This is a genomic window from Luteibacter sp. UNCMF331Sha3.1 (assembly GCF_900109915.1).
Taxonomy (GTDB): Bacteria; Pseudomonadota; Gammaproteobacteria; order Xanthomonadales; family Rhodanobacteraceae; genus Luteibacter.
Genome location: NZ_FOBU01000001.1, coordinates 1671032 through 1727840 on the forward strand (window position 1 = coordinate 1671032; position 56809 = coordinate 1727840).

A 56809-nucleotide genomic window follows, 5' to 3' on the forward strand; every position below is an offset into this window, starting at 1 on the left:
AGCCCGCCACCAAGAAGAATCCCACCCCGCCGCCGGCACGACTGCTGGACGACGCCGCGGATCACTTCTTCGCCGCGCAGGACGGACTGGTCAGCAACACGGGCGCCGCGCCGGACCACCGCGCGCTGTTCCATGCCGACAAGACGAGCGCCACGATCGCCGACGGCGAGAAGTCGGTCAGCATCGACCTGACGTGGACCGACGCCTCCGGCGTGAAGGTGATCAAGCGTTACACCCTGAAGCGAACCGACTACGTGATCGACCTCGACCAGCGCGTCGAGAACGGTTCGTCCACGGCGTGGACGGGCAACGCGTATCAGCAGCTGCAGCGCGTCCCTGCCGCCAAGGTCAACTGGTTCAAGGCGTACACCGATCCGGCCCAGCACAGCTTCTTCGGTGCGGCGTGGTACAGCCCGGAAAACAAGTTCGAGTCGCTGCCCTTCGCCGACTTCGCGAAGAAGCCGCTCAACCGCCAGATCAGCGGCGGCTGGGTCAGCATGCAGCAGCACTACTTCTTCGTGGCGTGGATTCCGCCGGCGGCGGAAAGCGTCACCTACAGCAGCACGATCGTCGATCCGAACTCCGCCACGCCGCGTTACCTCGTGCGTGCGTTCGGTCCGGCCATCACCGTGGCACCGGGGCAGTCGGCCGATAGCGTCGCGCGTCTGTATGTCGGTCCGAAGCTGCAGGGCACGCTCGACGTGATCGCCCCGGGTCTCGAACTCACGAGCAACTACGGCTGGCTGACGATCATCGCGCAGCCGCTGCACTGGTTGCTTTCCCAGCTGCACGCGATCAGCGGTAACTGGGGCGTCGCGATCATCCTGCTCGTGCTGCTCATCAAGGCCGCGCTGTTCAAGCTCACCGACGCGCAGTTCCGCTCGGGTGCGCGCATGCGCAAGCTGCAGCCGCGCGTCGCCGCGCTCAAGGAGCGTTACGGCGACGACCGCATGAAGATGCAGCAGGCGATGATGGAGCTGTACAAGAAGGAGAAGGTGAACCCGATGGCGGGCTGCCTGCCCATCCTGATCACCTTCCCCATCTTCATCGGCCTGCTTCGCGTGCTGTCGGAATCCATCGAGCTGCGCCAGGCGCCGTTCGTCGGCTGGATCCACGATCTCTCGGCGCCCGACCCGTTCTACGTGCTGCCGGTGCTCTACTTCCTGGTCACGCTCCTCACGCAGCGCATGATGCCGACCGCGGGCATGGATCCGACGCAGGCCAAGATGATGAAGGTGATGCCGCTGATCTTCGGTGTCTTCTTCGCCTTCTTCCCTTCCGGCCTCGTGCTGTACTGGACGGTCAACGGCGCGACCAGCCTGCTCCAGCAGTGGTGGATCAACCGCAGCGTCGACCAGGCCGATCTCAAGGCCAAGACGGCTTAAATCACCGGGCGGCGCGTCGAAAGACGCGCCGCTTCGCCATGCAAGGTTCGATATGACCCACGGCGACGACACCATCGCGGCCATCGCCACCGGCGCCGGCGCGGCCGGCGTCGGCGCCGTTCGCGTTTCAGGGCCGAAGGCACCGGAGATCGCGCGCGCGTTTCTCGGTCGCGCGCCGACGCCGCGGCATGCGCACTTCGCCGCGTTCCGCGATCGCGACGGCGAGCTGATCGATCGCGGCATCCTTCTGAGTTTTCCTGCCCCGGCGTCGTACACCGGGGAACACGTTCTGGAACTCCAGGGCCACGGAAGCGCCGTGCTGCTCGACGCCCTGCTTCGCCGCGCGATCGAACTCGGTGCCCGCCTCGCGCGTCCCGGTGAATTCACCGAGCGCGCGTTCCTCAACGGCAAGCTCGATCTCGCGCAGGCCGAAGCGGTGGCCGACGTGGTCGCCGCGACATCCGAAGCCGGAGCGCGTGCCGCGTTGCGCTCGATGGAAGGCGTGTTCTCCGCGCGTGTCGACGATCTGCTCGCCGAGCTCGTCGCGCTGCGCGTGCACATCGAAGCGGCCATCGACTTCCCGGAAGAAGAAATCGACTTTCTCGCCGATCCGGTCATCGGCGCCAACCTCGCGGCCCTGCGTGCGAACCTCGATGCGTTGCTCGTCGAGACGCGCCGCGGGGTGCGTCTCAACGACGGCATCGCCGTCGCTATCGTCGGTCGGCCCAACGCGGGCAAGTCGAGCCTGCTCAATGCCCTGGCCGGCGAGGAGCGCGCCATCGTCACCGACATCCCAGGCACCACGCGCGACGTGCTTCGTGCATCGGTGACGATCGATGGCGCGACGCTCGAGCTCGCGGATACCGCGGGGCTTCGCGAATCGGACGACGTCGTGGAACGCGAAGGCATCCGCCGCGCACGTGCGCAGTTGGAACGGTGCGACGTCGCGTTGCTCGTTACCGACGAAGCGAATGCACGCGACGACCTCGCCTTCTTCGCCGGCATGCCGGCGGAGGCGACGCGCATCGTCGTCGTCAACAAGATCGATCTCGCGCAGGTCGATGCGCATCGCGAGCGCCGCGACGATCACGAAACGCTCTGGCTATCGGCGCGCACGGGCGAAGGCCTCGACGCGTTGCGCCGGATGCTTCGGGATCTCGCGACCGCCGGCGCAGGCGACGGTGCGTTCAGCGCACGGCGTCGTCATGTCGTCGCGCTCGAATCCGTTCGCGATCACCTCGACCGCGCTGCGGCGGCATTGCACGAGCATCGTGCGGGCGAACTGGCGGCGGAAGAACTGCGCCAGGCGCAGCAGGCACTGGGTGAGGTCACCGGCACCTATTCTTCAGACGATCTGCTTGGCGCGATCTTCAGTTCGTTCTGTATCGGGAAGTGAGGCGAGCGGGCCCGCTTGCGCGGGATCGTCGATGCGATCGGCTCCCACCATGCAGTAGAGAAGGCGCTGCGAGAAGGCCCGCTGCCGCGGGATCGCCAGCCTGCTGGCGAATCACGCCCGCGACACGGTAGCTAGCGAAGGGCGACACCCGTCGCAGGAACTCAGCAGCTCTCGACCGCCACCGACGAGCGACGACCATCCATCGCGATCGATGCGGCCCAGATCGCCAGACCACCAAGCGCCAGCAGCGCACCGACCCAACCGGGCGACGTCCAGCCGTAACCATGCGCGATGGCCAGGCCACCGAGGAACGGGCCGAGTGCGTTCGCGGTGTTGAACGCCGAGTGGTTGAGCGACGCGGCGAGGCTTTGCGCGTCGCCGGCGACGTCCATCAGGCGCGTCTGCAGCACCGTGCCGAGCGCGCCACCGATGCCGATGAAGAACACATCGATGCCGAGTGTCCATACGTTGCCCGCGGCGAACGGAAACAGCGCGAGCGTGATCGCGCTCCAGAGCAGCAGGCCACCCGCGGTCGGCATCAGCGCGCGGTCCGCGAACGCGGGTACGACCATGTTGCCGGCGGTGAGACCGATGCCGAAGATGCCGATGATCCACGGCACCGTGTGCAGCGGCATGTGGGTCACGGCGATCAGGATGTCCGCAAGGTAGGTGTAGACGGCGAACATGCCGCCAAAGCCGATCGCACCGATCGCGAGGGTGAACCACACCTGCGAGCGCTTCAGCGCGCCGAGTTCGCGCAGCGGGCTGGCGTCCTTGTCGGCGGGCACTTCGGGCGCGAAGACCGCGACCGCCGACATCGTCGCGACGCCGAGCACGGCAACCAGCGCGAACGCCCAGCGCCAGCCCACCGCCTGTCCGAGCCAGCTCGCCAGCGGTACGCCGACCACCGTCGCGACCGTCAGGCCGAGGAACATCTGACCGACGGCGCGTGTGCGCCGGTTGGGCGGCACGAGCGACGAGGCGACCAGCGCCGCCACGCCGAAATACGCGCCGTGGGGCAGGCCGGCGAGAAACCGGAACACCAGCATCCAGTGGTAGCTGGGCGACAGGCCGGTGAGACCGTTGAACACCGTGAACATCGCCATGAGGACGATCAGCAGGCGCCGGCGCGGCACGCGCGCGCCCAACACCGTCATGATCGGCGCGCCCACCACGACACCCAGCGCGTACGCACTGATGGCGTGGCCCGCGGTCGGGGCGTCGATGCCCAGGCCCTGCGCGAACAGGGGCAGCATGCTCATCGAGGCGAATTCGGTGGTGCCGATGGCGAATCCACCGACGGCAAGCGCGAGGATCACCAGACCGACGTGAGGGGCGCGAACGGGCGGCGTGCCCATGGCGGGCGCGGGGGTGTGAGGGGACATGGGCGGGCTCGGGACGGTGGGGCACGGCGTTGGTGCGCCGCAGCATGGCTTCAGGATACGCCGCTGGACCGGTCGATGCCACGTCGCTGGCTGGCGGCTGTCGCGGGATCGCCAGCAGGCTGGCTCCCACATGGCTACCGGAGGGTGGGAGCCAGCCTGCTGGCGATGGCCTCAGGCCGCACTGTCCTCATCCCGCACGAATTCGATGAAGGCTCTCAGCGCCGAGGTTACCCGCCGCTGCCTGGGGTAATACAGGACGAAGCCTGGATATGGCGGGCACCAGTCCTCGAGCACCTTCACCAGGCGCCCCGCCGCGACGAGTTCGGTCACCTGATCCTCGAGTACGAGGGTGAAGCCGATGCCGGCAAGCGCGGCGTCCAGCGCGAGGCGGAGGTCGCCGAACGTCACTCGACCCCGGACGTCGAGCTCCAGCTTCGTTTCGCCCTGCTCGAACTCCCACTTGTAGAGGCGCCCGCTCGGAAACCGGAAGCGGATGCAGTCGTGCCGGAACAGGTCGTTGGGATGCCGCGGCACGCCCTGCGCCGCGATGTACGCCGGCGACGCGACGCAGGCCCCCTGCTGCTGCCCGCCCAGCGGGACCGCGATCATGTCCTCGGGCACGTGTTCGTGGAAACGGATGCCGGCATCGAATCCGGAGGCCACGATGTCGATCAGGCCATCGTTGTCGACGGCTTCGAAATGGATGTCGGGGTAGCGCTCGAGGAAGCGGGGCAGCAGTCCCGGCAGCAGCAGCTGCGCCGTGACGCGGGGCATGTTGATGCGCAGAGTCCCCGCCGGCGTGGCGCGGAAGTTGTTCATCTCCTCCAGCGCCTCGCCCACGTCGGCCAGGGCGGGCTCCAGTCGCTCGAGCAGGCGCTGGCCCGCTTCCGTCAGCGAGACGCTGCGCGTGGTGCGATGGAAGAGAACCACGCCAAGCCGCTCTTCGAGATTCCGGATAGCGTAGCTGATGGCCGACGTCGTCAAAGTGAGCTCCGCCCCCGCTTTCCGGAAGCTGGCATGACGGGCCACGGCGGCGAAGGCAGCGAGATGGGAAAGATTTTCAGGGCGCATGATTGTCAAGTTTAACTCAACGATTCATCGCGAAATCCCCGTTGGCAGGGTCGATTGTTGAGAGTTTATTGTTCTCACCCCCAGAAGAGGATGCCGACCCATGTTCGAAGTCAAAGCGTTCGCGGCGAAAGACGCCGAGTCTCCCCTCGTTCCTTTCACGGTGCAGCGTCGCGATGTCGGCGAGCACGACATCCACATCGAGATCCTGTTCAGCGGCGTATGCCACTCCGACCTGCACCAGGCCAAGGGCGACTGGGGCAACTCGGTGTTTCCGATGGTTCCCGGCCACGAGATCGTCGGCCGCGTGAAGGCCGTGGGCGCCGCCGTGAAGAAACTCAAGGTTGGCGACTATGCCGGCGTCGGCTGCATGGTCGACTCCTGCCGCGTCTGCGAGTCGTGCAAGCAGGACCTCGAGCAGTACTGCCTGACGCACACCAGCTTTACGTATAACGGCACGGAGCAGGACAAGACCACGCCGACGCAGGGCGGTTACTCGACCGACATCGTGGTCGAAGAGCGTTTCGTGGTGAAGATTTCCGAGAAGCTCGACCTCAAGGCGACTGCTCCGCTGCTGTGCGCGGGCATCACCACGTACTCGCCCCTGCGCCACTGGAACGTCCGTGCGGGCCAGAAGGTCGGCATCATCGGGCTGGGCGGCCTCGGCCACATGGGCGTGAAGTTCGCCAAGGCGATGGGCGCGCACGTCACGATGATCACGACGTCGGAAGCCAAGGGTGCGGACGCCAAGCGCCTCGGTGCGGACGCCGTGCTGGTGTCGAAGGACGAGAAGGCGATGGCGGCCGAGGCGGCCAGCTTCGACTTCCTGCTCAACACGATTCCGGTGTCGCACGACGTGGCGCCGTACATCGCCCTGCTGAAGCTCGACGGCACGATGGTGCTGGTCGGTGCCCTCACGCCGATCGACGCCTTCGCCGGCGGCAGCCTGATGCTCCCGCGTCGCACGATCGCCGGCTCCGCCATCGGCGGCATGGCCGAGACCCAGGAGATGATGGATTTCTGCGCCGAGCACAACATCGTTTCGGACATCGAGGTGGTCGACATGGCTTCGATCAACGAGACGTACGAGCGCCTGAAGAAGAACGACGTCCGCTATCGCTTCGTCATCGACATGGCAACGATGAAGGACGCCGCGTAAGGCCTGGTGGGAGCCGGCCTGCTGGCGATGGTGTTTGTGGCAATCACCCATCGCCAGTAGGCTGGCTCCCACCCGAGTTCTCGATGCCAAGGAATCCCCACCGCGTGCGTCGACTCCTCCGCTACACCGCGATCGCCCTCGCCCTGCTCGTCGCGTTCCTCGCGTTCGCCGCCGTATCGGCATGGCCGAACATCGGCACGCGACCCGACGGGGCCCGCGCGGCGCGTGATCGTCGCTCGCCGCAATGGCACGGCGACCACTTCGACAATCCGCTGCCGATGTACAGCGACATCAAGGGTGGCATTTTCCAGATCTTCCGATCGCGACCCGGCGAGGAACCCGACGCACCCGTGCCGACGGTCGACTCGTCCGCTGTTTATGCGGCGCCTCCCGCGAGCGGATTACGCGTTACGTGGTTCGGCCATTCGTCGATGCTGCTCGAGATCGACGGCGCGCGCATCGTCGTCGACCCGTTGTGGAGCGAACGCGCCTCGCCTTTTCCATGGCTCGGCCCGAAGCGCTGGTACCAACCACCGGTCGCGATCGAACAGCTTCCGCCCGTGGACGCCGTGGTGATCTCGCACGATCACTACGACCATCTCGACCGCGCATCGATCCAGGCTTTCAATGCACGCGGTGTCCGCTTCATCGTGCCGTTGGGCATCGGGGCGCACCTCGCGGGCTGGGGCGTGCCCGAGGACCGCATCACCGAACTCGACTGGTGGCAGGAAACGGACGTCGCGGGCGTGCGGATCGTATCGACGCCGTCGCGTCATGCGTCGGGCCGCCTGTCGGCACGCAGCAACCTCACATTGTGGACGGGCTACGCGATCCTCGGGCCGGCGCATCGCGCGTTCTACTCCGGCGACACCGGCATGAACGACACGTTCGCCGACGTCGGCGCGAGGTTCGGGCCGTTCGACGTCACGCTGGTCGAAGCCGGCCAGTACGATCCGCAATGGCCCGACTGGCACCTCGGGCCCGAGCAGGCGGTACGGGTGCACGAACAGGTACGCGGTCGCACGCTCATCCCGGTGCACTGGGGCCTGATCAAGCTGGCGCATCACGCGTGGACGGAACCACCCGAGCGCATCCTCGCGGCCGCGCGTTGCGGCCACGTCGACGTGCTGATTCCGAAACCGGGCCAGGCGTTGGAGCCCACGACGCATCCGGCGGTCGCTCGCTGGTGGCCGCCGCAGCCGTGGTTCACCGGTGCGCAGCATCCCATCGTCGCGTCACGACACGGCAACCCCGACGACCTGTTCGCCGTGCCACGCTGTTCCTGACGCCGGTCAGGCGGCCGGCATCACCAACCGCATGGGCATCTCCCGCAGTGGCCGACCCGTGGACTCGTCGATCACCAACGCATGGATCGTTTCGCCCGTCGTGTCGTCGACGAGGTGCGACATCGGCTGGCCTCCGCCGTTGTAGCGACGGCCCCATTCGCCCATGGCGGCGAGGATGGGAATGAACTCGCGACCGGCCTCGGTGAGGACGTATTCGTCGCGGGGCGGGCGTTCGCTGTAGCGGCGCTTTTCCAAGACACCCGCCTCCGTCAGGGACTTCAATCGACGCGAGAGGATGTTCGGCGCGATGCCGAGGCTGGTCCGGAACTGGTCGAACTGGGTCATGCCGCGGCTGGCGTCGCGAAGGATGAGCGCACTCCACGCGTCTCCCACCATGGCGAGACCACGGGAGATGGCGCAGGTGCCTGAAGAAAGTCGGTCGATGTCCATTGCATTATGATAGTGGAGTCACTATCGTATGGCAACGCAGTAGCTATCAATTTGCAACTAACCCATACGGAGTCACTCATGAGCACTGAAAACAAAGGCACCGCCCTGGTCACGGGCGCTTCGTCCGGCATTGGCGAGCTCTACGCCGAGCGCCTCGCCGACCGCGGTTACGACCTCATCCTCGTCGCCCGTCGCGTCGACCGCCTCGAGGCCGTCGCCAGGAACATCCACGCCCGTACCGGCCGCAAGGTCGAGGTGCTCCGAGGCGACCTGACGAATCGTGCCGACATCGCGACCGTCGAGCGCCGGCTCCGGGACGACAGCGCCATCACGATGCTCGTGAACAACGCAGGCATCTCGCTCGAGGGCAGCACGCTCGATAACGACAGCGACAACATCGAGCGCATCGTCACGATCAACATCCTGGCCCCGACGCTGCTGACCGCGGCCGCCGCGCAGGCGTTCGTCGCCCGCGACAAGGGCGGCATCATCAACATCGCGTCGGTGCTGGCGTTCGCGCCGGAAGCGTTCGACGGCATCTACAGCGGCTCGAAGGCGCACATGGTCAACCTCACGCTTGGTCTCGCCGCCAAGCTGCCGACGAAGAACGTGCGCGTCCAGGCCGTGCTCCCGGGTGCCACGCGTACCGAGATCTGGGAGAAGTCGGGCAAGGACGTCGACACCCTGCTTCCGGGCATGGTCATGGAAACGGCCGATCTGGTCGATGCCGCGCTGGTCGGTTACGACCGCGGCGAAACGATCACCATCCCGCCGCTGCAGGACGAGAACCAGTACATCGCCTACCGCGATGCGCGCCTTGCCATGGCGCCGAACCTGTCGCGCAAGGAAGTCGCCCCGCGCTACCGCGTCTGATCGCAAGCCCGGTGGGAGCTCGCCTGCTGCATGGGTGCTCGCGGCAAACACCCTCAGCCAGCAGGCTGGCTCCCACCAACAACAAGCGGTTACGTTCCACTCCTGCGGCAACGCGAACGAAGGCGCGCTAAACTGTCGAACTCGCTACGTAATTGCGGTTCGGCATGCTTTCCTTCGTGTTCGCCGCCTTCGGGCTTTCCACCCTCTGGTTGCTTCCCCTGATCTGGCGCCTCGCCGCCGCGCTCGTGCGGCGACGCAGACCGCCGACCGTCGGACCGGGCGCCATCCGGTTCTGGACGGGTTTCGTCCTCGTCCTGCTTTCGAGCGCCACGCTCGAGGGGCTGGTCGTTTCCCACTACACCGACGATCCCACCGCGGGCGCGGCGGTCTGCCGTTGGCTCGCCGGCGTGTTCGCCACGTTCCCGGGCGGTGCGCCCGCCGCGCTGGTCGCCTTGGTCGCGCTCGTGGTGGCCCTCCCCTGGTATCTCGGCGTGACTTGGTCGTCGTTCCTCGTCCGCACCAACGGCGTGCTCGAACCGATCGGCGCACTCGCGATCGAAGGTGCGCGCCGCCTGTTCTCACGCTCGGCCAGCCGTGTCACGGGCCGCCGCCCTGCCGCCGCGGTGCGCCGCGCGGACCGGCCTGCCGCGCGGCGTCGTCCTGCCGGCAAGACGCCCGCGCGGAAAGCCGCGCCTGCCGTCACGGCACGGCCCGACACCGCGCGTAGCGAACCCGTGCCGTCCGTTCGCCCGTCCGTGGCCACGCCGGTACCGCCGCGTCACCGTGCACGCCCCGACACCGTCATTCGCGAGCCGTGGCTGGCGCCGCGGGCCGCCGCTTCCGTCGAAGCCGACACGCCGACCGTGGCGTCGCCTGCACCGGTGTTCGCCGAGCGCACCGTGTCGCGCGACCACGACGCGTCACTGGCTCGCGCCACCTACGTGACGCCGGAACCCGAGGTCGTCGAGACACCGGTGGCTTCCGTCGACGCGATGCCCGACCTTCCGGTAGCGATCGACACGCCCATCGTGAACCCCGTGTCGCGCTTCGCGATCGCCGCCAACGACGAGTCCGTGATCGAGCCAGCGCGCACGGTCACGCTGACGCCCGTCCGCCCCCTGCGCGCATCGTCGGCGAACGCGATCTCGCTGCCCCCGACGTCGCTACTGTCCGGCGCACGCCACGACGCCGTATCCGTCACCGACGCCGAGCTCGCCGACACGGGCGAGCTGATCGAGCAGCGTCTGCGCGAGTTCAAGGTGCCCGTGCAAGTCGTCGGTGCGTCGGCCGGTCCTGTCATCACGCGCTATGAAGTCGAGCCCGCCGTCGGCGTGCGTGGCAATCAGATCGTCGCGCTGATGAAAGACCTCGCGCGCGGCCTCGGACGTTCCTCCATCCGCGTGGTGGAGACGATCCCCGGCAAGACGTGCATGGGCCTCGAGCTACCGAACGATCAGCGCCAGATGATCGCACTGTCGGAAATCCTGGAATCCGCCGAGTATCGCGACTCCGATTCGTTGCTGACGCTCGCGATGGGCAAGGGCATCACGGGCGAACCCGTCGTGGCGGACCTCGCGAAGGCGCCGCACATGCTGGTGGCGGGCACCACGGGTTCCGGCAAGTCGGTCGCGGTGAACGCGATGATCCTCTCGATGCTCTACAAGGCGACGCCCGAAGACGTCCGCATGATCATGATCGACCCGAAGATGCTGGAGCTCTCCGTCTACGAGGGCATCCCGCACCTTCTGGCGCCCGTGGTCACGGACATGAAGCTCGCCGCGAACGCGCTCAACTGGTGCGTGGCGGAGATGGAAAATCGCTACAAGGTGATGTCCGACCTCCGCGTGCGCAATCTCGCCGGCTACAACCAGAAGATCCGCGAGGCGCGCGCCGCGGGCAAGCCGCTGTTCAATCCGTTCCCCGCGCACCCGGAGATTCCCGAGCACCTCGACACGCTGCCGATGATCGTCGTGGTGATCGACGAGCTCGCCGACCTGATGATGGTGGCCGGCAAGAAGATCGAGGAACTCATCGCCCGGCTCGCACAGAAGGCGCGCGCTGCCGGCATCCACCTGATCCTCGCCACGCAGCGACCGTCCGTCGACGTGATCACCGGCCTCATCAAGGCGAACATCCCGACACGCGTCGCCTTCCAGGTCTCGTCGAAGATCGACTCGCGCACCATCCTCGACCAGATGGGCGCCGAGAGTCTGCTCGGTCAGGGCGACATGTTGTTCCTGCCGCCCGGCACGGGCTATCCGCAGCGTATCCACGGCGCCTTCGTCGCGGACGAAGAGGTGCACCGCATCGTCGCGTGGCTGAAGCAGTTCGGCGAACCGGATTACAAGGAAGAGATCCTCGCCGGGCCGCCGAGCGACGTCGTCGAAGGAGAAGGCGGCGAAGACGGCGTCGATGCCGAACTCGATCCGCTCTACGACGAAGCCGCCGCCTTCGTGCTGCGCTCGCGTCGCGCGTCGATCTCGTTCGTGCAACGGCAGTTCCGCATCGGCTACAACCGCGCCGCGCGCCTGGTGGAGGCGATGGAGGCCGCGGGTCTGGTGTCGTCGATGGGCATCAACGGACAGCGGGAAGTGATCGCGCCGGGGCCGCAGGACTAATCGGTGGGAGCCAGCAGGCTGGCTCCCACCGAGCAAGAAAAACGGGCCCGAGGGCCCGTTTTTTTTATTCCTTCGTCAACAGCTTCAGCGGCACCGCGATCGACTTGTCGACGGGCTGCTTGTCGATCAGCTTCTTCGCGGCGTCGACGCCGAGACGACCGATCTCTTCGGGCTGCTGGGCGACCGTGGCGGCCATCGTGCCGTTCATCACGGCGGTCTTGCCGTCCGGCGTACCGTCGAAGCCGACGACCAGCACCTTCTTGTTCTTGCCGGCCAGGGCCTGCACCGCGCCGAGGGCCATCTCGTCGTTCTGGGCGAAGATCGCCTGCACGTCCGGATTGCCCTGCAGCAGGTTCTCGCTGACCGAAAGGCCCTGCGCACGATCGAAGTTGGCGGGCTGCTGCGCGACGATCTTCATGCCGGTGGTGGCGACTTCGTCGTCGAAGCCCTTGCCGCGCTCGCGCGCCGCCGACGTGCCGGCCACGCCCTGCAGCTCGATGATGTTGCCCTTGCCGCCGAGTGCCTTGGACAGGAAGTCCGCGGCCATCTTGCCGCCGGCGACGTTGTCGGATGCGATGTGCGAGGCGACTTCGGCGCCGTCGACACCGCGGTCGAGCGTGATCACCGGGATGTTCGCGCGCTGCGCGGACTGCACGGCGCCCGCGAGGGCCGACGAATCCGTCGGATTGAGCAGGATCACCGAAACGCGCTTCTGGATGAGGTCTTCCACGCTCGAGATCTGGCGCGCCGGATCGTCCTGCGCGTCGACGACGACCAGCTGCACGCCGGCGTCCTTCGCGGCCTTCTGCGCGCCGTCCTTCAGCTCGACGAAGAACGGGTTGTTCTGCGTGGACAGCGCGAGGCCGACCACGGGCGTACCGGACGCCGCGCCACCGGCGCTTGCGCTGGCGGCGGGCGCGGATTCGCCGGGACCCTGCTGCGAGCAGGCGGCGAGGAACGTTGCCGCGGCCGCGGCGAGGAATGTGAGTTTGCGCATGATGTGTTTCCTCGTTGAATTACTGCCGCCGGTCCAGCAGGACGGCGATCAGGATGACGATGCCCTTGACGATCTGCTGATAGAACGAGCTGACGCCGAGCAGATTGAGACCGTTGTTCAGAAAACCGATGAGCAGCGCGCCGACGAGCGTACCGAACAGCCAGCCGCGACCGCCCGCGAGACTGGTGCCGCCGAGCACGACCGCGGCGATCGCATCGAGCTCGTAACCGGCGCCGGCCGTCGCCTGCGCGGAATACAGGCGCGAGGTGAGCACGATGCCCGCGAAGGCGGAGAGCAGACCGGACAGGCCGTAGATCGCGAGCTTCATCGGGGCGATGCGCACGCCGGAAAGACGCGCGGCCTCTTCGTTGCCGCCGATCGCGACGACGTGCCGGCCGAATACCGTGCCACGCAGCAGGAAACCGCAGGCGACGAACGCGATGAACATCCAGATCACGGGGAGCGGAACCAGGTTCGCGACGTAGCCGCCACCGAGCAAGGCGAAGCTCTGGTTGGTGACGGGAATCGGGCTGCCCTGCGTGTACGACAGCGTGACGCCGCGCAACAGCGTGAGCGTGCCGAGCGTGGCGATGAACGGTGCGACGCGACCCCACGATACGAGCGCGCCGTTGATCACCCCGAGCAGCAGGCCGAGCGCGAGGCCCGCGCCGGCGGCGAGCACGATGCCGTGGCCCGCGGCCATCAGGCCGGCGGTGACGGCGCCGGTGAGCGCGAGGATCGCACCCACGGACAGGTCGATACCGCCCGACAGGATCACGAACGTCATGCCGAACGCGATGAGCGCGTTGATCGACACCTGTCGCAGCACGGTCAGCAGATTGCCCGTGGTGAGGAAGTCCGGGCTCATGATCGAGAGCACGATGAAGAGCAGCACCAGGCCGATGACCGAACCGAGGCGCTGAAGGAGCGTCGCGGCGCGGCTCCAGTTGAGTTGGAGCGTCATGTCACTTGCCTCCGGTCGCGGCGGTCATCACGGCTTCCTGGGTGGCGCCGTGGGCATCGAGTAGGCCGGTCGCACGACCTTCGTGCATCACCAGGATACGGTCGCTCATGGCGAGGACCTCCGGCAGCTCCGATGAAATCATGAGGATGGCCACGCCCTGCTCCGCGAGTTGATTGATGATGTGGTAGATCTCGGCCTTGCCGCCGACGTCGACACCACGCGTCGGCTCGTCGAGGATGAGCACGCGTGGCTTCAGTGCCAGCCACTTGGCCAGCACCACTTTCTGCTGATTGCCGCCGGAGAGCGCACGCACGTCGATCTCGCTGTCGCGCGCGCGGATCTTCAGGGCATCCATGAGGCCACGCGTCTGGGTCTTCTCCGCCGGTCGGTCGACCAGGCCGGCGTGCGCGGGCACGCGCGGCAGACTGACGTTCTCGCGCAGGCTCATGTCGAGCACGAGGCCCTGGGCCTTGCGATCCTCGGTGACGAAACCGAAGCCCGCGTGGATCGCTTCGTTCGGCGACTTCGGCGTGATCGCCTTGCCATCGAGCGTGACCTGGCCGCTTTGCAGCTTGTCGAGGCCGAACAGCAGGCGCGCCATCTCCGTGCGGCCGGCGCCGAGAAGACCCGCGACGCCGAGCACTTCGCCCGCATGCAGTTCGAAGCTCACGTCCTGGACGATGCCGCCGGTGACGTGTTCCACCTTGAGGCGCACGGCGCCGATGTTCGGCGTGCGCGTGGGAAACCGCGCGTCGAGCGTGCGTCCCACCATCATCTTCACGACCTCGTCGAAGGCGAGGCCCGGCACGGGCCGCGTGCCCACGAACTTGCCGTCGCGCAGGATGGAGATGCGATCGCACAACGCGAAGATCTCTTCCATGCGATGCGAGACGTAGACGATACCGGTGCCCTGGTCACGCAGGTCGCGGATCAGCCGGAACAGCACGTTCGTCTCGTGTTCGGTCAGCGCGGCCGTCGGCTCGTCCATGATCAGCACGCGCGCGTTCTGGCCGAGCGCGCGTGCGATCTCCACCATCTGCTGCTGGCCGACGGACAGGCGTTCGATCTTCGTACCCGGGTCGAGCCGCTCCATGCCGACGCGGGCCAGCCATTCCAGCGCGCGTTTCGTCATCGCCCGGTGGTCGAGCAGGCCGAAGCGCTGGATCTCCCGGCCGAGAAACAGGTTGTCCGCGATGGTCAGCGCGGGAATCAGGTTGAGTTCCTGATGGATGATGGCGATGCCGTTCTTTTCGGCATCGGCGGGCGTGGCGATGGTCGCGGGCCTGCCGTCGACCTCGACCGTGCCCGAGTCCGGCGCGTAGATCCCGGTGAGGATCTTCATCAGCGTGGACTTGCCCGCGCCGTTCTCACCCATCAGCGCGTGAACTTCGCCCGGCAGCAATTCGAAGTCGACGCCTTCGAGCACCTTCACCGGCCCGAAGGCCTTGTGGATGTCCCGCATCGTGACGAGTGGCGTACTCATCAGAAGGTCACGCCCGCATGCAGAATCACGTTGGCGTACGGCGACGTTTCGCCCGTGCGCACCACGGCGACCGCACGCGCGCACAGGTGCTTGAAGTCGTCGTGCGATACCTCTTCCACGCCGATGCCGTCCGCCCGAAGGCGATCCGATAGCGCCATGAGGGCGTCGTTGCGTCCATGGATTTCCCGGGCGACCGTCGCGCTTTCCACCGCGAGTTCCGCGTACACGGCGTCGAACACGGCGGCGAACGACGGCGTGCCGGGGAGCACCGCCAGGTCGATGCAGCGAACGCCCGGTGGCACCGGGAGGCCCACGTCGCCGATCACCAGGGTGTCGGTGTGGCCCATGGCCGCGATCACGCGATTGAGTTCGGCATGCAACAGGCCGCGACGTCTCATGAATGTGTCTCCAGGAAAGCCGTGACCTCGTCGGCGCGCGGCATGCCGCCCTGTGCACCGAGACGCGACACGGCGATCGCCGCGGCGGCGTTGGCCTTGCGCACGGCGACATCGAGGCCTTCGGCGAGATACACCGCGAGCGCGGCGTTGAACGTGTCGCCCGCGCCGGTGCTGTCCACGGCGTCGACGCGGAAGCCCGGCTGGTGCCGCGGCGCCTCGTCGCCGTCGCGGAACCATGCGCCGTCTTCGCCGCGCGTCAGTACGACCGGGCAGGGTGCGCGACGCATCAGTTCGCGGAAATCGGTGCCGGCATCGTCACCCAGCACCATCGCCAGTTCATGCTGATTGGGTGTGAGGTACCGTACGCGTGCGAGCCATTCGGCGGGCAGGCGCTGTGCCGGCGCGGGATTGAGGATGACCGGGGTGCCCTCCTCGTGCGCGATGCGCAGCGTGGCCTCGACCGCGTCGAGCGGGATTTCGAGCTGCACCAGCACGGCGTCGGCATCGCGGATGACCGCGCGCGCGGCCTCGACCTGGGCCGGTGTGACCCGGCCATTCGCGGCCGGCACCACGACGATGTTGTTCTCGCCACCGGCCACGGTGATGGAGGCCGTGCCGCTGCCGATGCCGTCGATGCGGGTCACGTGGCCGACATCGACGCCCTCCGCCACCAGGCCGTCGTACAGCTGTTTACCGAAGGCATCGTCGCCGATGCACCCGACCATCGACACCGAGGCGCCGAGCCGCGCGGCGGCGACGGCCTGGTTCGCGCCCTTGCCACCGGGAATCGTGAGGAAGCGGTCGCCGGTCAGCGTTTCACCCGGCCCGGGGAAGCGCGGCGCGAGAGTGACCAGGTCCATGTTGATGCTACCGACGACGGCGATTCGCGTCATGCTGCTCTAGCTCCGGGAGGCTCGCGGAACGTCCGATGTTCGCTCGTGGATGCGGGATGGCGCGCAAATATACCGCCGCGCCGCGCACGATGCTTTCATGCGCGTGCTTTCCACTACCGGGAAAGGCCCTTGGCCGCGAGTTCGTCGAGGTAGGCCGCCCACGACGTTTCGTAGTGGCGGCCGAAGTCGTAGAGCATGTCCCAGCCGAAGATGCCGCTGGCGTGTCCGTCGTCGAAACGGATCAGCACGCCATAGTGGCCCGTGGGTTCCAGGGCTTCGATGTTCACGTCGCGCTTGCCGTGCACAAGCACCTTCTGGCCCGGGCCATGGCCCTGGACTTCGGCGCTGGGCGAGTTCACCCGGAGGTATTCGCAGGGGAGCCGGAACCGCTCGCCGTTGTCGAAGGCGACTTCGAGGACGCGGGACGAGGCGTGGAGCACGATGTCGACGGGGCGGGGCCGTGTCATGGGAGAACCAATGAGGTCGAACGAACTTCAGGAGCGATCCCGGTGGGAGCCAGCCTGCTGGCGATGGATGCCTGGCGTAAGCACCCATCGCCAGCAGGCTGGCTCCCACCGATCGGCTCGAAGGTATATCGCTAGTGCGCCCGGCCGAAACCGTCGCCGGTGCCCTGCTCGAGCGGCGGCGGATCGCCGGCGACCGCGAGCAACGCCGTGGCGTAGGCGTCTTCCATGCTGATGGTGGAGATCTCGTCCCACGAGAAGAACGACGGCTCGCGCAGCCATTCCGCGTCGGGGGTGATCTCCTGCATGTTGAAGCCTTCTTCTTCCACGCTGACGACGCGGCCGATGTAGCAGACCTCGGCTTCGTCCTCGCTGTCGACGTGCACGCCGATGACCGGAGCGTGCGCCGACGCCGCCTGGACGACCTGATTGATGTCGTCGAGCGGGAAGTCAGAAGGAGGGCTCGGCACGATGCCTTTGAGCGCGAGCGCCTTCTCGAGGAAGATCGCGTGCTTGTCCGGCGCCTCGAACTCCGAGATGTCGCGATGCCGCATGACGTACATGCCGTCATAGCTGACGCCGTCGCCGACGACCCACAGCAGGAAGAATTCGCGACCGACCCCGCCCACGTAGCCGCAGAAGCTGCCGTGCTCGAGTTCGTCGCGCCAGAGGCGTACCAGCTGTTTGCTTTCCTGCGCTTCGCGCAGACTGGCTCGCTGGCCGCTCGTTTTGAGTTGGATAACCTTGCCCATATCGTTCAATAGTTTAGCAGAGGGGGTAGGCTCCGGTGTTCAGAGGATGTAACGGCTGAGATCCTCGTCCTTCACCAGCGAAGCCAGGTTTTTGTCGACATATTCGGCGTCGATGTCGTACGTTTCGCCGGATTTGTCGGCAGCTTCGAAGGAGATGCGCTCCAGAAGCCGCTCCATGACCGTGTGCAGGCGGCGGGCACCGATGTTTTCGGTGCGCTCGTTGACCTGGAAGGCCACGTCCGCCAGGCGGTCGATGCCGGATTCGGTAAAGCTAAGCGTCACGCCTTCGGTGTTGAGCAGCGCAACATATTGCTTGGTCAGGGCATTGTTCGGCTCGCGCAAGATGCGCTTGAAGTCGTCGACCGAGAGCGCGCTGAGTTCCACGCGGATCGGCAGGCGACCCTGCAGTTCGGGAATCAGATCGGACGGCTTCGCCAGTGAAAACGCGCCCGACGCGATGAACAGGATGTGGTCGGTCTTGATCGGCCCGTATTTCGTGGAGACCGTGGAGCCCTCCACCAGCGGCAGCAGGTCGCGCTGCACACCTTCACGGCTGACGCCGGCACCGCCCCACTCCGACCGCTGCGCCACCTTGTCGATCTCGTCGATGAAGACGATGCCGTTCTGCTCGGCGATGTCGACCGCGCGTGCCCGCAGGTCGTCGTCGTTGAGCAGCTTGCCGGCCTCTTCTTCCACGAGGATCGGTCGCGCTTGGCGAATGGTGGTCTTGCGGCGCTGCGATTTCTGGCCGCCGAGGTTCTGGAACATCTTGCCCAGCTGCTGGCTCATCTCCTCCATGCCCGGCGGAGTCATGATCTCGACGCCGACGTTGGTGGCGAAATCGAGCTCGATCTCGCGATCGTCGAGCGCGCCTTCGCGCAGCTGCTTGCGCAGCTTCTGGCGGGTGTCGCTGTCGATCGCCGGCGCCGCGCTGCCGGTGTCGTCCCAGCCGGTGGCCTGGCGGCGCGGCAGGAGCGCGTCGAGCAGTCGATCTTCGGCCGCGTCCTCGGCCTGGCTACGCACGCGGCCCTTGGCCTGCTCGCGCACCAGCTTGTACGACACATCGGCGAGATCGCGGATGATCGACTCCACATCCTTGCCGACGTAGCCCACTTCGGTGAACTTGGTGGCCTCGACCTTCACGAACGGCGCGTTGGCGAGCGTCGCCAGACGACGGGCGATCTCCGTCTTGCCGACGCCGGTCGGCCCGATCATCAGGATGTTCTTCGGGGTGACCTCGTCACGCATCGCCGGATCCAGCTGCATGCGGCGCCAGCGATTGCGCAGCGCGATGGCGACGGCGCGCTTGGCGTCGTGCTGACCGATGATGTAGCGGTCCAGTTCGTTGACGATCTCGCGGGGAGTGAGTTCAGACATCGGCTCAGAGCTCTTCGATCGAATAGTTGTGATTGGTGTAGATGCAGATATCGCCGGCGATCTTCAGCGCTTTTTCCACGATCGTGCGCGCATCGAGGTCGGTGTTCTCCATCAGGGCCAAGGCGGCCGACTGGGCGTAGGGGCCGCCTGAACCGATGGCGATCAGGCCGTGTTCCGGCTCCAGCACGTCGCCGTTGCCCGAGATGAGCAGGGAGGCTTCCTTGTCGGCGACGGCCAGCATCGCCTCGAGGCGTCCCAGGCGGCGGTCGGTACGCCATTCCTTCGCCATCTCCACGGCCGAGCGCGTGAGGTTGCCGCCGTGCTTGACCAGCTTTTCCTCGAACAGCTCGAACAGCGTGAAGGCGTCGGCGGTCGCGCCCGCGAAGCCGGCCAGGACGTCGCCCTTGCCGAGGCGGCGCACCTTGCGGGCGTTGGCCTTCATGACGGTATTGCCGAGAGTGACCTGACCGTCACTGCCGATGACGACCTTGCCGTCGCGGCGGACGCAGACGATGGTCGTGGCGTGCATCGGTTCCATAGTGCGTTCCTTGGGGGAGACGCCAGAGGTGGGGGTAGGCGGGAGGCGTCGCAAGTCCGGGGTGCTCCCACGCCCCGGGGCCCCCGCCCCTTAGCCCTTTCGCTTCGCCCGGGGGTGGGCGGCGTCGTACACCCTGGCCAGGTGCTGGAAATCGAGGTGCGTGTAGATCTGGGTGGTGGCGATGTCGGCGTGTCCGAGCAGCTCCTGTACGGAGCGCAGGTCGCCCGAGGATTCCAGCATGTGGCTGGCGAAGGTGTGCCGCAGCATGTGGGGATGCACCCGCTTGGCCTGCCCGCTGGACAGCTTCGCCAGCCGCAGCTGCACGGCCCGCGCACTGATCGGCGCGCCACCCCGGCCCTTGAAGACCGGCGCCTCGGGTTCCGCACCGCCCAGCCCGGCCAGGGCCCTCAGGGCCGCAACGGCGAATCGACCCACGGGCAGGATGCGCGTCTTGTTGCCCTTGCCGAGCACGCGGACCTGGCCGTCCTCGAGATCGAGGTCGCCCCAGCGCAGGCCGCACAGCTCGGACAATCGCAGGCCGCTCGAATAGAACAGCTCCATCATCGCCGTGTCGCGCGGTGCGAGGGCGCCGCCGAGGTTCGTCTCGACCAGTTCCCGTGCTTCGTCGGCATCCAGCACCAGCGGGAGCTTGCGGCGCACCTTGGGTCCACGGACGCCGGCGGCCGGATCGTGGTCGAGGCGGCCTTCCCGGCTGAGATAACGAAATAGCGTGCGGCATGCCGACAGCAGGCGCTGGATGCTGTTGGGCTCGAGCCCTTTCGCGTCCGCGCCCTTCCGCCCGGGCGGTGGCCGGTGCAGGCGGGCGATCATCGAACGCAGGCGGTCGGGACTGAGGTCGTCGAAACGCTCCAGTCCCTCGGCCTCCATGAAGGCCAGCAGCTTGTCGAGGTCGCGCCGGTAGGCGGACATCGTGTGCGCGGACGGCGCGCGCTCGGCGGCGAAATGGCCGAGGAAGGCCTCGACGGCGGCGCGGGGAGTCACGCCACCTTCCGTGCCCGTTCGATCGCGGAGCCGACCGTGGTCGAGATCATGTCGAGGAACAGCGTGCCCATGCCCGGGTGGAAGCGGTCGGCATCGGCGCTGCCGATGGCGAGGATCGCGTCGGGACCGATACGCATCAGCGCGGCCGAGCGCACGGCCGGCGCGTCGTCGCCGAACAGGCGGTGGAGCTTTTCCGGGGCCAGGCGGCCCGCGACCGGGTCGTTGTGCTCGAGGAACGAGGCGAATTCCGGCAACCCGGACGCGCCGTGCGGTTCGCGCAGCAGCCAGGGCTCGTCCGGCAGACCGGCGAGATCGCCGAAAAAGATGAGGCGGATCCGCTCGGACTGAAAGTCTTCCGTCAGCCGACGCACCACGTTACGGACGGTTTCCTCGATGTCGCGCGAGCCCAGCAGCGCGAGCATGAGGCCGTGGACCCGGCGCATCAGTTTTTCGTTGTCGCCGGCCACCGCGGTCAGCTCGCGCAGGCGCGCTTCCAGCGTCGCGTTCTTCTCTCGCAGGCCACGCAGCTGGTGCACGGCGAGCGACGCGGCCGGGCCGTTCGCGCTCGGCAGGACGAGCTCGCTCGCGAGGTCGGGGTAGTCGGCGAGGAAGTCGGGGTGCCGCCGCAGGTACGACGCCACGGTGGCTGGCTTGATGTCGCCGTCGATCGCGGTGTCGGTCATGGGCAAATCCTCGGTGGCGCTACGGCTGTCTGAGTGGCAGTGTGCCGCGTTCCGGCGATGACGTCACACCTCGCCTTCGAAGACGAAGGCGGCCGGACCGGTCATCCACAGCGTGTGGCCCGGCCCATGCCACTCGATCGTCAGCGTGCCGCCGGGCAGTTCGACGCCGACGATGGGCGCCGCGAGACCCAGCGCCTGGACGACCGCGGCGGCGGCGCAGGCGCCGGTCCCGCAAGCGCGCGTCCAGCCGCTGCCGCGCTCGTGCACGCGGAGCCGGATCAGATCCGGGCCGAGGCGCTGCGCGAAGCCGACGTTCGCGCCCTGGGGGAACACGGGGTGGGACGTGAGCGCGGGGCCGAGGCGATCGATCCGTGGATCGCTCACGTCGTCGACGAGCACCACGGCATGCGGGTTACCCATCGAGACCGAACCGAAGGAGACGTCCTCGCCCTCGACCGTCACCGTATAGGTGGCGTGGGCCGGACGGTCGAGCGGAATGTGCTCCGGGTCGAAATCAGGCTCGCCCATATCGACGACCACCCTGCTCTCGTCGAGCACGCGGACCACCACTGGGCCGGAGGGGCTCTCCAGGCGAACGTCGGTGTCGCGGTCGATGGCGCCATCGCGATACAGCCACGCGGCGACGCAGCGGACGCCGTTGCCGCATTGCCCGGACGGCGAACCGTCGGCGTTCCAGATGCCGTAATAGAAAGCGCACGACGGGTCGCGCGCCGGCTCGATGCTGATCAGCTGATCGAAGCCGATGCCGGTGTGGCGATCGGCCAGCGCCGTGACGCGGGCGGCGTTCGGCACGCGCGGCGCGTCTTCCCGCCAGTCGACGATCACGAAGTCGTTGCCGATCCCATGCATCTTGGTGAAGCGCGACGGCACGACGGCTTACTCGTGAATGATGGGATTGAACGGCGTGCGCGCGCTGCTGGCCGGCGGCGGGGCCAGCGAGGTCGCACTGGTCGCCGGCTGCGTACCGGGCTGCGGGCTCGCGGTGGTCGACGCCGTGGGCGGCGGATAGAAGAGCGGCCCCTTCTGCCCGCAACCGGTGAGCGCGGCGAGGCTGGACACGAGGGCAAGCGAGAGGATGAGTCGGCGCATGGGCGATTCCCCGGAAACGGCGGCCAGTATAGCCCCGCGTCCGCTCAAAGCAGCTTTTCGAAGCGCAGGGCGTCCGCGCCGTCGGCGTAGTAGTTCGCGTATTCGCCGATGCGCGCGTATCCCAGCCGCTCGTAGAGACGGATGGCCACCGCGTTGTCCTTGCGCACTTCGAGCCGCAGCGAGCGACAACCGCGTGCGCGGCCGGCATCCTCGGCCGCCTCGATCAAGGCGGAACCGACGCCCTTGCCCTGCGCCTGTGGCGTCGTCGCGATCGAATAAAGCCGCGCCACGCTCGTGCCCTTGCGGAAGAACACGACGGCGGTGCCGAGAAAGCGTCGATGGTTGGCGCTGGCGACGAGGACCTGCGCGCTTTCGCTGTCGAGGTGCTTGCGATACTGGGCGCGGCTCAGGCGATCCTGCGCGAAACTCGATTCCTCGAGCGCGACGAGATCGTCGAGATCGCTCACTTCGGCGCGACGGACGCGCACCGCAGCGGTGACCGGGGCTGGACGCATGCGCTTGGGGAACTCCGCGCGAGGGACGAGACGAGAGGCCCGGCAAGCAGACCACGGCAAGCGCGAAACTGTAGACCTCGCGACTTGATGGATCAATGACTTTTTCATGAACCCATGCCCGATGGCGAACGTGGGGGCGCTTGTGCGTGTCGCCGCCGAAGGCACACACTTCCCACCGGCGAAACGATCGGCCCCGGGCGGGGACGAGCCTGAGAATTCGCCATCGAAAGAGGTCGCATGAGCCGGCTCGTCATCGTCGTGGAGAAAGCCTCGGACTGGGGCTCGTATTACCCGTCCGCCGATGTCGTCAGCGCCATGGACTACCTACGCCAGCCGGTGGGCGGCGACGACGAACGCACGCACGTCATCAACCTCTGCCGCAGCTACAAGTACCTTGGCACGGGGTACTACGTCTCGCTGCTCGCGGAGGCACGCGGCCACAAGGTCATCCCTTCCGTGCGCACGGTGAACGACCTTCGCCGCCGGTCGCTCTACGGCCTCGACATCGACGACCTCAACCAGAAGCTGTCCACGTTCCTTCCTGCCGGGGGCCGCGACACGACGGACTTCGGCGTGCTCGTGTACTTCGGCGAGACCGCCCTGCCCGACCTGCAGGATCTTGCGAGGCAGGTCTTCGACATGTTCCCGTGTCCGCTCATGCGCATCGAATTCGAGCGCGACCGCGTGTGGCAGGTCTCCGCCGTCAAGGCCGTCGGGCTGCACACGCTCGACGACGCGCAGGAAGACGCGTTCGCGCAGGCACTGGAGAAGTTCTCGCGGAAGATCTGGCGCAAGCCACGCACGCGCCGGCGCTTCCGGTACGACATCGCGATGCTGGTCGATCCGAACGAAGCCATGCCGCCGTCGAACAAGAAGGCGCTGAAGCAGTTCATCGAGGCCGGCAAACACCTGGGCATGGAGGTCGACCCGATCGGTCGCAACGACTACCAGCGCCTGGCGGAATACGACGGCCTGTTCATTCGCGAGACCACGGCGAGCGACAACCATACCTATCGCTTCGCGCATCGCGCCGAAAAGGAAGGCATGGTGGTCATCGACGACCCGACGTCGATCCTCCGTTGCACCAACAAGATCTTCCTCAACGATCTGATGGTGGCGCGCAAGCTCGCCACGCCGATCACCGAGATCCTCTACCGCGACGATGCGAAGCGGCTGAGCGATCTGCCGGACAAGCTGGGCCTGCCCATCGTGCTGAAGATCCCCGACGGATCGTTCTCGCGAGGCGTCGTGAAAGTCGAAACACGCGAAGCCCTGCAGAAAGCCGCCAGCGAGCTGTTTTCGCACAGCGCCCTGCTGATCGCCCAGGAATACCTCTACACCGAGTTCGACTGGCGCATCGGCGTGCTCAATCACGAACCGCTGTACGCGTGCCAGTACTTCATGTCGCGCGGGCACTGGCAAATCTACAACCACGGGGCGAAGGGCACGGCCAAGTCCGGCGGTTTCCGCACGGTACCCGTGCGCGACGCGCCGGCCGATGTCGTGAAGCTGGCGCTCAAGGCCACCCACCCGATCGGCGACGGACTCTACGGGGTCGACCTTAAGCAGGTGGGCGACCGGCCGGTCGTCATCGAGGTCAACGACAACCCGTCGATCGACGCCGGCGTCGAAGATGCCTATCTGGGCGAAGACCTGTACATCAGAGTGATGCAGGAATTCTTGCGCCGACTGGAGCTCAAGCGGCTCGGCATCCAGGGGTGACGAGGCGTCATCGGCGAAACAGGGAAGCCAGCAACGCCATCGGCAGACCTGGCTTCATCGCCACCAGCACGCTCGCTGGCGCCAGCAGCAGCCAGAACGCCGGCGTCCATCCCAGCGTTTCGCTATGGCCGGACAGCGGCGTCAGCAGGAGCACCAGCGAGCCGAGGGTCAGCCAGGCCATGGCGATGAGGGCGCGGAGGCGGCGCGGCGAGAGCGTGTCGTTCATGGCGGACTTCCCTTGGCGGTGGACGATGGGGCGATCCTGAGCCGACGACGTCTCAAAGCCCGCGACTCTTGACCGGCGCTTTACCCTTCGCGCCGCAGACTGCCGGCATTAGAATCCGTGACGCCGGGCGTCCGTCCGGCGCCGTGCCAGGAGAGTCCATGAGCGCTGAAGCGCACCGTTTCGCCGTGTTCGGTCATCCGATCGCGCACTCGCTGTCCCCGGAAATCCACAAGGCGTTCGCGGCGCAGCTCGGCCTTCAGCTGAGCTACGAGACGATCGACGCCACCCCGGGCGAATTCGACGACGCGGTCCGCCGCTTCTTCGCCGAGGGTGGTCTCGGCGCCAACGTGACCCTCCCCCACAAGACCGCAGCCCTGACGCTGGCGAAGACGGCCAGCGACGCGGCGACGCGCGCCGGCGCGGCCAACACGCTCACGCCCCTCGTCGGCGGTGGCTTCGAAGCCCACAACACCGACGGCAGCGGCTTCGTCCGCGACATCACCGAACGCCACGGCTTCGACCTGCGCGGCCACGACGCCCTGCTCCTCGGCGCCGGCGGCGCGGCCAGGGCCGTCGCCTGGGCACTGATGGACGCGGGCGTGCAGAGCCTGACCATCGTCAACCGCTCGCCGGAAAAGGCGGACGCCATCGCCGACGCCATCGGGGAGCCGGCTCGCTGCCACACGCGCTACTGGGACGGGCTCGAGGGCGAGTGTTTCGACCTGATCGTCAACGCGACCTCCATCGGCGTGACCGGCGGCGACTTCGACCTGCCCATGTCGATCGTGCAGGACCACTCCACGGCCTACGACCTCTGCTACGGCGCAGCCGCGGCAGGCTTCAAGGGCTGGGCCATCGCCGCGGGCGTCCGCCCCGACTGGTTCCGCGACGGCCTCGGCATGCTGGTGGAGCAGGCGGCCGACGCGTTCGATAAATGGCACGGCCAACGCCCGGATACCGATCCGGTCTACCGGATGCTTCGCCAGCGCTTCTGACGGACGACGACTCAGTCGGCCGCGGTCACACTCATCGGGCACGCATACGTCGCTTCGTAGTCGTAGCGTGCCTTCGTCGCTGGGCCGTCGGGCGTGGCGAGGACGAGGCGGATGGTGTCGACGCGGGGTGTGGCGCATTTTTCCTTCGCCATCGCGACGCAGGGTGTGTCGCTGAGCGACGCCTCCGTGCACGACACGGCGATGGGCGCGCCACGGGGTGCGACGGCGACGGGTGCCGTCGTGGTCGCGCAGCCTGCCGCGAGCATCGTGCAGGTCAGAATGGCGTAACGCATCGGATCCTCCTTCCGGTCGTAGCGTGCGCCGGCACCATGACCGCCGCGTGTCATCGCGTCAGTAGTTGACGCACTCCCAGTGAAACGATGACCGCGCCACACACGCGGTCGATCCACGCCTTGCCTCGACGGTATCGGGCGGCGACGCGTGGCGTGGCGAAGACGACGGCGACAAACCCGTACCAGACCGACGCCACCACGGCGACGACGGCCAGCATGCAGAGGAACGTCGGCACGGTGACGTGTTGCGGTGCGGCCGCGGAAAACACGGCCGCGAAAAAGGCCATGGCCTTCGGGTTGCCGATGTTGGTGACGACGCCGGCGCGGAAGGCGAGCGCGAGGCTGCCGCGGCCACGACCGGGGACCGGCGCGTCGTCACCGCCAGCTCGCGCATTGACGATCAGGCGGCCACCGAACCAGATGAGGTAAGCCGCGCCGGCAATCTTCACCGCGAGCGCGATCCACGGAAACGCGGCGAACACGATACCGACGCCGAGGATGGCGCAGCTGGCCCAGAACAGATTGACGACGACGGTGCCGCCCACCATGGCGAGCGCTTCGCGCGTAGTGCTGGAAGCCGCCTTGTGCGCGATGCCCACGAAATTCGGCCCCGGGATCACCACGCCCACGACGTAGACGGAAAACACCAGGGCGATGGCGTGCAGGTCGATCACGAGGCAACTTCCGCAGGGGACATTCCGACTGTACCCGCATTTGCGGATGGATGGCTATACGGCCATGCCCGGGAAAGATCGGTTGGGGGAAGAACATTGTGGGAGCGGCCTTGGCCGCGATGGGGGCTTGCCGCGAGCACCCATCGCGGCCAAGGCCGCTCCCACAGGACTCCCGCGAGGCATTTACGCCATCGAGACCACCAGAACCGCCAGCACGATCGCCACGATGTCTTCGACGATGGCAGCCGGGGTGTCCTTGCCGAAGGCGGCAGCCATTTTCGTGCGGAGTGCCGAGCCGCCCCACGTGCCGATGGCGGCACCGACGATACCGGCGATCAGTCCACCGACGAGCATGTCGTGCGCCGCACCGATGCAGGCACCGCTCAGGGCCCCGGTGATGAGACGCGTGCCGAACTGGACCGGTATCTTGCGGCTGGGTGTCGTGGGGAGCTTGTCCGTGACGAGCTCTCCGACCGCGAGGATGCCGAGAATCCACGGTGTCCACGCATAGCCCATGAAGGCCAGCGGTGTGCCGCTGAGAGCGAGGCCGCCGAAGCGGGCGGCGAAGGCGACCGCGGCGGGTGCCATGAGGGCGCGAAGCCCGGCGACGACACCGATGAGCAGAGCGAGCAGGAGGACCATGGCGCGTGCACCTCTTCTCGGAAGGTGACGGCATTAGCGCATGGGGAGAACGTCGATGGCTAGTGCGATCGTGCCGCCACCCCGCCCGCAGGAGCACGCCTTGCGCGCGACAGCCTTCGGAGCAGGAAACAGCGGGACCTGGGCTGCCTCGCGAGAAGCTGTCGCGCGCAAGGCTCGCTCCTGCCTGGGAAATCGCGTTCGAGAAAGCCCGGAGGGAGGGACTTCAGGGGGCGAGCCCTCCCTCCGGGGGTCTTACAACGCGGGAGCTATACGACGGCCGCCCTGGAAGCGGTTGGCCGGGATGGTCGCGTTCTTTGCGACGACCAGCGGTTCACCCCAGGCATCCGCTACCTGGTACGAGGCGAAGCCGGTCTTCGTGCGCTGCCACTGCACGATGTGATCGTTTGCGTCGCGCCACATGAAGTCGGCGCGACCGTCGCCGTCGTAGTCGCCGATGCCAGCGAGCGTGAGCCCGGCCGGAATGGCCTCGCTGCCGCGTCCGGAGATACGGAAGCCGTCCATCGTCCACCACGACAGCTGGCCGTTGGCCGTATTGGTCCAGATGAGGTCGGTGGTCCCATTGCCGTCGATGTCGCCGACGCCGTAGAGCGCTGCACCGGCGTCGCGATCGCCCAGCGCGCGCTTCACGTAGCCGCCGCCATGGTTGCCGATCCACAGCGCCACGCCGGTACGGTTGGTGGCGGTCCAGACGAGGTCCGTGTAGCCGTCGCCGTTGACGTCGGCGAGCGTCGGCGTCGCACCGGCGATCCCGTCCACCGGCCACGACTTGCCGACGACGATGATGTCGTTCTGCGTCACCGGGTCGAGGTCGAGGGCCCACCATGCGATGCGCGACGTCTTCGTGTCGAACCAGACGAGCTTCTGCACGCCGCTGGCGTCGTGGACGCCCACGCCGAGCAGCTTCCAGTTCGCCGGGATCGGATCGGCCACGGTGAACGTGAAGTAGCCACCGGTAGCGGCCGACACCCAGACGTGCAGGTGGCCGTCGTCGCCGACCATGAGCAGCTCGCCCGACTTCAGGGAGAGTGCGTTCAGGCCGGGAATCACGTCGCCGTAGGTGACAACGTCGAGGCCCGCGTCGATCGTCTGACCCTGATCGAGCAGGCTGACCGCACCCTTCATCGCCACCGAATGCAGCACGTGCTTCGTCGGATCGATGTACGCGAAATCGCTGTAACCGTCGCCGGTGAACAGCTGGTTGAGCGCGAGGTAATCCGCTGGCGCCGAGTACGCGCGGCTGGCCGGCGCGTTCCAGTCCACCACGGCGTCGACGAGGTTCGCCGCGTTGATGGTGCCCAGGCCCGTCGCCATGCTGTAACCCACGTTCGCCTGCCAGGCGGGCACGAGCGAGTTGGTGGTCGGGTCGCCGCCCCGCACGATGCCGACGATGTTGTTGAGCTTGCGGCCGGTATCGCAATTGAGCGAACCCGAGCCGCAGGGCTGCACGATGTCGCCTTCGGTCACGTTGTTGAACACGCACTGGTCGCCGATGGTGGCGCCGCTGCCGGAATTGCATGAGCGGAGCATGTCGGCGTTGGGCGAACCCACCGTGCCGTACTGACGCGCGGCGATGCCGTAGAGCGCAGGAAGCATGTTGCCGTTGCGGCCGCCCGATGCCTGGTTGATCAGCGCCTGCACGCCCGCCATGGCCGGCGCTGCGAACGACGTGCCACCTGCGGAATTGGCGAAGACGGCATCGGGCTTGGTGAAGTTGCACGCCGTGCCGCCATTGGCCGCGTCGGACATGCAGAACACCAGGGCGTGACCAAACAGGCCATTCGCGGCGAACAACGACACGTCGGGCAGGGTGCGCGAAGCGTGGTTGGTCGATCCGGCGATACCGATCTGCGCGACGGGCTGCCCGTAGATCTTGCTGGGCCCGCCGCCGGCGCCAGCCACCAGCACGTAATTGAAGCCGGGCCCTGCTTCGTCGTTACACGCCGTGATGCCGTCCTTGTAGCCGAGCAGCGTGTAGAGGTGGCTGCTGGCGCACGTGTTGTTCCACGTCATCTCCGGGATGTAGCTGATCGCGGACTGGTAGTAGGGAAGATTGGATTTCGTCCAGTACTTCGCCTGCTCGCCGCGATCGTCGAAGTCCGTGCCACCCACGGCCACGGCGGACGGCGACGACGCCAGGCCGTTCACCGCCGCGCCGGAGGTCGACCAGAACAGGGCGCCCTGGTCGCACGCCGTGGAACCCGCGTCGCCGGAAGCGACGAACACCGACACGCCCTCGGCGGCAGCGGACGACCAGAGCACGTCGGCGAGGAAGGCGCTGGTCGGGTCCGCGGCTTCGCAGGCGCCATAGCTCAGGTTCCACACCGCCGGCGGCAGGTCGCCGTACGGGCCGGGCTCGAGCAGGCGGAAGCCGGCGGTAAACGCGCCGAACGACCCGCCCTCATCCGCGCAGCTGGCGAGGATGACGTCGGCATCGGGCGCGGCGGCACCGGCCCACTGCACGTCGAGCGCGGCTTCCGCTTCGTCGCCAGCGAGGCCGGGTGCTTTACACGCCTCGCCGCGGAACGTGGGGTGCAGGATGCTGAAGCGACCCTTCGCGTCCGCCGGCAGGAACGCCTTGCGGAAGCTCGCCACGTCCTGGGGCTGGATGTCGCTGCGCCCGAGGATCACCACGGTCTGGCCTGCACCGCGGATGGGCTGCGAGCGCTCCCAGAGGGGCTTCACGTTGTAGACCTGCGCGAAGTCCGCGGGCACGAGGTCGTACGCGATGTTCGGGTTCGCATTGCCCGGCGGCACGGTGAACCCGGGCTGCTCCGACGGCGCGGTGCTCCACTTGCCGCGCTTCGCATCCAGGCGGCTCGTGGTGGTGGCCGTATGCTGCGCCACGGGGAAGAAATCGTGCAGCGTCACGGCCTGCACCAGCGGCGCCATCGCGGCCGGCACCATCGTCTGCGTGCTGTTGGCGAAGTGGCGAACGCCATCCACGTTGTAACGACGAAGCTCGGTGCCGAAGGCCTTCGCGACGGACGCCGACGGGCCGGAAAACACGATGCGCATGCGATCGCCGGACACGCTGCTTACCGTCAGGCCCTGCGATTGCATCCAGCCCTGGATCGCCTTGATGTCGTCGAGCGAGGGCCCGAAACGTTCGCCCAGTTCCTTCGCCGTGAGCCAGTGGTGGAAGTCGGGAGAGGCGGGATTCTTCTGCGCGGCGAGGAAGGTGCGGAACGCTTTCTCGCGATCGTCGTCGCGCTTGAGCACCATCGTGAGGTTGTCGAGCGTCTCGGCCACGGGCAGCAGGCCTGCGTCGTGCTTCGCGAGGGTGGCCTTCGGTGCCGTATCGGGAAGGCCGTAGGTCGCGCGCGCGTCGACCTTGCCGGTTATACGCACGGTGGCCTGCGGTTGCAGGGATCGCGCCGCCTGCTGCAGATCCGTCGCGTGGGTCGATAACGACAGGGCACAGCCCGTCGTCAGGCTCGCGAGCGCGAGCCAGGTATGGTGCCTGCGTGACATGCGGTAACTCCCTTGCGTGAGTGGTGTATCCCCCACCGAGCTCCCTACTTCGGCCTTCCCCCTAACGGGATCCATCGAGGATCCCAACGCCACTAACCAGGGCGATCAGTGCGGCAACGCTAACCGCCGGCTCCGCCCATGAACATGACGCGAGTCACATTTGGCCGTCCAAACGCTCGCGCATTGTCTGAATATGTGAACCATCATGCCATGCGTCTCCGTATGGTTCGGGAGCGGGCCGCCACGGAACTGCAACAATCGGGCGGGAAGATGGCGCGCCCGCCGGGGCCGGTCGACAGGGGGCCGGCCTGGGTTGCGGGCATGTCCCCCCGGATCCACCCCCATGTCCCAGTCCAGCAAAACCGCGCTTCCCCGCCGCGCGGTCATCCTCATTGGCGCCGTCGTGGTCGCTCTCGCCGCCGTCGCGGCGTATGCGACGCTACGTGTGCGTCATGCCGATCAGCCCGGTGCCGCGGATGCGACCGCGTCGAGCGCATCGTCCGATGGCGACAGCTCGGGCGTCGAGATCCTGCTCGGCCTCGCTCGCGAAGCGACCCGGGAAGGGCGGCTTGTCGCGCCGCAGGGCAACAACGCCTACGAGTATTACCTCAGCGTCATCCAGCTCGAACCCGAAAACGCCACGGCTCAGGACGCCCTGCGCGAGACGCTGCCCTTCGCCTCGCAGGAGATCGAGCGCCAGATCAACCGGCGCCAGCTGGAAGAGGCACGCCGCGAGATCGCGCTGCTGCGCGACTTCGATCCCACCAACTACACGCTGATCATCCTGGGCGCCAAGCTCGACGCCCAGCAGCAGGTGGTGACGGCGGAAGACGAAGCGCGCGCGGACCAGATCCGTCGCCGTAACGGCTAAGCCGCATCACCGCTCTGGTGGGAGCCAGCCTGCTGGCGATGGGTGCTCGGGGCAAGCACCCATTGCCAGCAGGCTGGCTCCCACCCAATGCTGCGATTCATGTCGCGTAAGAGCTTCCTTGCCGATAATCCCCGGCACCATCAAGGCAAGGAGCCCCACCATGATCCGCAGCGTTCGCCTCTTTCTCGCCCTCGGCCTCGGCATCGCGACACTGAGCGCCTGCCAGACCGCCCCGGCAGGCCAGCCGAAGCCCGTCGCAGGTTTCGTCACCGACATGAAGGCCTTCGACGTCTTCATCGCCACGAAGCCCACGGCCGAGCAATTCCATGCGGCCTACCCCGACGTCACCCTGGTCACGCCTGACATGATGACCACGCGGGAAATGCGCCAGAACAACAGCCGCTACTTCCCGAAGATGGACGCCGACGGCCGCATCGTGGGTGGCTCTTTCCAGTAAGCCCTCAGGGTGACGTGATGTGGGTCTTGTCGATGACCTTTCCGTCGGCATCGATATCGACGACCCAGCTTTCCTCGACGATGGAAACCGGGTTGCGGAACCACAGCCGCTCGACACATGGCGGATGGCACGCCTCCCATGGCGGAGAGGCGTCGCCAGCGGTGCGCCGCTCGTGAGCAATCCCCATCTTTCCGAGGACGACCGTCTTCGTATCGCCGGTCGCGACCTTTGCGAATCCGTGGTCGCCCCGCAGGACGAACCAGCTACATGACACCGGCCAGGCAACCAGCAAGCCCACTATCGTCCAGCAGACGGCCCTCGCGGCGCGCGCTCCGTTCATCGCCTTGCTCCTCGTCGTCGCCCGGAAAAACGCGGCTCGCGGCCGCGTCATGCCTATCTATAATGCCGGGATGGCAAATATCCGACCGTTCAAAGGCATCCTTCCGCGTCTCGGCGCGCGTGTTTACGTCGACGCCGCGGCGACGGTGATCGGCGACGTCTTGCTGGGCGACGACGCGTCGATCTGGCCGGGTGCGGTCGCGCGGGGCGATGTTCATCACATCCGCATCGGCGCCCGCAGCAACCTCCAGGACGGCGCGATCATCCACGTGACCCACGATGGCCCCTACACGCCGGGCGGGTTCCCGACGATCATCGGCGACGACGTGACCATCGGGCATGGGGCGGTGATTCACGCGTGCACCATCGAGGACGGTTGCCTGATCGGCATGCACGCCACCGTGCTGGACGGCGTGGTGGTGAAGAAGAACGGCTTCGTCGGCGCCGGTGCGTTGATCCCGCCCGGCAAGGTCGTGGGCGAACGGGAGCTCTGGCTGGGCAACCCTGCAAAGATGGTCCGGGTGCTCTCGGACGCCCAGGTCGAGCAGCTCTACTATTCCGCCGCGAATTACGTGCGGCTCAAGGACGATTATCTCGCCTGACCCCACGGGGCGCGCCATGACACACCGCCGCTTGATTTGGGCCGGGAAGAACACCACGCTGATCGCCTGACAGGAGATCCCGATGGACACCAGCACCAACCCCCTTCTCGACCCCGATGGCCTGCCGGCGTTCTCGGCGATCCGTCCGGAACACGTCGAGCCGGCCATCGACAGCCTCATCGCGGCGCAGCGCGATGCCATCGCGGGCATCGCCGCGGCCGGTGCCACGCGCGATTTCGAGCACGTGATGCTTGCCCAGGAACGCCTCGACCAGACGCTGTCCCGTGCCTGGTCGCCGGTGAGCCATCTGCATTCCGTGGCGGACTCGCCGGCACTGCGCAAGGCCCATGGCGCGGCGGAAGAAAAGCTCACCGAGCACGGGCTGGAGGTGGGGCAGAACCGCGATCTCTACGCCGCGGTGCAGGCCGTGGCGGATCGCCCGGACTTCGCCGGCCTGCCGGTAGCCGCCCGTGCCGCGGTAGACCACGCGCTGACCGATTTCCGCCTGTCCGGCGTGGCGCTCGACGAGCCCGCGCGGACGCGCTTTCGCGAGATCGGCGTCGAACTGTCGAAACTGACCACCGAATTTTCCAACGCGGTGCTCGACGCCTCCGAGGCGTGGCACAAGCACATCACCGACGAGCGCGACCTCGCCGGCATCCCGGCCTCGGGTCGTGCGGTGCTGCGCGAATACGCGCGCGAGGAGAAGCTCGACGGCTACCTCGTGACGCTGAAGCAGCCCAGCGTGCAGGCCGTGCTCACCTACGCCGAGAACCGCGACCTGCGCGAGGCCGTGTACTACGCCTACCAGACGCGTGCCTCCGACCAGGGGCCGAACGCCGGCAAGTTCGACAACTCCGACCGGATCGAGAAGATCGTCGCGCTGCGCCACGAGGCCGCGCAGCTGCTCGGCTTCGCCAACGCCGCCGAGGAATCGCTGGCGACGAAGATGGCGACCTCGCCGGAGGTGGTGCTCGCGTTCCTGCGCGATCTCGCCGCGCGCGCGAAGCCGGTGGCGAAGGACGAACTCAAAGAACTGCGCCGGTTCGCCATCGAAACGCTGAAGATCGACAACCTCGAGCCATGGGACGTCGGCTTCGCCGCGGAACGCCTGCGCCAGGAGCGTTACGCGCTGGACGAAGAGCAGATCAAGCCGTACTTCCCCGCATCGGCCGCGATCGACGGCCTGTTCATGGTGGTCGAACGTCTCTACGGCGTGCGCTTCGTGCCGCGCGACGACGTCGACACCTGGAACAAGGACGTGAAGTACTACGACGTCGTCAACGCCGACGGCACCGTGTTCGCCGGCGCGTACCTCGACATGTACGCCCGTTCGGGCAAGCGTGGCGGTGCGTGGATGGACGTGTGCGCCTCGCGATTCAAGGACGGCGAGGCGCTCCAGTTGCCGATCGCCTTCCTCACGTGCAACTTCCCGCCGCCGACCGAAGGCGCGCCCGCGCTGCTCACCCACGACGACGTGCTCACCCTCTTCCACGAGTTCGGGCACGGCCTGCACCACATGCTGACCGAGGTCGACATCCCGTCCGTCGGCGGTATCGACGGCGTGGAATGGGACGCGGTGGAGCTGCCGAGTCAGTTCATGGAGAACTTCGCCTGGGATTACAGCGCCCTGAGCCAGTTCGCGAAGCACTACCAGACGGGCGAGCCGCTGCCGCGCGACCTGTTCCAGCGCATGCTCGACGCGCGGCATTTCCACGCCGGCCTGTTCCTGGTGCGACAACTCGAATTCGGCCTGTTCGATTTTCGCCTGCACCTCGAGTACGACCCGGCGAAGGGCGCCAACGCGCTCGGCGTGCTGGAGGACGTGCGCCGCGAAGTCGCCGTGATGCACCCCCCGGCATGGCAGCGGTTTCCGCATGCGTTCACGCACATCTTCGCGGGCGGCTACTCGGCGGGCTACTACAGCTATCTGTGGGCCGAGGTGCTCTCGGCGGACGCGTTCGAAGCCTTCAAAGAAGCCGGCGTGCTCGATCGCGCGACCGGCCAGCGCTTCCGCAAGGAAGTGCTCGCGGTCGGCGCCACGCGGCCGGCGCTGGCGTCGTTCACGGCATTCCGCGGCCGTGGCCCCGAGCCGGACGCGTTGCTGAAGAGCTACGGGTTCGCCTGATCGGACCGGCCGCGCGGCGCCGGTCGCCGCGCGGCTTTCCATTACAATGGCGCGATGAAGATCGCGTCGTGGAACGTCAACTCCCTCAAGGTCCGCCTCCCCCATCTCCAGCAATGGCTGGCGGAGGCGCAGCCCGACATCGTCGCGTTGCAGGAGACCAAGCTCACCGACGACAAGTTTCCCGTCGACGAGATCGCGGCCATGGGTTACCAGGTCGCCTACTCGGGGCAGAAGACCTATAACGGCGTCGCCATCCTGGCCAGGGACGAGCTGCGCGACGTGGTGACGGACATCGAAGGCCTCGACGACCCGCAGCGGCGCATCCTCGCCGCCACGGTCGGCGACATCCGCGTCGTGAACCTCTACGTGGTGAACGGCAAGGCCCTGGGCGACGAAAAGTACACCTACAAGCTGCACTGGCTGGCCAGGGTGCGCGACTTTCTCGAAGGCGAGCGCGCGCGTCACGAGAAGCTGGTGGTGTTGGGCGACTTCAACATCTGCCGCGACGACCGCGACGTGTACGACCCGGTCGCGTGGGGCGAGGACATCTTCTGCTCGCCGCCGGAGCGCGCCGCGCTGCAGGCGCTGCTCGATGTCGGTCTTCATGACAGTTTCCGACTTTTCAGCGAAGATGCCGGCCTTTTCAGCTGGTGGGACTATCGCCAGGCCGCCTTCCGCCGCAACATGGGGCTGCGGATCGACCTCATCTTGATCAGCGATGCGCTGAAATCCGTCGCGACGTCGTCGATCATCGACAAGGCGCCGCGCAAATGGGAACAGCCGTCCGACCACGCGCCTGTCGCGCTGGAGTTGAAGCTTTGAACACACCGAAGTCCGAATGGCCGAGTTCGCTGGACGACAGCGAGCTCGAAGCACTCGATACCTTCCTCCGTACCCACGGCGGCGAGGGCAGCCTCATGCTGGACGGCGTGCACGGCCTGCTGTCGGCGATCGCGATCGGGCCGCTCGAGGTCAAGCCCGAAGAATGGCTGCACGAAGTGCTGCACGACGCGTTCGACGACGAGGACGAAGGCAACCGTGTGCTGGCGCTGCTCGCCAAGCTCAACGATTCGATCACGGCCGAGCTCGGCGTCGACGCCTACGAGCCGATCCTGGGCGAAGTGGACACCGAAGAAGGGCCGCTGCTGTCCGCCGCCGGCTGGTGCGAAGGCTTCAGTCGCGGCATCGACATGCGCGCGGGCCTGTGGGAGAACCGCCTCGCCGAGGATCCGTCACTGATGCAGCTGCTCGGACCCATCATGGCCCTGGCGGTGGACGAAGGCGTCCTGCAGGCCGATGCGGAGTTCGAGAAGCTCACGGACGAGGAGTACGACGAATGCCTCGGCCAGCTTCCCGACGTGCTCAACGCCGTCGGCGCCTACTGGACCGACAATCCACCGAGCGAGGACGAGCTGAAGGCGCTGGCCCAGCCCCGCGTCGAAGGCGAAGACGGCCCCCCGCGGCACCGATCCGGCCATTGGGTGCACTGATCGCCCTGGTGGGAGCCGCCATGGCGGCTCCTGCAAAGCGAGCCCTTCGCGGAACGCATCGTTCACCCGCCGCCTCTACTCCGTCGCACCCGAACGCGTCATCTTGTGGGGCAACTTCAGGAGGCAGCCATGACCACCCAACGTCACATCGTCCGCCGCGTCACCGGCATGGATACCGCCGACGGTGCCGGCGTCAAGCTGAAGCGCGTGATCGGCCAGCCGGCGCTGGACATGCTCGACCCGTTCCTGCTGCTGGACGAATTTCGTTCCGATCAGGCGGGCGATTACATCGAAGGTTTCCCCGAGCACCCGCATCGCGGCTTCGAGACCGTGACCTACATGCTCGCCGGCCGCATGCGCCACGGCGACAACCACGGCAACACCGGTGACCTCGGTCCCGGCAGCGTGCAGTGGATGACCGCGGGACGCGGCATCCTGCATTCGGAGATGCCGCAGCAGGAAGAAGGCCTGATGTGGGGCTTCCAGCTATGGGTCAACCTGCCCGCCGCGGACAAGATGATCGAACCGCGCTATCAGGACATTCCGCCGGGAGACATTCCGGTGGTGCACCCGTCCGAGGGTGTCACGGTGCGTGTCGTGGCGGGCGAGCTGGCCGGTGCGAAAGGTCCCGTCGCGGGTATCGCCACGCAGCCGGTGTATCTGGATGTCTCGCTGGCGCCCGGTGCCCGGCTCGATCTCGCACTGCCCGAGGAGCACAGCGCGTTCGCCTACGTCTTCGAAGGCGAGTCGGCCGTCGTCGGTGGTGAAACGCTGTCGAGAAGCGAGCTCGGCGTGCTGTCGAAGGGATCGACGGTCGCGCTGTCCGCGACGGGGCACACGCGCCTCCTCGTCGTGGCGGGCCGTCCGCTGAAGGAGCCGGTGGCTCGCTACGGCCCGTTCGTGATGAATACGCCCGCGCAGATCCACGAGGCGATCGCGGATTTTCGAGCGGGCAAGTTCTGACGCCGTCGCAAGCCCCCATCGCGCGCGAGCGCGCTCCCACCCGAAGGTCGTCGGTTTTCCGTAACGGGTGGGCGTGCGCTCGGCGACGGTTGTCAGCGTCGCCTCGCGACGCGTAACCTGACCGGCATGTCCCGACAAAAACACGCGTTTCTCTTCGATCTCGACGGCACGCTCGTCGATAGCGTCTACCAGCACGTGCTCGCGTGGAAGGAGTCGCTCGACATGGAGGGCATCGACCTCTCCGTGTGGCGCATCCATCGCAAGATCGGCATGAGCGGTGGCTTGTTCACCGACATCCTGCTGCGCGAGACCAGGACCGAAATCACGCCGGAGCGCATCGACCGCCTGCGCCGCAACCACGCCGCCGCCTACGGCCGGCTGGCGCAGGCTGGCGCCGTGAAGCCGCTGCCCGGCGCCGTCGAGCTGCTCAAATGGCTGACCGACGCGAACATCCCATGGGCCATCGCGACCTCCGGCCGCATGGAGACCGCGTCGCACAACATCGCCGCCCTTGGCGTCGACCCGAACAAGGTTCCCGTGGTCACCCGCGATCAGGTGCGGCATGCCAAGCCGGATCCGGATCTCTTCGTCACCGCCGCGGAGAGGCTGGGTACCGATATCCGCGACGCCATGGTCATCGGCGACGCCATCTGGGACATGCTGGCCGCGCAGCGGGCCCGTGCGCTCGGCATCGGCCTGCTTTCGGGCGGCTATGGCGAGAACGAACTGGAGCGCGCCGGTGCGTACCGGGTCTTCGAGGATCCCGCCGACCTGCTGGCTCATATCGACGAAGTCGCGGCGCGAAGCTGAACGGAACAGCGGAAGTTCCCTTGCGCGTTTAGGCTCGGGACGGGGTGGGCCCCGTAGGATCGCGCCATACGCATTCGCAAGGATTTCATTGGCCATGCGCCTACTGCTCACGATCGTCCCCCTCGCGACCGCCTTCATCATCGCCGCCTGCACGCACTCGGAGCCCACCGCCCCGCCCGCCGATGCGCCGGTCGCCGCCTCGACGGCCGCCTCGCCCGCTCCCGGCAAGACCGCACCCGCCAATCCGGCGCTCGGCTCGCCCGAGTGGCTGGCGTGGGTGGACAAGACCCTCGCGGTGAGCGACGACGGCCACGGCCCCCGTCCGGGCACCGCTGAGTGGAACGCGGCCGTGAACCGCAAGCTGGGCCAGGAAGCGCCTCAGTCGGCGCCAGGCTCGGCGGAATGGCAGCAGGCGGTGGACGCGCTGCTGCGGACGCGCGTCGCGACGCACTGACGCCCCGCTCCGCAGGTATCGCCAGCAGGCTGGCTCCCACCAGAGCCCGCCCCGCAGCTTATGTGTGGGAGCGGCCTCGGCCGCGATGGGTGCTCGCGGGAAGCCCGGTCGCCAGCAGGCTGGCTCCCACCACCGGGTGGCTGCTACAGGGGCGCCTTGACCATCTTCTTTCCGACCGGCACCTTCACCTCGCCCTTCGGCAGGGATAGCACCAGGCCGCCCGGGGGGGTGACCGGCTGCGTGATCGTCAGCTCAGCCTGGCCGTTTCGCGCTTTCAGCGTGTAACCGAACCGGCCGTACGGCGTACGAAGGTCCCTTACCGAGATGCCGTCGCCTTCCAGCCATGCGGGCTGCACGCCGGCGGCCAGCACCAATGCGCCATCGGCGGCGCGGTCGTAGGCGAACAGGTCCAGCGCGGAGCGCACGTAGTCCGATGCGATCCAGGCATGGGGCATGTCGCCGACGAAGCGGGGCTCGCGGGGATCGCGTCCGACGACTTCCGCCCACTGGTTCCACGCGGCCGGCCGGCGGTCAGCGAAGAAGAACGCGATCAACGGATCGAGGCGGTCACGCCAGCCGAGGCGGACGAAGCTGGCGATCGTGCGCAGCTCGTAAGGGGTGTAATCCTTCCACGCCGTCTTGCCGTCGCGACGCGCGATGAAGCCCTGCCAGTATTTCTCGAACGTGGCATCGACCAGCGCCTTCGGAAGGCGCGACTGCTCGTCGCCCGGAGAGAGGGCGATCGTGGTCGACGTCGCATCGAAGTCGCCGAGCTCGGCCGATCCGGGGATGAAGTCGATGCCCTTCGCTTTCACCGCAGCGTCGATGGACGCGTGCACATCGTGGCGGAACGTGTCGCGCGATACCGCGAACGCCTTCGCGTCGACGTCGTTCCCCAGCGCCGTCGCCAGATCGACCGCGTCGTCGTATCCCTTGAGCGCCCAGAAGTCGTCCCAGTACGAATGCATCGGCTTCGCCGAATAGCCCTCATGGCTGATCGACGCGGGCATCAGGCCGTAGAGCGCGCGATCGGGTCCCTCGCGCCGTGACGGCTGACTCTCGCTGGCGCGCAGCGTATCCATGTACGCGATGGCCTTGCGCACGTGCGGATACAGCGCAGTGAGCGTCGTCCGGTCGTGCGTGTATCGCCAGAGCTCGGCCACGCTGAAGATCAGCTCGCCGTGGCTGTCGTTTTCCGGTACCGGATCGGACCCTCGCGCGTCGACGCAGCACGGTACCTTGCCGTGCGAGAACTGATGCGGTGCGTACCAGCGGATGAATTCGCGTGCCACATCGTCGTGCCCCGTGCGCAGCAGGCCCTCCAGCATCATCGCGCCGTCGCGGACCCACGTTCGCGAATACGAGCGCGTACCCGGCTGCAGGGCCGGTCCGTCGCGCGACATCAGAATTTGCGCGACGCCGCTCTTCATCGTATCGACGATGGGTTGCGCCACCGACGGCACCGTCACCGTCACGCGATCGAGCTTTCCGCGCCACAGCGCGGCGACGGCGTCGGCGCGACTCGCGAGCCAGCGCCCGGCATCCGCCGGCATCGCCACGTCGTCCTTGTCGTTCACCGGCACCACGAGGCCCAGGTCGACGTGACCGTGCGCCGGGACGTGCAGGTCGTAGAGCAACGCGCCCTGGGCGAAGCCCGTCGTATCCCGCAGCGCGGTCGCCACTGGCCGCTCGCCGGCCTCGAGTCGCTCGCTCAGGGTCTTCGGCTCGTTCGTGCTGGCGACGAACGACGTCGTGGGCTGCAAGGGGACCACCCGGCGCGTACCGTTGACCGTGAGCACGCGCCCGTTCCACGACAGATCGTCGATGCGGCTCGTGCCACCCGGTGCGTTGAGGAACTGCGTGGGCGGATTGACCTGGAACGGACGCGTCGCCAGCGCGAGGGTGACGTCGCGCGCGGCATCGCCATCGTTGGCGACCCGATACGACACCACCAGCTGCGACGCGCCCGCGTCGCCCTGTGCGAACGCCGTGGTCACGAGCGATAGTGCGCCGGACTGCCAGCGTACCGACGGCATCGGCAGATAGCGATCGCGCAACGACTGGGTCGACGTCACATCGGCCCAGGTCAGCAGCTTGCCCTGCGAGATCAGGAAAGGCTCGATCGAGAAACCACCGCGCGCCACTTCCACCGCGCCGTCTTCCGAGATCAGCGCGGAATCGCGGCTGCCGCCGTCGACGCCGACGATCGTCCAGTACGATTGCTCGCCGGAGAAACCGCGCGGGTACAGGCCACGACGCACCTGCTTCGCGCGAGCTTCGAAGATCGCGTTCGGCGTGGGCGCCGGCGCGGGCACGGCTTCCGGCTTCGCCGCGTCGAGGTGCAGGTTGTCGAAACATACCTCCCCCTTGTTCGGTTGCGACGCGCCGGCCCCGGCTTCCTTGTAGATCACGAACTCGACCTCGCGCGTGTGCCGTAGCGTGCGATCCTTCGACGGCCCCCAGGCGAACTCCACCTGCCGGCTGCTGGCGTCGATCGTCTGCCACGCCTCGGTCGGCGCGAACGACGGCTTCTGGAACCACCACACGTTGTCGCCGGTGTCGTCGATGAACTTGAGCTGCAGCGTGTTCGCCGGCATGTGGCCGCGCACGTCGAAGCGCAGCGCGAATCCCCGCGGGAAATCGATCGGCAGCGTCTTGCGTATCGACGCCGCCCCCGATACGCCGTTGAAGTCGTAAGCGAGACAGACCGCCTGGCCCTGCCTGCCGGGCACGCTCCGCAGGCTCGCGGATACGTCGTCGGTATGCGTCGCGGTCCAGCCCGTGGCGGTATCGAACGTGTCGAGATCGCCGGCCACCGCGCTGCCGCTGAAGAAAGCGAGAACCAGCACCGCCCGTACGACGTTCATTGCCATGCTTAGCCCTTCACGCTGCCGAGCAGCAGTCCTTCGAGGTAGTAGCGCTGCAGCGCGAGGAACAATACGAGCACGGGGAGGATCGTGACCACGGAGCCCGCCATCATCAGCTCGCTGTCCTGCACGTGCTCGCGCGACAACGAGGCCAGTGCGATGGGGAGCGTGTAATGCTCCTGCCCGGTCAGCGCGATCAGCGGCCACATGAAGTCGTTCCACGCGGCGAGGAAAGTGAAGATCGCGAGCGTCACCATGATCGGCTTCAGCAACGGCATCACGATGGTGGCGAAGATGCGGAACTCGCCCGCGCCGTCGATGCGCGCCGCCTCCATCAGGTCGTCGGGGATGCCGCTGGCATACTGCCGCACCAGGAAGATGCCGAAGATGGTCGCCAGCGCCGGCACGATCACCGCGCCATACGTGTTCACCAGCCCCATGTATTTCAGCAGAAGGAACAGCGGCAGCATCGCGACCTGCGCGGGAATCACCAGCGCACCGAGCAGCACCTGGAATAACCGCTGGCGCCCCTTGAACTCGAGCTTCGCGAACGCGTAGCCGGCCATCAGGTTGAAGGCGAGCGACACCAGCGTGATGCACGTCGAGATCAGCAGGCTGTTGAAGAGGTAGCGGCCCATGCCCGCGTTCATGAACAGCTGGCGGTAATTGTCCAGCGTGGCGTTCTTCGGAAGCACGGGTGGCGGCAATGCGCTCGCCTGCCCCTGCGGCATGAACGACACCGACACCATGTACAGCAGCGGCGCGATCGCGATGACGGCGGCGCCGATCAGCAGGCCGTTGACGAGGGCTTTCGCAAGGCGCGGACTCATGCCGGTTCTCCCCGCTTCGACAGACGAAGCATCGCGGCGGTCACCACGAACATGATGACGAACAGGATGAAGGCCACGGCGGACGCCGAGCCGAGGTTCCACCACTTGAAGCCTTCTTCGTACATCAGATACAGCACCGAGGTCGTGCTCTGCAACGGTCCGCCTTCCGTCATCACGTACGGCTCGGCGAACAGCTGGAAATAGCCCGACACGGTCAGGATGCTGACCATCACCATCGTGGGCTTGAGCATCGGCAGCGTGATGTGGCGGAACTGCGCCATCGCGGATGCGCCGTCGATGCGCGCGGCCTCGTAGAGATCGCCCGGTATCGCCTGCAGGCCGGCCATGAAGATGATCATGTTGTAGCCGAAGTTCTTCCATATCGCGAACAGGATGATCGTCGGCATCGCCCAGTGTGGATCGCCGAGCCAGTCGACCGTCGGGATGCCGACCGAATCGAACACGTAGTTGACCAGGCCGTACTTGGTATTGAATAGGTAACGCCAGATCACCGCAACCGCGACCACCGTGGTCACCACCGGAGCGAACAGCGCGGTCCGGAAGAACGGCTTGAACCGGGCAAGCGGCGAGTTCAGCAGCATCGCCGCGCCGAGCGAGGCCATCAGCGACAACGGCACGCCCACGACGACGAAATACAGCGTGTGGCCCAGCGCCGACCAGAACAGCGGCCGCTGCAACAGCGCCCAGTAATTCTGCAGGGCCACGAACCGCAGGTTGCGGATGTCCGCGAGCGCATAGAGATCGTAGTCGGTGACGGACAGGACCAGCGCCGCTACCACCGGCAGCAGGAAGAACAGCCCGAGAACGATCAGCGCGGGCGTGATGAAGAGCCAGGCGGCGCGGGAGGTGGTCATGGCGATGCCTTGTGGCCGTGGTCGAGCATCCAGCGCCGCTTCTCGAGCAGGCGATTGGCGCGACGGTCGATTTCATCCGCGGCCTGGTCGATCGTGAGATCGCCGTGTGCCGCCTGCGCAGCCACCAGCTGCATCTCGGTGACGATGCGTTCCCACTCGGCGACCGGTGGCGTCGGCTTCACGCGTTCGAGCTGGTCGCGGAACGCCGCGGCCTTGTCGTCGTTCTTCAGCGCGGGCACGTCCCATGACGAGCGGCGTGGCGGCATGTCGCCGAGGATCTGGTAGAAGCGCTCCTGGATCGCGGGCCGCGACAGGAACTCGATCAGCGCCCACGCATCGTCCTTGTGCTTCGACCGCCGGAAGATCACGAGGCTCGAGCCGCCGGCGTTCGACGCACCCGGGCCATCGGGGCCGGGCAGGGGCGTCGTGGCCCAGTCGCCCTGCTGTTCCGGCGGCAACCGCTTGCGGAATTCGCCGATGTTCCAGGGTCCGGAAAGATAGAAAGCGAAGAAGCCCTGCCCGAACGCGGCCCAGGGATTGCCGATGCCGACGTTGGTCATCATCGGCGCCTGTTGGTCCTTGAACAGCGACACGTAGTACGCCAGCGCCTTCTTGAACCCGGGGCTGCGGAAGTTGCCGTAACGACCGTCGTCGCGGAGCAGCGGATCGTCCTGCTGCAACGCGAGCGCGAGCAACTGCTCGAACTCGTTGGTAGGCAACAGCACGCCATACGTCTTTCCCGGCGGCGTGGACAGCTTCGCCATCATGTCGCGCCACTCGGCCCAGTCGCGCGGCGGGTGGTCGTAGCCGATCTTCGCGAGCAGGTCCTTGCGATAGAAAAGCAGACGCGTGTCCACATACCAGGGCACGCCGTACAGCTTGCCGTCGATCACGTTGGTCGACCAGATCGCGGGGAAGTAATCGGCGGGATCGACGACCTTCGAGCCGGCGACGCGCGCGTCGAGTAGCTCGAGCGCATCGAGCGCGACCATTTCCGGCACCCACGTATTGCCGAGCTGGGTGATGTCGGGCGTGGAATCGCCGGCATACGCGGTGAGCAGCTTCTGGTGCGCGGCCGTCAACGGCAACTGCTGCACCTCGACGTGCAGCCCGGGATGCTCGCGCTCGAACTCGGGCAGCAGCTTCGCCACCGCCTCGCCCTCGCGACCGATCGTCCAGAGCTGCAGCGTCCGGCTGCCCTCGTCGTGTTTCGCGCAGCCCGCTACGCCGGCACCGGCGAGAGCCAGCACCAGCCCGACGCGAAGCGTGCGAGCGAAACGCTTCACCACAGGTTGGCGGCCTCGTCGGCGTCGAGCCAGCCGCCGCTGAAGCCGGCGCGCTGCAGACCCTTGCGGATGTACGGATTCTTCTTCATCACGTTCCAGACGAACTCGCTGCGGTAGTTCTCGATCATCAGTACGATCGGGCCCTGGTCGATGCCCAGATGCACGGTATCGGCCCAGCCGAAGCCGGGCACCAGGCGGCCCGTACGCAGTTCGGTCTTGGTGTCGAAGGTCAGGTTGAACGCATCGACGAAGCCGTACTTCGTATAGATGTATTGACCGTACTTCTTCTTCATTTCTTCCAGCGCGGGAATCACGATTTCCGGCGCGAAGGCGATGGAGCCGCCCGCCGCGGTCGGAACGATGGTGCCGTCGTCCGAAACGTAGTCGAGACCGGCGCCACGGGCGGTGTAACCCTGGTAAGTCCGCTCTTTGTCGCCCTGCTTGATGATCAGGCCTCCGGGGCCGTTGCTGGCCGTCAGGCCCCACACGTTCTTGCCATAGCCCTTCCAGCCGCCCGGATTCGCCACGGCATAGGCCTGCTGCGAATAGGTGGCACGACGGCTGTTCTCGAAATAGTCGAGATCGTGCGACTTGCTCCACGCGTCGCGGATGCCGCGAAAATCGATGAACGTGTGGCTGTACTGGTGCCCGAACAGCGGCGCGAAGTTCAGGAACGTCTGCCCGTGGAACTCGCCCCAGGTCCTGTCGTACGTCTTCGTCCAGGCCTGCCAGGCATCGTCGCCCACCGGATGCGTCGGCGAGCCGAGCGCCAGGATGTAGACGAGCATGCCTTCGTTGTAGCCCTGCCAGTCGTGCGGGATCTGCTTGCCGCCCGGCGTCCACCCCATGTTGATGAGCGGCGCACGGGTCTGTGCCCACGTCCACTCCACGCGGCGGTAGATCTGGTCGGCGATGTCGCGGATTTCCTTTTCCTTCGCCGTGTCGCGGTCGTAGTAGCTCTGCGCGAACAGGATGCCGCCCAGCAGCAGCGTGGTGTCGACGGTGGAAACCTCCACCCAACGATCGTGCCGGGCGCCGGTTTCCATGTTGAGGAAGTGGTAGAAGAAGCCCTTGTAGCCCGTGGCGCCGTCTTCCGCGTCGCTCTGCGGCGCGTCGCGGAAGAAGCGGAGCGTGGCGAGCGTGCGGTCGATCGCCTGGTCGCGCGTGATGTAGCCGCGCTCCACGCCCACGCCATACGCCGTGAGCCCGAAGCCCACCGATGCGATCGACGCGAACGACTGCGTCGGGTAGTGGTCGGGCACCAGGCCGTTGACCGGATTGGCGCTGTCCCAGAACCACTGGAACGTTCGCTTCTCGAGGTCGGCGATCATCGGCGGCACCGCATGCACGTCGCGCATCGCGGAGGCCGCGGCGTGCCTGGGCTTCGCCGTTTCGATCTGCGCCATGGCCATCGGCGCGGCAGTGGCGAGCATCACGCCAAGGGCGAGCGAGAGGCGTTTCAGGGTTTCGGCTTGCATCGGATGGATCCTGTTGCGTAAACGTTTACGTGACGGTAGCAAATAAAAGCCTCGAGGGGCTCTTCTCTCCAAGAAAAAAGAAACGCCCGCGGGGAGATACGCGGGCGCGCAAAAGGACGCATCCGGTTGCCCGGATGCGCCAGGGTGGATTAGAACTTCAGACCCACAGTGAAGCGGGCGGTGCGCGGCAGATAGGTGATGTTGCCCTTCTTGTTCACTGCCACCGGGCGGCTGTTGAGGATGCCGTCCGAACCCCAGTTCACGAGGTAATCCGAGTCCGCGTAGTTCTTCCAGTTGAAGACGTTCAGCAGGTCGAAGCGCGCGTAGATCTTCACGTCGTCGCTGATCACGAAGTCTTTGGTCAGCTGCATGTCGACGTCGCGGTAGCCCCAGATGTCGCCACCGACGAGGAACTTCGCACCGCTCGGCGTGGCGGCCATCGGCATGCAGTTCGATCCGTTCGGCTCGATCTGGCCGTAGCAGGCGGCCGCGTTCTTCGGCAGCGGCGTGGCGAGGGTGAGCTTGATCGAGCCGGAGATGCCCCACGGCAGATCGACCGCACCGGTACCGACGAAGCGATGCTTGGCCACGGCGTTCGACGTGATAAACGGGTAGTCGCCGATCGTCGGCTCATCGAACGAGTAGTGCTCGTTGATGTCGCGATTCTGCTTCGAGTGCGAGAACGTGTACGACAGGCTCGTGCTCCAGCCGGACTCGCGGGTATAGGGCTTCTGCGCCGACAGCAGGACCTGGGTCGTGCGGGTCTGGATGCCGTTGTCGCCGAGGATCAAGCCGCCCACGTTCGGGATCGGATAATCCCAAGGCTGCGAGCCGTTCTGGAAGAACGCGCCGTTGGGGTAGCGGTTGCCGAGCGTGAATGCGAAGCCGTCCTTGCTGAGCACACGCGTCACCGTGGCGTCGGTCAGCCATTCGCCGATCGTATTCGACATGCCCAGGCTGAACTGGTCGCTGTACGGCGCCTTAAGCTTGTTGTTGAGCATGTCGACTTCCTGACCGGCATTGCCGCCGACGAGGTAGTTTTGCAGCACGTTCTGGCCGTTGAGGAACTCCGGATTCCAGGGCACGCAGGTGGCGGACGTCGTGTCGCATGGATGCGTCGGGATGTTGAAGCGGAGCGTCGTCTGCGGCAGCGCCTGCTTGGTGACTTCGGTCTGCAAGTAGTCGTACAGGTTACGGTCGTATGCACGACCCGCGCCGCCGTGGATCACGTGCGCTTCGTCCGCGAACAGGTCGTACGAGAAGCCGAGACGCGGCTGCCACTGACCCTTGAACGAATGACGGTTGTGACCGTCGCTGACGTAGTCGTTGAGATTGACGCCACCGGCGGCGAGCGCGTCGCCGTAGGTGGATCCCGGTGCCGCACCGGCGTACGGATTCGGCGAATTGATCGCATCGAGCACGCGCTGCGACGTCACGAAGTTGTTGTACGACGGATTGACTTCGTAGTCCCAGCGAACGCCGAGGTTCAGCGTCAGGTGGTCGTTAACCGACCAGTCGTCCTGCGCGAAGATGCCGTACTGGCGCGCCGTCGTTTCGGCGACGCCGCTCGTGCCGGGAAGAGCCGACGCGTAGAACACCTGCCACGGCTGCGACGAGACGCCCGTCGGGTTCACGTCGTAGAAGAACTGCGGGCTCTGCGCGGCAGCATCGGCCGCCTTCAGTTCGATCGACTTGAACTTGTAGCCAAACTTCACGACGTGGTCGCCATGCCATTCGAGATCGTTGAAAGTGAATTGATCCGAGATGCTCGGACCTTCCTGGCTCTTGGTCTGCGTCGCGCGCGGATCGGCCGAACCCGTCGTGATGATCGTCGGGTTGTTCGTGTCCGGCTGCCAGCTGTAGGTGTAGCCATTGCCGGGCTGGAGCGGGAACGCGTTGATGTATGCGTTCTCGAACGTGAGGATCAGTTCGTTGTACCAGCTGTCGCCGCTATGCGCCCACTTGAAGGTGCCGCGCGTGTCGTGGTTCTCGTTGTTGACGCCGGCCGACGGCGCGGTGCCGGTGCCGATGCCGGAGATCTGCGTTTCGCGACGCACCTGCGTGCTGATCTCGATGCGATCGCGGTCGGTGAGTTCCCAGTCGATCTTGCCGAAGTACAGCTTCTCATCGAAGTTGAGGTTCGCGGAACCGAGTTCCGACTGCACGTTGGCGGGCAGGAGCGGCGTGACGTCGCCGGCGAAGTTGATGCTGTTCGGGACGACGGAGATCGGCGTGTCGAACTTCTTCTGCTCGAAGGCGATGAAGAAGTGCATCTTGTCCTTGATGATCGGGCCGCCCAGGGCGAAGCCGTATTCCTTGGACTCCGAGTCGACCTTGCGGCCGGTGCTCTCTTCGATCGGCGTGCGGTTGCGGAACGCGTCGTTGGTGTACGTGCCGAACACTTCGCCGTGGAATTCGTTCGTGCCCGACTTTGTCTCGGCCGTGATCGCCGCCGACGAGACCTGGTCGTACTCGGCCTTGTAGTTCGACGTGATGACCTTGTACTCGCCGATGGCGAGCTGCGGGAACGGATTGCCCTGGCTGTTGTTCTGGCCGGAGACGCCGCCTTCCTTCACGTAGCTCTTCTGGCTGACACCGTCAATGTAGACGTTCGTCGAGCTGTTGTTCTGCGCACCGCCGCGAAGCGACGTGTTTCCCTTCGCATCGACAGAGAAGACCATGCCCGGCACGGTGTCGGCGAACTCGAGGAAGTTACGCGAAGCTTGGGGAATCGTCGCGATCTGGTGGAGCGAGATCGTCTGGCCGACTTCCGGCGTCTTCACTTCTTCGAGCGTGGTGGCCGCGACCGAGACGCCTTCCATCTGCGTCGCGTTGGCCGCATTGGCGGAAGGGCCCTGCGTGGCCGGCGCGGCGAGATTCAGCGTGCCGGTCGACGCGACCGTCAGCGTCACGTTCTGCTCGGTCCCCGGACCGGCATCGACGCGGTACGTCGCGGGCGGCAGGCCGTTGATGATATACGAGCCGTCCTGGCCGGCCGTGGCGTGACGCGTGAGACCCGTCTGCGAATTGAACACCGTGACGTTAGCGCCCGGCGTCGCCTTGCCGCGAAGCGTCGCGTTGGCGGACTGGGCCATGACCATGGTCGGCATGGCGACGGCGGCGACGGCCGTCGCGATGACGCTGACGAGCAATTTCTTCTTGAACTGCATCGAGGCTTTCATTGTTCCCCTCTCCCAAGTGTTCTTCTGTGTTGTGTGATCCGATCCAGCGAACGAAACGTACGGTGGTCGACCTTCTTGTCGTTCTCGCGGTGGCTCGATGCCACTCTTGTCGAAGCGTGCTGCCCCGTATGTCTCGTCCCTCCGCGTTCGCGGATGGGATATGTCGAGCGAAGTCCTTCGAAAAGCGCCGTCCTGGGATTCCAGTCCGCGGCCCGGCAAGCCGCGTGTCCGACGGGTATCAGGCCCGTCGTCGTACCGTGTCGCTGCCCCCGCAGGAGGCGCGGACGACGAGTTCGGTGCCGACGACGGCGCGCGGTTCCGGCGGCGCGTCGTCGGCGGCTTCGATCATGCGCACCAGGCGTTCGAGTGCGGCTTCGCCGAGCTCGGCGATGCGCACGCGGACGGTGCTGAGCGGCGGCGTGACGTAGCGCGCCATGGGAATGTCGTCGAAGCCGACCACGGCGATGTCCGCCGGCGTACGCACCTGCGCTTCGGAAAGCGCGGAGAGGCAGCCGATGGCCATCATGTCGTTGGCGGCGAAGATCGCGTCGGGGCGCGGCACCATCGACAGCGCCTGCTTGCCCGCGTGGTAGCCGGACTCTTCGGTGAAGTCGCCGGCGATCACGGTGGCTCGATCGGCAAGGCCTGCCGCCGCCATCGCTTCGCGATACCCGCGGCAACGCTCCTGCACGTCGTGGTTCACTTCCGGGCCACCGATGAACGCGATGCGCTTGCGGCCGAGCGACAGCAGGTGCTCGGTCATCGCGTACGCGCCGCCGAAGTCGTCGACGTCGAGTGCCGCGTGGCGTTCGGAGCGCACGTGGCTGTTGATCAGCACCGTGGGCAGCACGACAGGCAGGTTTTCGTCGAGGAACGCCTCGTCGGCGTGCGGCGACATCACGAGCAGACCGTCCACGCGGCCCTGCATGGCCCGCAGCGCGATCGCCGCTTCGGTCGCATCGCCATGCGAACTGGATACCAGCAGATAGAGGCCGCGAGCGCGCGCCGCGAGGTCGATACCGCGGATCAGTTCCGAGAAGAATGCGCCGTGCAGGTCGGGAAGCAGTGCGCCGATGGTCTGCGTGCGGCGAGTGATGAGGCTGCGTGCGGCGTTGTGCGGCACGTAGCGCAGACGGGCGGCCACCTCGCGGATGCGCTTCTGCGTCTCGGCCGTTACCCCACTGTGCCCATTCAGCGCGCGCGACACGGAGGCCACCGATACGTTGGCCATCCTCGCGACGTCTTTGATCGTCACACTCACCAGTTCACGCCCTTGTATGCGACCCCTCCCGGGTCTCGTCGGCGCGGAACGTAAACGTTTTCATACGGGCTTGTAAAGCGTTCAAAAACATGGGCTTGCTGCGATGCCGCAGTATCTACCTCAGGTGTGCATACCACTTGATCCCATCGGGTGAAAATGGGTGTGGAGTCAGTGATTTGAGTGGTATGGCGCCGCGTGCTGCGGCGCAACGAACGACGTGCACATCGCCTTCACCCAGTTAAATAGCTGTCACGACTAGCACCACGTAACGGGCGTTACATGCGAGCACAAACCGCATTGCCCATAGCAGAACGGCCGCAGGAAATAATGAGAATCCTGGACGGCTTCTAAAAGTGCCGGTGGCGTCACGTCTTGCATCAGCGACGCTCGTCCTTGTCGACCTGACTGCTTATGGTCTCGCTCCCCTTCGCAGTTCGAAGGGTCACTGGATGAAGCGAGGCAGTTATGCAGAAGGACGTTATGCAGGAAACCCAAAAGCCAGCGTGGCACGAGACACTCGACGCGGCATTCACTCATGCGAGGCAGGCGACATTGAGGTCGCTGTTCCTGATAGCCGCACTACAGCCAGATCTGGCATGGGCAGAGGGGCACGTGGAAGTTGTCATCCGGGAGACGACGCGGCCGCCGGAAAACGACAAGGTGCGAATCGACGTCACGTTCCTCAACATGGGCGATCAACCGGTCTTTCTCCACAAGCCGTCAACGCCGTTCGGTCGAAACGACGATGCGCTCCCGGGCGATCAGTTCGTCGTCACCGATGCGACGGGTCGTCGCATGCCCTACGTCGGTTCGGGACCGGGCTACTGGGGCCCGACCCGACTCTCGCACTTCGTCAAGATCATGCCGGGACAATCGGCACACAAGGAGGTCGATCTCAGCGCGTCGTACATGCTCGACAGAAAGGGCGACTATAGAGTCCGGTTCGTCGCACGCCTGAGCCAGCAGCCCGACCCCGACCCCGACGTGAGCACGCCCGAGGAACGAGAGGCGTTCGTACCCGTCGCGCAACGAGACGTCACCAGCAACGAACTCCTGCTGCACGTGTCCGCGGAGCGGAGCGATCAGGAGACCGTCATGGATCGTCGCACGCAGTCCGCATCGGACGCGCTCTGACCGAGGTCAGGAGAACGGCCACCCGGCCTTCAGGCCTTCTGGAGTTCGCGCTGCCCAGTCGTCGCCGTAACAGGGCGTGAGGACCAGACGCTGCACGGATCGCCGTCGATGGCGCGGCGTCGCGTCGCGACGCCCAGCCACGCGAAACCGACGCCCATGGCGATGGCGACGACGTCGAGACCCAGCACCGCGTAACGGCCTTCGGCCAACGTGCGCATCAGGCGATCGGCATGGATCGTGGCATCGAGCACGCCGACCGCGACGCTGGCGACGGCGGTGGCGAAAAGGAGGTCGACCGCGGCCCTCGCCGGACGTCGCCAGACCGTCCAGAGGATCGCTGCGGCGAACGCCGTGAAGCACACCGGTTGCACCACCGCGGTCGGCTCGAGGCCGAAGAACGGTGCGAACAGATTGCCGAGGAAGGTCATCGAAATCGCGAAGCACGAGCCGATGCAGACACCGACGGTCGCCGTCGCCATCGCGCGCACCTTCATCGGCTGCTCGGCGCTGCGCCGTTTGCGTCGCGTCTCGATGTAGAGGAGGTTGCCCGAGTAGAAGAGGAACGCCCCGGCGAGGCCCAGCAGGAAATAGAGCCAGCGTAACGACAGGCCGCCGAACGTGCCGAAGTGCAGACCGAAGATCGCGGAGTACGTCGCATGATTCGCATCGCGCGTTCCCGTCAGCTGCACGTTGAGCACGCGGCCATCGATCGCGTCGAGCGCGACCGCACCGTATTCGCCGAGCGTCTTCGTCGACGTGCCGCGTACTTCCGCCGTCGCACCCTGCTGACCGTAGTGCACGTAACGCATGTAGTCGGGTTCGAACGTGCTGGCGCCGGCGGCGAGCGCCGCCTGTCGCGCGCGCGCGCCGAGTTCGGCAGGCGACAGCATCTGCGCCGTGCCGCCGTTGCCGTGCGTCTCCGGCAGTGCGCTGGTCATGCGCTCGAAGGCGGTCATCAGCTTGCCGTCGAACGCCACCGTGTTGAACGCCACGAGCATCACCAGCGTCAGGCAGAGCAATGCGCCGGTGATCGCGAAGACGATGTGGAAGGGCAGGCTGAGGATGCCAATGACGTTGTGCGCGTCCTGCCACAGGCGTTTGAGGTTGTGTCCGGGGCGCAGCGCGAACAGCTCGCGCACGAGGTTCGGCAGGTGGATCAGCAGGCCGGTCAGCAAGGCCAGGCCATAGATCACGCTGACGATGCCCATCAGGTAGATGCCGACCACGGGAATGCCGAGGTCGTAGTGCAGTTCGTAGACGAAGTCCGCGAGCCCGTGCTCGTGGTCTTCCGAATCGTGCGGCGCGCTGTCGTCGAGCGCCTGGGTCTTCCAGTCGCCGTTCTTTTCCATCCAGTACGCCGCGACTTCGTGGGACGGATGGTCGGCGGGATACACCACGCCGATCTGTTCGGCCGCCGCGGGATGCTTCGCGACGATGTCGGCGAGCATGAGGTGGGCGCGGTCCATCGTGTCGGCGCGTGCGACCTCGGCCTCGGGCAAGGCCCAGGTGTCGATCTCTTCGTGGAACATCGTCAGCGCGCCCGCGTAGAACGCGATGAACAGCGCGAAGCCGGCGAGCAGCCCCGTCCAGGTATGCACGGTGGTAAACGTGCGGATCGTCGCAGCTTTCATCGATCAGAGTCCGGGCAGCGTGTGCTTGGCGACGAAGAGCGCGCCGAAAGCGGCGACGTTGGCCACGGCGAGCCACGCCCACGCACGCATGCCGCTGCGAAATAGGAACGTCGCCGCCATGATGCCGATCCATAACGGGAAGAAGACCACCATCATCGGGATGACGACCGACTCGCTGGAATGCGGCCATACCCAGATCGCGACGGAGACGATCGCCATCGACAGCGGCAGACCGAGCAGGATGCCGGCGAAGGTACGGGCGAGCATCAGCGCGGCTTCCGGGCGGCGGCAGGGCGAAGCAGCCACGTGAGATACGGCAGCGCGACCGCGGCGAGCATGAGCGCGGTGAGCGCGGCGAAGATGCCGGGCAGGGAGGTTTCACCGCCGATCCAGGCGGCGAGCGCGCCGGCGCCGGTGGCCCACGCCGCGACCTTCGCCCGGCCCCCCAGCGGATGCGCACGCAGGCGCTGATTGGGCGAGCACAGGTACGCGAGGGACATGGCGACCACCGCCAGCAGGCAACCAAGAACGTTCATCGGGATGCTCGGATCGAATTGATAATCAGTATCATTCACTCGCGCCGCACCTGCAACGTGCGGCCCGTAGCCATCGCGCTGCGTCTGAACCGATGCCCGGAGATCGTCGCGGCCAAGGGCCGCCGGCTGAGATCTGCCCCAGTGGTCCGGTCAGAAACTGACCAATCCGGTGTGGCTGCTCAAGTTTTGACCAACCCGTCCGCTAACTGAACATGGGGGTTTGGTAAAACTAGCGTTAACCTGCGCCGTTAAATTAGAATTAACACCCCAACGATCATCGCGATGCGGCGTCTCGCTGCGCGGTGCGACAGGAAAAGCCGATAACTTATTGATGTAACTGCCATGTTGACCTCCGCCCTCATCGTCACGACCCTCGTTGCCTTCGCTCTCGCGGCGGTGTCGGTCCGACGCATTCCCGAGGGTCAGGTCTACAGCGTGCGTCGTCTCGGCCGCTCGCCCGCCCTGCTCGGCGCCGGCACGCATGTCGTGCTTCCGATGATCGACCGCGTCGCCCACAAGATCGACCTCGGCGGCCAGGTGCTTCGTTTCGACGGCGGCACCGTGTACTGGCAGGTGCTCGAGCCCGAAGTGGCCGACGAAGTCATCGACGAGGCTCCGGACCTCATCCGCACGAACGTGGTCGCCGCCCTGCGCGACGCCAGCACGGCCCACCAGGCCGATCGCCGCGCCGTCGGTACCCAGCTCAAGCACACCGTCAACGGCTCGCTCCGCGCCCGCGGCATGCTGGTGACCCGCGTCGAGCTCGACGCCGCCTGATCGCTTCCGCTGGCGCCATCGCGCCGGCGCTTCCATACTTTGCGACCCCCGCCCTCTCCAGGTGCCGCATGACCGCGCGCGACGTTCTGCAAGCCCAACTCGAACGCGGCATCGCCAGCCTCGACGTCTCGCTGCCCGCGGGCGCGGTCGAGCGCCTGCTCGACTACCGCGAACTCCTGGAGCGCTGGAACTCGGCGTATAACCTCACGGCCATCCGCAACGACGAAGAGCAGGTCGCCCGGCATCTGATCGACTCGCTAGCCATCCTGCCGTTCGTCCATGGGCGCAGCGTCGCCGATCTCGGCACGGGCCCCGGCCTTCCTGGCATTCCGCTGGCGATCGCCGAGCCGGCACGCGAAGTGCTCATGGTCGATTCGAACGGCAAGAAGGTCCGCTTCCTCCGCGAGGCCATCCGCTCGCTCAAGCTGGTCAACGGACGTGCGCTGCAGAGCCGGGTCGAGGATGTCGAAGGCACGTTCGAGTGCGTGACCGCACGCGCTTTCGCGACACTGGCCGACATGCTGAACTGGGGCGGGCACCTGCTCGCTCCCAACGGCACCTGGCTGGCGATGAAGGGCAAGCACCCGGCCGACGAACTCGACGGCGTCCCCGAGGGTTTCCGGGTGGAGGCCATCCACGTGCTCAGGGTCCCGGGCGTCGAAGGCGAGCGACATCTCGTCGTCATCCGCCGCGGGTCCGGCGCGCCGTAGGCCGCATCCGGCTTCGGGATGCTACGCTAACGCCCTTTCCGCGCACGGCAGCTACCGGTACCCCATGGCCCGCATCCTCGCAGTCGCCAACCAGAAGGGCGGCGTCGGCAAGACCACCACCTCCGTCAACCTCGCCGCGGCCCTCGCCGCCGCGAAGCGACGCGTGCTGCTCGTCGACTTCGATCCGCAGGGCAACGCCACGATGGCGTCGGGCGTGGACAAGTACAACACCAAGCCGAACGGCTGCGAGGTGCTGCTCGACGAGGCCTCGATCGCCGACGTGCTCGTGCGTACCGAGGCCGGCTACGACCTGCTGCCGGGCAACGGCGACCTGACCGCCGCCGAGCTGAAGCTCATGGACCAGATGGCCCGCGAGCAGCGCCTGAAGGAACAGCTCGCCCGCGTGTCGGATCGCTACGACACCATCCTGATCGACTGCCCGCCGTCGCTGCACCTGCTGACACTCAACGCGCTGACGGCCGCCGATGGCGTGCTGATTCCGGTGCAGTGCGAGTACTTCGCGCTCGAAGGCCTGTCGAGCCTGCTCGACACCATCGAAGCGGTGCGCCAGCGGCTCAACCCGAAGCTGGAAGTCGAAGGCCTGCTGCGTACCATGTACGACGTGCGCAACAACCTCGGCAACGAGGTGTCGGCGCAGCTCACCCAGCATTTCGGCGAGAAGGTGCTGCGCTCGATCATTCCGCGCAACGTCCGCCTCGCGGAAGCGCCGAGTCACGGGCAGCCCATCCATCTCTACGACCGCGGCTCGCGCGGCGCCATCGCCTATATCGGCCTCGCCGGCGAGATCATCCGCCGCGAGCGCGCGTCGACGGCGCAGGGCGCGGGCGACGCGACCGACATCGACGAAGCCGCGCCGACGGCCTCTTAAGGAATATCCATGGCAGCAGCGAAAAAACGCGGACTTGGCCGGGGCCTGGATGCCCTGCTCGGTGGCGGTGCGGGCCCGGATGCCGCGCCTTCCATCGTCGAGCAGGAAGGCGAGCTGCGCACGCTGCCGATCCATCACATCCAGGCGGGCAAGTACCAGCCGCGCCGCCACTGGAACGACGAAGCGCTCGACGAGCTGGCGGCGTCGATCAGGGCGCAGGGCCTGATCCAGCCCGTCGTCGTCCGCGCCATCGGCAAGAACAGCTACGAGCTCATCGCCGGCGAGCGCCGCTGGCGCGCTGCCCAGCGCGCCTCGATGAGCGAGATCCCGGCCCTGGTCAAGGACGTGCCCGAACAGTCCGTGCTCGCCATGGCGCTGATCGAGAACATCCAGCGCCAG

Annotated in this window: 55 protein-coding genes (2 of these 55 cut by a window edge); 22 read left to right on the forward strand and 33 right to left on the reverse strand. The window is 66.7% G+C overall.

Translation table 11 applies throughout. The features are described from left to right. A protein-coding gene (gene yidC, locus BMX32_RS07350) for a membrane protein insertase YidC (protein ID WP_089976289.1) crosses the window boundary here: on the forward strand, positions 1-1385 show its 3' portion. It extends 313 nt beyond the left edge of the window; the window shows 1385 of its 1698 coding nt (coding positions 314-1698); the start codon falls outside the window, past its left edge; its stop codon occupies positions 1383-1385. 52 nt (positions 1386-1437) lie between these two features. Continuing rightward, on the forward strand, positions 1438-2781 hold the full coding sequence (gene mnmE / locus BMX32_RS07355) for a tRNA uridine-5-carboxymethylaminomethyl(34) synthesis GTPase MnmE (protein ID WP_089976292.1): 1344 nt from the start codon (positions 1438-1440) through the stop codon (positions 2779-2781). Positions 2782-2942: 161 nt separating this feature from the next. On the opposite strand, the gene BMX32_RS07360 is transcribed toward mnmE, so the two are convergent. Further along, positions 2943-4139 carry an MFS transporter gene (locus tag BMX32_RS07360; protein WP_089976295.1) on the reverse strand — a complete coding sequence of 399 codons (1197 nt, stop codon included), beginning with the start codon at positions 4137-4139 and terminating at the stop codon, positions 2943-2945. Between the two features lie 198 nt (positions 4140-4337). Further along, positions 4338-5237, reverse strand: coding sequence for a LysR family transcriptional regulator (locus BMX32_RS07365; RefSeq protein WP_089976298.1), 900 nt, complete (start codon positions 5235-5237; stop codon positions 4338-4340). Between the two features lie 100 nt (positions 5238-5337). Between BMX32_RS07365 and BMX32_RS07370 the strand changes: the two genes are divergently transcribed. Further along, positions 5338-6393, forward strand: coding sequence for an NAD(P)-dependent alcohol dehydrogenase (locus tag BMX32_RS07370; RefSeq protein WP_089976301.1), 1056 nt, complete (start codon positions 5338-5340; stop codon positions 6391-6393). Positions 6394-6497: 104 nt separating this feature from the next. Beyond that, a complete protein-coding gene (locus tag BMX32_RS07375) occupies positions 6498-7679 on the forward strand; it encodes an MBL fold metallo-hydrolase (protein WP_211664184.1) in 1182 nt (393 codons plus the stop codon). 6 nt (positions 7680-7685) lie between these two features. On the opposite strand, the gene BMX32_RS07380 is transcribed toward BMX32_RS07375, so the two are convergent. Beyond that, positions 7686-8075, reverse strand: a complete 390-nt coding sequence (locus BMX32_RS07380) for a winged helix-turn-helix transcriptional regulator (protein WP_244511452.1) — start codon at positions 8073-8075, stop codon at positions 7686-7688. 132 nt (positions 8076-8207) lie between these two features. Here BMX32_RS07380 and BMX32_RS07385 point away from each other — a divergent pair, with 132 nt between their 5' ends. Together BMX32_RS07385 and BMX32_RS07390 are read left to right on the forward strand one after the other, a co-directional pair. Then, positions 8208-9002 carry an SDR family NAD(P)-dependent oxidoreductase gene (locus BMX32_RS07385; RefSeq protein WP_029213552.1) on the forward strand — a complete coding sequence of 265 codons (795 nt, stop codon included), beginning with the start codon at positions 8208-8210 and terminating at the stop codon, positions 9000-9002. Positions 9003-9994: 992 nt separating this feature from the next. After that, positions 9995-11620, forward strand: coding sequence for a DNA translocase FtsK (locus BMX32_RS07390; protein WP_244511476.1), 1626 nt, complete (start codon positions 9995-9997; stop codon positions 11618-11620). Positions 11621-11684: 64 nt separating this feature from the next. Here BMX32_RS07390 and rbsB read toward each other — a convergent pair whose 3' ends face one another. The 14 genes from rbsB to BMX32_RS07460 form a co-directional block, all read right to left on the reverse strand. Next, the gene (rbsB, locus tag BMX32_RS07395) at positions 11685-12617 is read right to left on the reverse strand and encodes a ribose ABC transporter substrate-binding protein RbsB (protein WP_089976309.1); all 933 of its coding nucleotides are present in this window, start codon (positions 12615-12617) and stop codon (positions 11685-11687) included. 19 nt (positions 12618-12636) lie between these two features. Further along, positions 12637-13581 carry an ABC transporter permease subunit gene (locus BMX32_RS07400; protein WP_029213549.1) on the reverse strand — a complete coding sequence of 315 codons (945 nt, stop codon included), beginning with the start codon at positions 13579-13581 and terminating at the stop codon, positions 12637-12639. A gap of 1 nt (position 13582) precedes the next feature. Next, positions 13583-15064 (reverse strand): sugar ABC transporter ATP-binding protein, encoded by a 1482-nt coding sequence (locus BMX32_RS07405; RefSeq protein ID WP_089976313.1) that lies wholly within the window; start codon positions 15062-15064, stop codon positions 13583-13585. Further along, complete coding sequence (rbsD, locus tag BMX32_RS07410) at positions 15064-15462, reverse strand: D-ribose pyranase (RefSeq protein WP_089976319.1); 399 nt, start codon at positions 15460-15462, stop codon at positions 15064-15066. Before rbsD ends, BMX32_RS07405 begins: the two co-directional genes overlap by 1 nt. Beyond that, a complete protein-coding gene (rbsK, locus tag BMX32_RS07415; RefSeq protein WP_089976322.1) occupies positions 15459-16355 on the reverse strand; it encodes a ribokinase in 897 nt (298 codons plus the stop codon). Before rbsK ends, rbsD begins: the two co-directional genes overlap by 4 nt. 113 nt (positions 16356-16468) lie before the next feature. Continuing rightward, entirely contained in the window at positions 16469-16822 is a 354-nt protein-coding gene (locus BMX32_RS07420; protein WP_029213545.1) for a gamma-butyrobetaine hydroxylase family protein, read from the reverse strand. A 131-nt stretch (positions 16823-16953) separates the two neighbouring features. Next, entirely contained in the window at positions 16954-17571 is a 618-nt protein-coding gene (locus tag BMX32_RS07425) for a hypothetical protein (RefSeq protein WP_089976325.1), read from the reverse strand. Between the two features lie 39 nt (positions 17572-17610). Continuing rightward, complete coding sequence (hslU, locus tag BMX32_RS07430; RefSeq protein WP_029213543.1) at positions 17611-18948, reverse strand: ATP-dependent protease ATPase subunit HslU; 1338 nt, start codon at positions 18946-18948, stop codon at positions 17611-17613. Between the two features lie 4 nt (positions 18949-18952). Then, complete coding sequence (gene hslV / locus BMX32_RS07435; RefSeq protein ID WP_029213542.1) at positions 18953-19486, reverse strand: ATP-dependent protease subunit HslV; 534 nt, start codon at positions 19484-19486, stop codon at positions 18953-18955. Between the two features lie 90 nt (positions 19487-19576). After that, complete coding sequence (locus BMX32_RS07440) at positions 19577-20488, reverse strand: tyrosine recombinase XerC (protein ID WP_089976328.1); 912 nt, start codon at positions 20486-20488, stop codon at positions 19577-19579. Next, positions 20485-21171, reverse strand: coding sequence for a DUF484 family protein (locus BMX32_RS07445; protein WP_029213540.1), 687 nt, complete (start codon positions 21169-21171; stop codon positions 20485-20487). Before BMX32_RS07445 ends, BMX32_RS07440 begins: the two co-directional genes overlap by 4 nt. Before the next feature lie 63 nt (positions 21172-21234). Next, a complete protein-coding gene (dapF, locus tag BMX32_RS07450) occupies positions 21235-22062 on the reverse strand; it encodes a diaminopimelate epimerase (RefSeq protein ID WP_089976331.1) in 828 nt (275 codons plus the stop codon). A 6-nt stretch (positions 22063-22068) separates the two neighbouring features. Next, complete coding sequence (locus BMX32_RS07455) at positions 22069-22281, reverse strand: LPS translocon maturation chaperone LptM (protein WP_029213538.1); 213 nt, start codon at positions 22279-22281, stop codon at positions 22069-22071. Positions 22282-22325: 44 nt separating this feature from the next. Then, positions 22326-22796: a GNAT family N-acetyltransferase gene (locus tag BMX32_RS07460; protein WP_029213537.1), complete on the reverse strand. Its 471-nt coding sequence runs from the start codon at positions 22794-22796 to the stop codon at positions 22326-22328. Positions 22797-23033: 237 nt separating this feature from the next. Between BMX32_RS07460 and BMX32_RS07465 the strand changes: the two genes are divergently transcribed. Continuing rightward, a complete protein-coding gene (locus BMX32_RS07465; RefSeq protein ID WP_029213536.1) occupies positions 23034-24518 on the forward strand; it encodes a RimK family protein in 1485 nt (494 codons plus the stop codon). 7 nt (positions 24519-24525) lie between these two features. Here BMX32_RS07465 and BMX32_RS07470 read toward each other — a convergent pair whose 3' ends face one another. Next, positions 24526-24744 carry a hypothetical protein gene (locus BMX32_RS07470; protein WP_029213535.1) on the reverse strand — a complete coding sequence of 73 codons (219 nt, stop codon included), beginning with the start codon at positions 24742-24744 and terminating at the stop codon, positions 24526-24528. 158 nt (positions 24745-24902) lie between these two features. On the opposite strand from BMX32_RS07470, the gene aroE reads away from it, so the two are divergent. Beyond that, on the forward strand, positions 24903-25739 hold the full coding sequence (aroE, locus tag BMX32_RS07475; protein ID WP_029213534.1) for a shikimate dehydrogenase: 837 nt from the start codon (positions 24903-24905) through the stop codon (positions 25737-25739). Between the two features lie 11 nt (positions 25740-25750). Here the strand turns inward: aroE and BMX32_RS07480 are convergent, their stop codons facing one another. The 4 genes from BMX32_RS07480 to BMX32_RS07495 all read right to left on the reverse strand — a co-directional run bounded on the left by BMX32_RS07480 (position 25751) and on the right by BMX32_RS07495 (position 30840). Further along, positions 25751-26032 carry a hypothetical protein gene (locus BMX32_RS07480; RefSeq protein WP_029213533.1) on the reverse strand — a complete coding sequence of 94 codons (282 nt, stop codon included), beginning with the start codon at positions 26030-26032 and terminating at the stop codon, positions 25751-25753. A 50-nt stretch (positions 26033-26082) separates the two neighbouring features. Next, complete coding sequence (locus BMX32_RS07485) at positions 26083-26706, reverse strand: LysE family translocator (RefSeq protein WP_029213532.1); 624 nt, start codon at positions 26704-26706, stop codon at positions 26083-26085. 183 nt (positions 26707-26889) lie between these two features. Next, positions 26890-27348, reverse strand: coding sequence for a DUF4126 family protein (locus tag BMX32_RS07490; protein WP_089976334.1), 459 nt, complete (start codon positions 27346-27348; stop codon positions 26890-26892). 252 nt (positions 27349-27600) lie between these two features. Next, positions 27601-30840 (reverse strand): protease pro-enzyme activation domain-containing protein, encoded by a 3240-nt coding sequence (locus tag BMX32_RS07495; protein ID WP_170843589.1) that lies wholly within the window; start codon positions 30838-30840, stop codon positions 27601-27603. A gap of 343 nt (positions 30841-31183) precedes the next feature. Between BMX32_RS07495 and BMX32_RS07500 the strand changes: the two genes are divergently transcribed. Both BMX32_RS07500 and BMX32_RS07505 read left to right on the forward strand, forming a co-directional pair. Continuing rightward, positions 31184-31711 carry a hypothetical protein gene (locus BMX32_RS07500; RefSeq protein WP_029213529.1) on the forward strand — a complete coding sequence of 176 codons (528 nt, stop codon included), beginning with the start codon at positions 31184-31186 and terminating at the stop codon, positions 31709-31711. A 160-nt stretch (positions 31712-31871) separates the two neighbouring features. Then, positions 31872-32168, forward strand: coding sequence for a hypothetical protein (locus BMX32_RS07505; protein ID WP_089976342.1), 297 nt, complete (start codon positions 31872-31874; stop codon positions 32166-32168). 4 nt (positions 32169-32172) lie between these two features. Here the strand turns inward: BMX32_RS07505 and BMX32_RS07510 are convergent, their stop codons facing one another. Further along, complete coding sequence (locus tag BMX32_RS07510) at positions 32173-32508, reverse strand: hypothetical protein (protein WP_029213527.1); 336 nt, start codon at positions 32506-32508, stop codon at positions 32173-32175. A gap of 70 nt (positions 32509-32578) precedes the next feature. On the opposite strand from BMX32_RS07510, the gene BMX32_RS07515 reads away from it, so the two are divergent. The 7 genes from BMX32_RS07515 to BMX32_RS07545 all read left to right on the forward strand — a co-directional run bounded on the left by BMX32_RS07515 (position 32579) and on the right by BMX32_RS07545 (position 38954). Next, the gene (locus BMX32_RS07515) at positions 32579-33109 is read left to right on the forward strand and encodes a gamma carbonic anhydrase family protein (protein WP_089976346.1); all 531 of its coding nucleotides are present in this window, start codon (positions 32579-32581) and stop codon (positions 33107-33109) included. Between the two features lie 82 nt (positions 33110-33191). Continuing rightward, positions 33192-35237, forward strand: a complete 2046-nt coding sequence (locus BMX32_RS07520) for a M3 family metallopeptidase (RefSeq protein WP_089976350.1) — start codon at positions 33192-33194, stop codon at positions 35235-35237. Between the two features lie 54 nt (positions 35238-35291). Then, a complete protein-coding gene (xth, locus tag BMX32_RS07525; protein WP_029213524.1) occupies positions 35292-36059 on the forward strand; it encodes an exodeoxyribonuclease III in 768 nt (255 codons plus the stop codon). Continuing rightward, positions 36008-36727 (forward strand): YecA/YgfB family protein, encoded by a 720-nt coding sequence (locus tag BMX32_RS07530; RefSeq protein WP_049808648.1) that lies wholly within the window; start codon positions 36008-36010, stop codon positions 36725-36727. Before xth ends, BMX32_RS07530 begins: the two co-directional genes overlap by 52 nt. A gap of 129 nt (positions 36728-36856) precedes the next feature. Next, a complete protein-coding gene (locus tag BMX32_RS07535; protein WP_029213522.1) occupies positions 36857-37690 on the forward strand; it encodes a pirin family protein in 834 nt (277 codons plus the stop codon). A gap of 126 nt (positions 37691-37816) precedes the next feature. Next, positions 37817-38500: an HAD family hydrolase gene (locus BMX32_RS07540; protein ID WP_089976353.1), complete on the forward strand. Its 684-nt coding sequence runs from the start codon at positions 37817-37819 to the stop codon at positions 38498-38500. Positions 38501-38594: 94 nt separating this feature from the next. After that, positions 38595-38954 carry a hypothetical protein gene (locus tag BMX32_RS07545; protein ID WP_049808647.1) on the forward strand — a complete coding sequence of 120 codons (360 nt, stop codon included), beginning with the start codon at positions 38595-38597 and terminating at the stop codon, positions 38952-38954. 143 nt (positions 38955-39097) lie between these two features. On the opposite strand, the gene BMX32_RS07550 is transcribed toward BMX32_RS07545, so the two are convergent. The 7 genes from BMX32_RS07550 to BMX32_RS07580 all read right to left on the reverse strand — a co-directional run bounded on the left by BMX32_RS07550 (position 39098) and on the right by BMX32_RS07580 (position 50736). Further along, positions 39098-41827: a glycoside hydrolase family 15 protein gene (locus tag BMX32_RS07550; RefSeq protein WP_089976357.1), complete on the reverse strand. Its 2730-nt coding sequence runs from the start codon at positions 41825-41827 to the stop codon at positions 39098-39100. Between the two features lie 2 nt (positions 41828-41829). Then, positions 41830-42651, reverse strand: a complete 822-nt coding sequence (locus tag BMX32_RS07555; RefSeq protein WP_089976361.1) for a carbohydrate ABC transporter permease — start codon at positions 42649-42651, stop codon at positions 41830-41832. Continuing rightward, positions 42648-43526, reverse strand: coding sequence for a carbohydrate ABC transporter permease (locus tag BMX32_RS07560; RefSeq protein ID WP_089976365.1), 879 nt, complete (start codon positions 43524-43526; stop codon positions 42648-42650). Before BMX32_RS07560 ends, BMX32_RS07555 begins: the two co-directional genes overlap by 4 nt. Next, on the reverse strand, positions 43523-44812 hold the full coding sequence (locus tag BMX32_RS07565; protein ID WP_089977123.1) for a sugar ABC transporter substrate-binding protein: 1290 nt from the start codon (positions 44810-44812) through the stop codon (positions 43523-43525). Before BMX32_RS07565 ends, BMX32_RS07560 begins: the two co-directional genes overlap by 4 nt. Then, positions 44809-46290: a glucoamylase family protein gene (locus BMX32_RS07570; protein WP_089976369.1), complete on the reverse strand. Its 1482-nt coding sequence runs from the start codon at positions 46288-46290 to the stop codon at positions 44809-44811. The genes BMX32_RS07565 and BMX32_RS07570 overlap by 4 nt, the downstream gene beginning before the upstream one ends. A 149-nt stretch (positions 46291-46439) precedes the next feature. Then, a complete protein-coding gene (locus BMX32_RS07575) occupies positions 46440-49472 on the reverse strand; it encodes a TonB-dependent receptor (RefSeq protein ID WP_089976373.1) in 3033 nt (1010 codons plus the stop codon). A 238-nt stretch (positions 49473-49710) separates the two neighbouring features. Continuing rightward, the gene (locus tag BMX32_RS07580) at positions 49711-50736 is read right to left on the reverse strand and encodes a substrate-binding domain-containing protein (RefSeq protein WP_089976375.1); all 1026 of its coding nucleotides are present in this window, start codon (positions 50734-50736) and stop codon (positions 49711-49713) included. A 609-nt stretch (positions 50737-51345) separates the two neighbouring features. Here BMX32_RS07580 and BMX32_RS07585 point away from each other — a divergent pair. Beyond that, the gene (locus BMX32_RS07585) at positions 51346-51867 is read left to right on the forward strand and encodes a hypothetical protein (protein WP_029213724.1); all 522 of its coding nucleotides are present in this window, start codon (positions 51346-51348) and stop codon (positions 51865-51867) included. A gap of 29 nt (positions 51868-51896) precedes the next feature. Here BMX32_RS07585 and BMX32_RS07590 read toward each other — a convergent pair whose 3' ends face one another. The 3 genes from BMX32_RS07590 to BMX32_RS07600 are packed head-to-tail and all read right to left on the reverse strand — an operon-like array spanning position 51897 to position 54034. Next, positions 51897-53498, reverse strand: a complete 1602-nt coding sequence (locus BMX32_RS07590; RefSeq protein WP_089976379.1) for a PepSY-associated TM helix domain-containing protein — start codon at positions 53496-53498, stop codon at positions 51897-51899. Positions 53499-53501: 3 nt separating this feature from the next. Then, on the reverse strand, positions 53502-53765 hold the full coding sequence (locus tag BMX32_RS07595; RefSeq protein WP_029213725.1) for a hypothetical protein: 264 nt from the start codon (positions 53763-53765) through the stop codon (positions 53502-53504). Next, on the reverse strand, positions 53765-54034 hold the full coding sequence (locus tag BMX32_RS07600) for a hypothetical protein (RefSeq protein ID WP_089976383.1): 270 nt from the start codon (positions 54032-54034) through the stop codon (positions 53765-53767). The genes BMX32_RS07595 and BMX32_RS07600 overlap by 1 nt, the downstream gene beginning before the upstream one ends. Before the next feature lie 342 nt (positions 54035-54376). Here BMX32_RS07600 and BMX32_RS07605 point away from each other — a divergent pair, with 342 nt between their 5' ends. The 4 genes from BMX32_RS07605 to BMX32_RS07620 form a co-directional block, all read left to right on the forward strand. After that, complete coding sequence (locus BMX32_RS07605; protein ID WP_089976386.1) at positions 54377-54811, forward strand: SPFH domain-containing protein; 435 nt, start codon at positions 54377-54379, stop codon at positions 54809-54811. A 68-nt stretch (positions 54812-54879) separates the two neighbouring features. After that, positions 54880-55521 (forward strand): 16S rRNA (guanine(527)-N(7))-methyltransferase RsmG, encoded by a 642-nt coding sequence (gene rsmG, locus BMX32_RS07610; RefSeq protein WP_089976389.1) that lies wholly within the window; start codon positions 54880-54882, stop codon positions 55519-55521. Between the two features lie 64 nt (positions 55522-55585). Beyond that, positions 55586-56410, forward strand: a complete 825-nt coding sequence (locus tag BMX32_RS07615; protein WP_029213728.1) for a ParA family protein — start codon at positions 55586-55588, stop codon at positions 56408-56410. A gap of 9 nt (positions 56411-56419) precedes the next feature. Beyond that, positions 56420-56809 carry the beginning of a ParB/RepB/Spo0J family partition protein gene (locus BMX32_RS07620; protein ID WP_029213729.1) on the forward strand. The gene runs 483 nt beyond the window's last position, so 390 of the gene's 873 nt are visible here — the first part of the coding sequence; its start codon is at positions 56420-56422; the stop codon falls past the right edge of the window.

Coding starts and splice junctions, on each gene's coding strand:
- mnmE (WP_089976292.1), top strand. CDS start 1,438: ATGACCCACGGCGACGACACCATCGCGGCCATCGCCACCGGCGCCGGC.
- BMX32_RS07360 (WP_089976295.1), bottom strand. CDS start 4,139: ATGGGCACGCCGCCCGTTCGCGCCCCTCACGTCGGTCTGGTGATCCTC.
- BMX32_RS07365 (WP_089976298.1), bottom strand. CDS start 5,237: ATGCGCCCTGAAAATCTTTCCCATCTCGCTGCCTTCGCCGCCGTGGCC.
- BMX32_RS07370 (WP_089976301.1), top strand. CDS start 5,338: ATGTTCGAAGTCAAAGCGTTCGCGGCGAAAGACGCCGAGTCTCCCCTC.
- BMX32_RS07380 (WP_244511452.1), bottom strand. CDS start 8,075: ATGGTGGGAGACGCGTGGAGTGCGCTCATCCTTCGCGACGCCAGCCGC.
- BMX32_RS07385 (WP_029213552.1), top strand. CDS start 8,208: ATGAGCACTGAAAACAAAGGCACCGCCCTGGTCACGGGCGCTTCGTCC.
- BMX32_RS07390 (WP_244511476.1), top strand. CDS start 9,995: ATGCCCGACCTTCCGGTAGCGATCGACACGCCCATCGTGAACCCCGTG.
- rbsB (WP_089976309.1), bottom strand. CDS start 12,617: ATGCGCAAACTCACATTCCTCGCCGCGGCCGCGGCAACGTTCCTCGCC.
- BMX32_RS07400 (WP_029213549.1), bottom strand. CDS start 13,581: ATGACGCTCCAACTCAACTGGAGCCGCGCCGCGACGCTCCTTCAGCGC.
- BMX32_RS07405 (WP_089976313.1), bottom strand. CDS start 15,064: ATGAGTACGCCACTCGTCACGATGCGGGACATCCACAAGGCCTTCGGG.
- rbsD (WP_089976319.1), bottom strand. CDS start 15,462: ATGAGACGTCGCGGCCTGTTGCATGCCGAACTCAATCGCGTGATCGCG.
- rbsK (WP_089976322.1), bottom strand. CDS start 16,355: ATGACGCGAATCGCCGTCGTCGGTAGCATCAACATGGACCTGGTCACT.
- BMX32_RS07420 (WP_029213545.1), bottom strand. CDS start 16,822: ATGACACGGCCCCGCCCCGTCGACATCGTGCTCCACGCCTCGTCCCGC.
- BMX32_RS07425 (WP_089976325.1), bottom strand. CDS start 17,571: ATGGGCAAGGTTATCCAACTCAAAACGAGCGGCCAGCGAGCCAGTCTG.
- hslU (WP_029213543.1), bottom strand. CDS start 18,948: ATGTCTGAACTCACTCCCCGCGAGATCGTCAACGAACTGGACCGCTAC.
- hslV (WP_029213542.1), bottom strand. CDS start 19,486: ATGGAACCGATGCACGCCACGACCATCGTCTGCGTCCGCCGCGACGGC.
- BMX32_RS07445 (WP_029213540.1), bottom strand. CDS start 21,171: ATGACCGACACCGCGATCGACGGCGACATCAAGCCAGCCACCGTGGCG.
- BMX32_RS07455 (WP_029213538.1), bottom strand. CDS start 22,281: ATGCGCCGACTCATCCTCTCGCTTGCCCTCGTGTCCAGCCTCGCCGCG.
- BMX32_RS07460 (WP_029213537.1), bottom strand. CDS start 22,796: ATGCGTCCAGCCCCGGTCACCGCTGCGGTGCGCGTCCGTCGCGCCGAA.
- BMX32_RS07465 (WP_029213536.1), top strand. CDS start 23,034: ATGAGCCGGCTCGTCATCGTCGTGGAGAAAGCCTCGGACTGGGGCTCG.
- BMX32_RS07470 (WP_029213535.1), bottom strand. CDS start 24,744: ATGAACGACACGCTCTCGCCGCGCCGCCTCCGCGCCCTCATCGCCATG.
- aroE (WP_029213534.1), top strand. CDS start 24,903: ATGAGCGCTGAAGCGCACCGTTTCGCCGTGTTCGGTCATCCGATCGCG.
- BMX32_RS07480 (WP_029213533.1), bottom strand. CDS start 26,032: ATGCGTTACGCCATTCTGACCTGCACGATGCTCGCGGCAGGCTGCGCG.
- BMX32_RS07490 (WP_089976334.1), bottom strand. CDS start 27,348: ATGGTCCTCCTGCTCGCTCTGCTCATCGGTGTCGTCGCCGGGCTTCGC.
- BMX32_RS07495 (WP_170843589.1), bottom strand. CDS start 30,840: ATGTCACGCAGGCACCATACCTGGCTCGCGCTCGCGAGCCTGACGACG.
- BMX32_RS07500 (WP_029213529.1), top strand. CDS start 31,184: ATGTCCCAGTCCAGCAAAACCGCGCTTCCCCGCCGCGCGGTCATCCTC.
- BMX32_RS07505 (WP_089976342.1), top strand. CDS start 31,872: ATGATCCGCAGCGTTCGCCTCTTTCTCGCCCTCGGCCTCGGCATCGCG.
- BMX32_RS07510 (WP_029213527.1), bottom strand. CDS start 32,508: ATGAACGGAGCGCGCGCCGCGAGGGCCGTCTGCTGGACGATAGTGGGC.
- BMX32_RS07515 (WP_089976346.1), top strand. CDS start 32,579: ATGGCAAATATCCGACCGTTCAAAGGCATCCTTCCGCGTCTCGGCGCG.
- BMX32_RS07520 (WP_089976350.1), top strand. CDS start 33,192: ATGGACACCAGCACCAACCCCCTTCTCGACCCCGATGGCCTGCCGGCG.
- xth (WP_029213524.1), top strand. CDS start 35,292: ATGAAGATCGCGTCGTGGAACGTCAACTCCCTCAAGGTCCGCCTCCCC.
- BMX32_RS07530 (WP_049808648.1), top strand. CDS start 36,008: ATGGGAACAGCCGTCCGACCACGCGCCTGTCGCGCTGGAGTTGAAGCT.
- BMX32_RS07535 (WP_029213522.1), top strand. CDS start 36,857: ATGACCACCCAACGTCACATCGTCCGCCGCGTCACCGGCATGGATACC.
- BMX32_RS07540 (WP_089976353.1), top strand. CDS start 37,817: ATGTCCCGACAAAAACACGCGTTTCTCTTCGATCTCGACGGCACGCTC.
- BMX32_RS07545 (WP_049808647.1), top strand. CDS start 38,595: ATGCGCCTACTGCTCACGATCGTCCCCCTCGCGACCGCCTTCATCATC.
- BMX32_RS07550 (WP_089976357.1), bottom strand. CDS start 41,827: ATGGCAATGAACGTCGTACGGGCGGTGCTGGTTCTCGCTTTCTTCAGC.
- BMX32_RS07555 (WP_089976361.1), bottom strand. CDS start 42,651: ATGAGTCCGCGCCTTGCGAAAGCCCTCGTCAACGGCCTGCTGATCGGC.
- BMX32_RS07560 (WP_089976365.1), bottom strand. CDS start 43,526: ATGACCACCTCCCGCGCCGCCTGGCTCTTCATCACGCCCGCGCTGATC.
- BMX32_RS07570 (WP_089976369.1), bottom strand. CDS start 46,290: ATGCAAGCCGAAACCCTGAAACGCCTCTCGCTCGCCCTTGGCGTGATG.
- BMX32_RS07575 (WP_089976373.1), bottom strand. CDS start 49,472: ATGAAAGCCTCGATGCAGTTCAAGAAGAAATTGCTCGTCAGCGTCATC.
- BMX32_RS07590 (WP_089976379.1), bottom strand. CDS start 53,498: ATGAAAGCTGCGACGATCCGCACGTTTACCACCGTGCATACCTGGACG.
- BMX32_RS07595 (WP_029213725.1), bottom strand. CDS start 53,765: ATGCTCGCCCGTACCTTCGCCGGCATCCTGCTCGGTCTGCCGCTGTCG.
- BMX32_RS07600 (WP_089976383.1), bottom strand. CDS start 54,034: ATGAACGTTCTTGGTTGCCTGCTGGCGGTGGTCGCCATGTCCCTCGCG.
- BMX32_RS07605 (WP_089976386.1), top strand. CDS start 54,377: ATGTTGACCTCCGCCCTCATCGTCACGACCCTCGTTGCCTTCGCTCTC.
- rsmG (WP_089976389.1), top strand. CDS start 54,880: ATGACCGCGCGCGACGTTCTGCAAGCCCAACTCGAACGCGGCATCGCC.
- BMX32_RS07615 (WP_029213728.1), top strand. CDS start 55,586: ATGGCCCGCATCCTCGCAGTCGCCAACCAGAAGGGCGGCGTCGGCAAG.